53 protein-coding genes and 5 tRNA genes (2 of these 58 running past the window's edge) are annotated in these 56,001 nt (G+C 71.3%); 24 read left to right on the top strand and 34 right to left on the bottom strand.

Annotated elements, in window-relative coordinates; genetic code table 11:
• Positions 1-266, top strand: the 3' portion of a protein-coding gene (locus J2X68_RS21480; RefSeq protein WP_310434150.1) for a CAP domain-containing protein. 868 nt of this gene lie to the left of the window's left edge; 266 of the gene's 1,134 nt are visible here — the last part of the coding sequence; its start codon lies beyond the left edge, outside the window; its stop codon occupies positions 264-266.
• A gap of 469 nt (positions 267-735) precedes the next feature.
• A complete protein-coding gene (locus J2X68_RS21475; protein WP_310434149.1) occupies positions 736-1,200 on the top strand; it encodes a hypothetical protein in 465 nt (154 codons plus the stop codon).
• A 555-nt stretch (positions 1,201-1,755) separates the two neighbouring features.
• Here J2X68_RS21475 and J2X68_RS21470 read toward each other — a convergent pair.
• On the bottom strand, positions 1,756-1,929 hold the full coding sequence (locus J2X68_RS21470) for a hypothetical protein (protein WP_310434148.1): 174 nt from the start codon (positions 1,927-1,929) through the stop codon (positions 1,756-1,758).
• Between the two features lie 341 nt (positions 1,930-2,270).
• Positions 2,271-2,858: a flavodoxin family protein gene (locus tag J2X68_RS21465; protein ID WP_310434147.1), complete on the bottom strand. Its 588-nt coding sequence runs from the start codon at positions 2,856-2,858 to the stop codon at positions 2,271-2,273.
• A gap of 107 nt (positions 2,859-2,965) precedes the next feature.
• Here J2X68_RS21465 and J2X68_RS21460 point away from each other — a divergent pair, with 107 nt between their 5' ends.
• Positions 2,966-3,367 carry a helix-turn-helix domain-containing protein gene (locus J2X68_RS21460; protein WP_310434146.1) on the top strand — a complete coding sequence of 134 codons (402 nt, stop codon included), beginning with the start codon at positions 2,966-2,968 and terminating at the stop codon, positions 3,365-3,367.
• Here the strand turns inward: J2X68_RS21460 and mutM are convergent.
• The 8 genes from mutM to recG all read right to left on the bottom strand — a co-directional run bounded on the left by mutM (position 3,340) and on the right by recG (position 10,802).
• Complete coding sequence (gene mutM, locus J2X68_RS21455) at positions 3,340-4,200, bottom strand: bifunctional DNA-formamidopyrimidine glycosylase/DNA-(apurinic or apyrimidinic site) lyase (RefSeq protein ID WP_310434145.1); 861 nt, start codon at positions 4,198-4,200, stop codon at positions 3,340-3,342. The two genes, J2X68_RS21460 and mutM, sit on opposite strands and share 28 nt — an antisense overlap.
• A gap of 97 nt (positions 4,201-4,297) precedes the next feature.
• On the bottom strand, positions 4,298-5,113 hold the full coding sequence (gene rnc, locus J2X68_RS21450; RefSeq protein ID WP_399040469.1) for a ribonuclease III: 816 nt from the start codon (positions 5,111-5,113) through the stop codon (positions 4,298-4,300).
• 19 nt (positions 5,114-5,132) lie between these two features.
• Positions 5,133-5,306: a 50S ribosomal protein L32 gene (gene rpmF / locus J2X68_RS21445; RefSeq protein ID WP_007493396.1), complete on the bottom strand. Its 174-nt coding sequence runs from the start codon at positions 5,304-5,306 to the stop codon at positions 5,133-5,135.
• A 2-nt stretch (positions 5,307-5,308) separates the two neighbouring features.
• Positions 5,309-5,962, bottom strand: coding sequence for a YceD family protein (locus tag J2X68_RS21440; RefSeq protein ID WP_310434144.1), 654 nt, complete (start codon positions 5,960-5,962; stop codon positions 5,309-5,311).
• Between the two features lie 151 nt (positions 5,963-6,113).
• Positions 6,114-7,202 carry an ATP synthase F0 subunit B gene (locus J2X68_RS21435; RefSeq protein ID WP_310434143.1) on the bottom strand — a complete coding sequence of 363 codons (1,089 nt, stop codon included), beginning with the start codon at positions 7,200-7,202 and terminating at the stop codon, positions 6,114-6,116.
• A 110-nt stretch (positions 7,203-7,312) separates the two neighbouring features.
• Positions 7,313-7,792, bottom strand: a complete 480-nt coding sequence (gene coaD, locus J2X68_RS21430; RefSeq protein WP_310434226.1) for a pantetheine-phosphate adenylyltransferase — start codon at positions 7,790-7,792, stop codon at positions 7,313-7,315.
• A 26-nt stretch (positions 7,793-7,818) separates the two neighbouring features.
• Positions 7,819-8,403, bottom strand: coding sequence for a 16S rRNA (guanine(966)-N(2))-methyltransferase RsmD (gene rsmD, locus J2X68_RS21425; protein WP_310434142.1), 585 nt, complete (start codon positions 8,401-8,403; stop codon positions 7,819-7,821).
• Positions 8,404-8,567: 164 nt separating this feature from the next.
• Positions 8,568-10,802: an ATP-dependent DNA helicase RecG gene (recG, locus tag J2X68_RS21420; RefSeq protein WP_310434141.1), complete on the bottom strand. Its 2,235-nt coding sequence runs from the start codon at positions 10,800-10,802 to the stop codon at positions 8,568-8,570.
• A gap of 167 nt (positions 10,803-10,969) precedes the next feature.
• Here recG and J2X68_RS21415 point away from each other — a divergent pair, with 167 nt between their 5' ends.
• On the top strand, positions 10,970-12,826 hold the full coding sequence (locus J2X68_RS21415) for an HSP90 family protein (RefSeq protein WP_310434140.1): 1,857 nt from the start codon (positions 10,970-10,972) through the stop codon (positions 12,824-12,826).
• Positions 12,826-15,828, top strand: coding sequence for a tetratricopeptide repeat protein (locus J2X68_RS21410; RefSeq protein ID WP_310434139.1), 3,003 nt, complete (start codon positions 12,826-12,828; stop codon positions 15,826-15,828). Before J2X68_RS21415 ends, J2X68_RS21410 begins: the two co-directional genes overlap by 1 nt.
• A 27-nt stretch (positions 15,829-15,855) precedes the next feature.
• Here the strand turns inward: J2X68_RS21410 and J2X68_RS21405 are convergent, their stop codons facing one another.
• Complete coding sequence (locus J2X68_RS21405; protein ID WP_310434138.1) at positions 15,856-17,628, bottom strand: DAK2 domain-containing protein; 1,773 nt, start codon at positions 17,626-17,628, stop codon at positions 15,856-15,858.
• A 279-nt stretch (positions 17,629-17,907) separates the two neighbouring features.
• Here J2X68_RS21405 and rpmB point away from each other — a divergent pair, with 279 nt between their 5' ends.
• Together rpmB and J2X68_RS21395 are read left to right on the top strand one after the other, a co-directional pair.
• Complete coding sequence (rpmB, locus tag J2X68_RS21400; protein WP_013000438.1) at positions 17,908-18,093, top strand: 50S ribosomal protein L28; 186 nt, start codon at positions 17,908-17,910, stop codon at positions 18,091-18,093.
• Between the two features lie 60 nt (positions 18,094-18,153).
• The gene (locus J2X68_RS21395) at positions 18,154-18,837 is read left to right on the top strand and encodes a BTAD domain-containing putative transcriptional regulator (RefSeq protein WP_310434225.1); all 684 of its coding nucleotides are present in this window, start codon (positions 18,154-18,156) and stop codon (positions 18,835-18,837) included.
• Here the strand turns inward: J2X68_RS21395 and thiD are convergent.
• Positions 18,812-19,627 carry a bifunctional hydroxymethylpyrimidine kinase/phosphomethylpyrimidine kinase gene (gene thiD / locus J2X68_RS21390; protein ID WP_310434137.1) on the bottom strand — a complete coding sequence of 272 codons (816 nt, stop codon included), beginning with the start codon at positions 19,625-19,627 and terminating at the stop codon, positions 18,812-18,814. The genes J2X68_RS21395 and thiD overlap by 26 nt on opposite strands.
• Positions 19,624-20,589 (bottom strand): thiamine-phosphate kinase, encoded by a 966-nt coding sequence (locus tag J2X68_RS21385; RefSeq protein ID WP_310434136.1) that lies wholly within the window; start codon positions 20,587-20,589, stop codon positions 19,624-19,626. Before J2X68_RS21385 ends, thiD begins: the two co-directional genes overlap by 4 nt.
• A gap of 206 nt (positions 20,590-20,795) precedes the next feature.
• Between J2X68_RS21385 and J2X68_RS21380 the strand changes: the two genes are divergently transcribed.
• Together J2X68_RS21380 and J2X68_RS21375 are read left to right on the top strand one after the other, a co-directional pair.
• On the top strand, positions 20,796-21,029 hold the full coding sequence (locus J2X68_RS21380; protein ID WP_020128743.1) for an Lrp/AsnC family transcriptional regulator: 234 nt from the start codon (positions 20,796-20,798) through the stop codon (positions 21,027-21,029).
• Positions 21,030-21,049: 20 nt separating this feature from the next.
• Positions 21,050-21,532 carry a DUF3515 domain-containing protein gene (locus J2X68_RS21375; protein ID WP_310434135.1) on the top strand — a complete coding sequence of 161 codons (483 nt, stop codon included), beginning with the start codon at positions 21,050-21,052 and terminating at the stop codon, positions 21,530-21,532.
• A gap of 24 nt (positions 21,533-21,556) precedes the next feature.
• Here J2X68_RS21375 and J2X68_RS21370 read toward each other — a convergent pair whose 3' ends face one another.
• The 3 genes from J2X68_RS21370 to J2X68_RS21360 are packed head-to-tail and all read right to left on the bottom strand — an operon-like array spanning position 21,557 to position 24,650.
• Positions 21,557-22,714, bottom strand: a complete 1,158-nt coding sequence (locus J2X68_RS21370) for a D-alanine--D-alanine ligase family protein (protein ID WP_310434134.1) — start codon at positions 22,712-22,714, stop codon at positions 21,557-21,559.
• Between the two features lie 59 nt (positions 22,715-22,773).
• On the bottom strand, positions 22,774-23,784 hold the full coding sequence (locus tag J2X68_RS21365) for an NAD(P)H-dependent glycerol-3-phosphate dehydrogenase (protein ID WP_310434133.1): 1,011 nt from the start codon (positions 23,782-23,784) through the stop codon (positions 22,774-22,776).
• Complete coding sequence (locus tag J2X68_RS21360; RefSeq protein WP_310434132.1) at positions 23,781-24,650, bottom strand: lysophospholipid acyltransferase family protein; 870 nt, start codon at positions 24,648-24,650, stop codon at positions 23,781-23,783. Before J2X68_RS21360 ends, J2X68_RS21365 begins: the two co-directional genes overlap by 4 nt.
• A 164-nt stretch (positions 24,651-24,814) precedes the next feature.
• Between J2X68_RS21360 and cofC the strand changes: the two genes are divergently transcribed.
• Both cofC and J2X68_RS21350 read left to right on the top strand, forming a co-directional pair.
• Positions 24,815-25,453, top strand: coding sequence for a 2-phospho-L-lactate guanylyltransferase (gene cofC, locus J2X68_RS21355; protein WP_310434131.1), 639 nt, complete (start codon positions 24,815-24,817; stop codon positions 25,451-25,453).
• A gap of 9 nt (positions 25,454-25,462) precedes the next feature.
• Positions 25,463-25,666, top strand: a complete 204-nt coding sequence (locus J2X68_RS21350; RefSeq protein WP_310434130.1) for a hypothetical protein — start codon at positions 25,463-25,465, stop codon at positions 25,664-25,666.
• Between the two features lie 124 nt (positions 25,667-25,790).
• On the opposite strand, the gene J2X68_RS21345 is transcribed toward J2X68_RS21350, so the two are convergent.
• From J2X68_RS21345 to leuC, 4 genes are all read right to left on the bottom strand, one after another.
• Complete coding sequence (locus tag J2X68_RS21345) at positions 25,791-26,462, bottom strand: HU family DNA-binding protein (protein WP_310434129.1); 672 nt, start codon at positions 26,460-26,462, stop codon at positions 25,791-25,793.
• A 138-nt stretch (positions 26,463-26,600) separates the two neighbouring features.
• Entirely contained in the window at positions 26,601-26,831 is a 231-nt protein-coding gene (locus J2X68_RS21340; RefSeq protein WP_028806672.1) for a hypothetical protein, read from the bottom strand.
• A 276-nt stretch (positions 26,832-27,107) separates the two neighbouring features.
• Positions 27,108-27,701 carry a 3-isopropylmalate dehydratase small subunit gene (gene leuD, locus J2X68_RS21335; protein WP_310434128.1) on the bottom strand — a complete coding sequence of 198 codons (594 nt, stop codon included), beginning with the start codon at positions 27,699-27,701 and terminating at the stop codon, positions 27,108-27,110.
• 6 nt (positions 27,702-27,707) lie between these two features.
• Entirely contained in the window at positions 27,708-29,138 is a 1,431-nt protein-coding gene (leuC, locus tag J2X68_RS21330; RefSeq protein WP_310434127.1) for a 3-isopropylmalate dehydratase large subunit, read from the bottom strand.
• A gap of 189 nt (positions 29,139-29,327) precedes the next feature.
• Here leuC and ndgR point away from each other — a divergent pair, with 189 nt between their 5' ends.
• Positions 29,328-30,044, top strand: coding sequence for an IclR family transcriptional regulator NdgR (gene ndgR, locus J2X68_RS21325; protein ID WP_007384919.1), 717 nt, complete (start codon positions 29,328-29,330; stop codon positions 30,042-30,044).
• Positions 30,045-30,198: 154 nt separating this feature from the next.
• Here the strand turns inward: ndgR and J2X68_RS21320 are convergent, their stop codons facing one another.
• Positions 30,199-30,696 (bottom strand): DUF4188 domain-containing protein, encoded by a 498-nt coding sequence (locus J2X68_RS21320; protein ID WP_310434126.1) that lies wholly within the window; start codon positions 30,694-30,696, stop codon positions 30,199-30,201.
• A 38-nt stretch (positions 30,697-30,734) separates the two neighbouring features.
• On the opposite strand from J2X68_RS21320, the gene J2X68_RS21315 reads away from it, so the two are divergent.
• Positions 30,735-31,379, top strand: a complete 645-nt coding sequence (locus J2X68_RS21315) for a MerR family transcriptional regulator (RefSeq protein ID WP_310434125.1) — start codon at positions 30,735-30,737, stop codon at positions 31,377-31,379.
• Positions 31,380-31,430: 51 nt separating this feature from the next.
• On the opposite strand, the gene J2X68_RS21310 is transcribed toward J2X68_RS21315, so the two are convergent.
• The 9 genes from J2X68_RS21310 to J2X68_RS21270 all read right to left on the bottom strand — a co-directional run bounded on the left by J2X68_RS21310 (position 31,431) and on the right by J2X68_RS21270 (position 35,465).
• A tRNA-Glu gene (locus J2X68_RS21310) sits at positions 31,431-31,503 on the bottom strand.
• 28 nt (positions 31,504-31,531) lie between these two features.
• Positions 31,532-31,603, bottom strand: a tRNA-Gln gene (locus J2X68_RS21305).
• Positions 31,604-31,624: 21 nt separating this feature from the next.
• A tRNA-Glu gene (locus J2X68_RS21300) sits at positions 31,625-31,697 on the bottom strand.
• Positions 31,698-31,759: 62 nt separating this feature from the next.
• Positions 31,760-31,832 (bottom strand) — tRNA-Glu (locus tag J2X68_RS21295).
• Between the two features lie 42 nt (positions 31,833-31,874).
• Positions 31,875-31,946, bottom strand: a tRNA-Gln gene (locus J2X68_RS21290).
• 93 nt (positions 31,947-32,039) lie between these two features.
• Entirely contained in the window at positions 32,040-32,768 is a 729-nt protein-coding gene (locus tag J2X68_RS21285) for an HAD family hydrolase (RefSeq protein ID WP_310434124.1), read from the bottom strand.
• A gap of 98 nt (positions 32,769-32,866) precedes the next feature.
• Positions 32,867-34,351: a glutamate--tRNA ligase gene (gltX, locus tag J2X68_RS21280; RefSeq protein WP_310434123.1), complete on the bottom strand. Its 1,485-nt coding sequence runs from the start codon at positions 34,349-34,351 to the stop codon at positions 32,867-32,869.
• Positions 34,344-35,129, bottom strand: coding sequence for a fumarylacetoacetate hydrolase family protein (locus J2X68_RS21275; protein WP_310434122.1), 786 nt, complete (start codon positions 35,127-35,129; stop codon positions 34,344-34,346). The genes gltX and J2X68_RS21275 overlap by 8 nt, the downstream gene beginning before the upstream one ends.
• Before the next feature lie 147 nt (positions 35,130-35,276).
• Positions 35,277-35,465, bottom strand: a complete 189-nt coding sequence (locus tag J2X68_RS21270; protein ID WP_307167861.1) for a hypothetical protein — start codon at positions 35,463-35,465, stop codon at positions 35,277-35,279.
• Between the two features lie 603 nt (positions 35,466-36,068).
• Here J2X68_RS21270 and J2X68_RS21265 point away from each other — a divergent pair.
• The 8 genes from J2X68_RS21265 to J2X68_RS21230 all read left to right on the top strand — a co-directional run bounded on the left by J2X68_RS21265 (position 36,069) and on the right by J2X68_RS21230 (position 46,665).
• Positions 36,069-39,833: a nitrate- and nitrite sensing domain-containing protein gene (locus tag J2X68_RS21265; RefSeq protein ID WP_310434121.1), complete on the top strand. Its 3,765-nt coding sequence runs from the start codon at positions 36,069-36,071 to the stop codon at positions 39,831-39,833.
• A 9-nt stretch (positions 39,834-39,842) separates the two neighbouring features.
• A complete protein-coding gene (locus tag J2X68_RS21260) occupies positions 39,843-40,256 on the top strand; it encodes a roadblock/LC7 domain-containing protein (protein WP_020128762.1) in 414 nt (137 codons plus the stop codon).
• 112 nt (positions 40,257-40,368) lie between these two features.
• Positions 40,369-40,767, top strand: a complete 399-nt coding sequence (locus J2X68_RS21255) for a DUF742 domain-containing protein (protein ID WP_009190816.1) — start codon at positions 40,369-40,371, stop codon at positions 40,765-40,767.
• Positions 40,748-41,323 (top strand): ATP/GTP-binding protein, encoded by a 576-nt coding sequence (locus tag J2X68_RS21250; RefSeq protein WP_054239771.1) that lies wholly within the window; start codon positions 40,748-40,750, stop codon positions 41,321-41,323. Before J2X68_RS21255 ends, J2X68_RS21250 begins: the two co-directional genes overlap by 20 nt.
• Before the next feature lie 376 nt (positions 41,324-41,699).
• A complete protein-coding gene (locus J2X68_RS21245) occupies positions 41,700-44,996 on the top strand; it encodes a nitrate- and nitrite sensing domain-containing protein (protein WP_310434120.1) in 3,297 nt (1,098 codons plus the stop codon).
• A 10-nt stretch (positions 44,997-45,006) separates the two neighbouring features.
• Positions 45,007-45,420 carry a roadblock/LC7 domain-containing protein gene (locus J2X68_RS21240; RefSeq protein WP_037737006.1) on the top strand — a complete coding sequence of 138 codons (414 nt, stop codon included), beginning with the start codon at positions 45,007-45,009 and terminating at the stop codon, positions 45,418-45,420.
• Between the two features lie 95 nt (positions 45,421-45,515).
• Entirely contained in the window at positions 45,516-46,103 is a 588-nt protein-coding gene (locus J2X68_RS21235) for a DUF742 domain-containing protein (RefSeq protein ID WP_028807404.1), read from the top strand.
• On the top strand, positions 46,084-46,665 hold the full coding sequence (locus J2X68_RS21230) for an ATP/GTP-binding protein (protein WP_054239772.1): 582 nt from the start codon (positions 46,084-46,086) through the stop codon (positions 46,663-46,665). Before J2X68_RS21235 ends, J2X68_RS21230 begins: the two co-directional genes overlap by 20 nt.
• Positions 46,666-46,865: 200 nt before the next feature.
• Here the strand turns inward: J2X68_RS21230 and J2X68_RS21225 are convergent, their stop codons facing one another.
• Positions 46,866-47,057 (bottom strand): acyl-CoA carboxylase epsilon subunit, encoded by a 192-nt coding sequence (locus J2X68_RS21225; protein ID WP_310434119.1) that lies wholly within the window; start codon positions 47,055-47,057, stop codon positions 46,866-46,868.
• 67 nt (positions 47,058-47,124) lie between these two features.
• Positions 47,125-48,729: an acyl-CoA carboxylase subunit beta gene (locus J2X68_RS21220; protein WP_310434118.1), complete on the bottom strand. Its 1,605-nt coding sequence runs from the start codon at positions 48,727-48,729 to the stop codon at positions 47,125-47,127.
• Positions 48,730-49,119: 390 nt separating this feature from the next.
• On the opposite strand from J2X68_RS21220, the gene J2X68_RS21215 reads away from it, so the two are divergent.
• The 3 genes from J2X68_RS21215 (at position 49,120) to J2X68_RS21205 (ending at position 51,582) form a co-directional block, all read left to right on the top strand.
• Positions 49,120-49,725, top strand: a complete 606-nt coding sequence (locus tag J2X68_RS21215; protein WP_310434117.1) for a YceI family protein — start codon at positions 49,120-49,122, stop codon at positions 49,723-49,725.
• A 93-nt stretch (positions 49,726-49,818) separates the two neighbouring features.
• Positions 49,819-50,457, top strand: a complete 639-nt coding sequence (locus J2X68_RS21210) for a hypothetical protein (protein WP_310434116.1) — start codon at positions 49,819-49,821, stop codon at positions 50,455-50,457.
• Positions 50,458-50,796: 339 nt separating this feature from the next.
• On the top strand, positions 50,797-51,582 hold the full coding sequence (locus tag J2X68_RS21205) for a serine protease (protein ID WP_310434115.1): 786 nt from the start codon (positions 50,797-50,799) through the stop codon (positions 51,580-51,582).
• A gap of 142 nt (positions 51,583-51,724) precedes the next feature.
• Here the strand turns inward: J2X68_RS21205 and J2X68_RS21200 are convergent, their stop codons facing one another.
• Positions 51,725-53,101, bottom strand: a complete 1,377-nt coding sequence (locus J2X68_RS21200; RefSeq protein WP_310434114.1) for a hypothetical protein — start codon at positions 53,099-53,101, stop codon at positions 51,725-51,727.
• A 71-nt stretch (positions 53,102-53,172) separates the two neighbouring features.
• Positions 53,173-56,001: the 3' portion of a glycoside hydrolase family 3 N-terminal domain-containing protein gene (locus J2X68_RS21195; protein WP_310434113.1), read on the bottom strand. 198 nt of this gene lie beyond the right edge of the window; the window shows 2,829 of its 3,027 coding nt (coding positions 199-3,027); the start codon falls outside the window, past its right edge; it ends in the stop codon at positions 53,173-53,175.

Raw genomic sequence — 56,001 nt, 5'->3', positions numbered from 1 at the left:
GCGACGACATGGCCGCCCGCGGCTTCTTCGACCACACCGACCCGGACGGGGCCACCCCGTGGGACCGGGCCGCGAAGGCCGGGATATCCGACCTCGGCGGCGAGAACATAGCCCGCGGCCAGGCCGACGCGGCCGCGGTCATGGAAGCCTGGATGAACAGCCCCGGCCACAAGGCGAACATCCTGAACTGCGACTTCAAGACGCTGGGCGTGGGCGTCCACCTGGGCTCGGGCGGCCCTTGGTGGACGCAGGACTTCGGTTACTGAGATAACCGCAGGTCAGACACCTCAGACTGCCCCTGGAAGGGGCGTCCGCCGTCGACGCCCGCGCCCGCAAGGGGGCGAAATACATGCCGGGGCTACAAGAGGGCAGCTACACGGCTCGCCCACCCGGCACGGGCAAGGACACCTGCCTCCGGCGGGGGCGCTCAGGCTCCAGGACGGCGGGGGCACCGTCCGTGCGTGCCGGCCCGTAGAGGGCGGGCGCGGGGAGGCTCCCCTCCCGTCTGCCATCGACCCAGGCAGAGCCGAGCAGACGCGGCCCAAGCCGTCAAGGTCGTTCGTACAGTGGCGCGCTCCACCTTGACCCTGAACCACGCCCGCTCCACGGTGTGTGGGTCGACGGCAGACGGGATGGCAGCTGGGAGGTGGTGAGAGGTCTAGGTTGCGCCCCCTGCAGGCAGCTGGCGTCCACTGGAATGCACCACGCCCAAGCCCGTTCCTTATGATGATCCGCATGGACATGCGCAGGATCGTCGCAGCGCTGACCGAAGAAGCTGAGCAGCAGATCCAGAACCAGGTGTGGAAACTGGAGCCGAACGACCGCGTACTCGCCCTTGAGACCGAATCCGGCCTGCGCGACGCTGTCGGCCCGCCGAACGTGCAGGAGGACTTGCCGCAGATCAAGCGGCTCGAACACCTGCGGGAAACCCTCGCCGTCCTGGCCATCTCCCTCGCGCGTACTCACGGCCGTCTGGCCTGGTTTCTCTCCAGCGCTCTCCATGCACTTGAGCCGGTCCTGCGCTGGCGCTCCCTGCCAGCGGACGTTGGCGGCAGCTTCGGCACCGTCCTCCCCAGCCCTGAGGAATACAAGGATGCGGAGGATGCCGTCCGCCGACTCCAGGACGCCCTTGCAGTGATCACCGCCAAGATGGTTGACCTCGGCAGCGTTCGCCCAGATCAGGAAGCAAACGGGGCCTGAGGCGGCGATGATGCGGAGCCCGACACACGTGCACGCCCTGGTCATCAGGCTCATCCAGCGTGCCCCTCCCGTGCCCGGTCGACCGGTGACCGACGGGAAACACGCTGTTTGACGGACAGCGCGCGTGAGAACGGCCCCCGACCGATTTGCCTGATCAGGGGCCGTTCTACCGCTCTCCACGCGGTGGGTGTGGGATTTGAACCCACGGTGACGTCGCTGCCACGACGGTTTCTAGACTGTCCGTCGGCAACAGTCAGCGACTCAGTCCGTGCTTGTGGAGCGCTGCTCACGCCCGGAAGCGGATGCGCCCGCACTGCTCACGATCTTCCTCCGAAGTGTCCTCGGAGCAGCAGTGTGATGTGTGCCGACGAAGATCCTCGACGTCCAGCCACAGCGGGGCGCGTCCTCTCGCCCTCTCGGCTGCTGTCGCCATGGCCGTCCGCCCAGCCGGCCAGGACGAGGGACTCCCGTCACGCTTGTAGGCAATCGGACCGGACACACGCCGAGGACCTGACCACCGTGGCCAGGCCCTCCGTGCGGTACAGCAGCGACCTGTCAGTGCTTGAGGGAGCCTTTGGACCGTTCTTTCGCGCCGCGCATCATGCCCCGTGCTTCGAGAGCGGCGCCCTTCGCTTCGAGGGTTCCTTTGTGCACAGCGTGGGCCGCCTTCCGCACAGTCTTTCCGACCACCTGTTCGACCTTCGCCTTGGCCCGTTCTCCGGCGCTCATCTCAGTACCTCCGCGGAGTGTCACTGGCCGTGTGCCCTTGAAGCGGGCGGCAAAACCAGTCCGGGGGGATGTGCCGATCGTGGACGGCCGTGTACACCCCCGCTCGGGCCGTCTCTGGGCCGTACGGGGGTGCACAATGACGACCAACGCTGACAACCATGGACGGCTAAGTCGCAGGTCGCAGCGTTGACCGAATGCACGGCCGCAGGTCAGAGACCCGGCCCGTCACTTCTTCGGCCACTCACGCTCCCGCAGCCGGACGACCCCCGTTCGGGTGCCGGCGGTCTGGCCCCCCGGGGACCGGGCGGCGGATTCCGGATTACGGATTCCGCAGGGAACGATCAGGCGGCCGGGGCGCGGCCGGCCAGGAAGACCCGCGCGGTTTCGGCGACCCGGCGGCCAAGGTGCTCCGCGGTGGCCACGTCCGCCTTGTGGACGGCCTCCGGGCCCTCGTCGACGTTGGTCTGCGCGGCCGCGCCCAGGAAGACGCCGAGGCGGTTGAGGTCGTGCTCGGAGGCGGTGCTGCTGTTCCAGCCGGGCAGCAGGCCGAGGTTGACCCAGTGCATGCCGAGCTGCGCGGCGAGGATCTGGAAGAACTGGAGCGTGTGCAGCTTGTCGCCGCTCTTGGAGCCGCTGTTGGTGAACCCGGCGGCGAGCTTGTCCTTCCACGCCTGGGTGGCCCAGCGCGCGGAGGTCGCCTCGGCGAAGGCGTGGAAGGCGGCGGACGCGGTCCCCATGTAGGTGGGCGAGCCGAAGACGATCGCGTCCGAGCCGTCGAGCAGTGTCCACTGCTCCTCGGTGATCTCGTCGACCTTGATCAGACGCACCTCCGCCCCGGCGTCGGCGGCTCCGGCGCGGACGGCCTCGGCGAGCACGGCGGTGTGGCCGTAGCCGGAGTGGTAGGCGACAGCGATGACGGGCGTGGACATGCAGTACTCCTCGAACAGGGCAGGTCGAATGCGGTAACCCCAGGAAAGCACTAACTTTTGGTTAGTGCAACCTGTCGGCTAGCGCTGCCTTCGAGTAGGCTTGCGGTATGAACATCACCCAGGAGCGCATGGAGGAGCAGGACCTCCCGTTCAACGTGTTCGCCAAGGCCTGCCCCTCGCGCGGCACGCTGGAGCACGTCACGGGCCGCTGGGGCGGACTCACGCTCGGGGCGCTGTACGAGGGTTCCCTGCGCTTCAACGAGCTGCGCCGCCGGGTGGACGGGGTGAGCGAGAAGATGCTGTCCCAGACGCTGCACGCGCTGGAGCGCGACGGTCTGGTGCACCGCGAGGCCCAGCCGACCAACCCGCCCCGCGTGGACTACGAACTGACGCCGCTGGGACGCGAGGTGGCCGAGCGGCTGCTGGCCCTCATCCACTGCGTGGAGGGGCGCATGAACGACGTGCTGGCCGCCCGCGAGCGCTACGACGGGACGCGCGGCACCTTCTGACACTTCGGGCAGAAGTAGCTGGACCGGTTCATCCACGGGCGCCGGACCATCGGCGTGGCACACCGCTTGCAGGGCAGACCCTCGCGGCCGTACGCGTCCAGCGACCGGTCGAAGTAGCCCGACTCGCCGTTGACGTTGACGTACAGGCTGTCGAAGCTGGTGCCGCCCACGGCGAGGGCCGCGTTCATCACGTCCCGGACGTGGCCCAGGAGTTCGAGCGTGCGGGGCCGGGTGAAGTTCGCGGTCGGACGGTCGTAGTGCAGACGGGCACGCCACAGCGCCTCGTCCGCGTAGATGTTGCCGACCCCGCTGATCAGCGACTGGTCGAGCAGGGCGCGCTTGATGGTGGTGCGCTTGCGCCGCAGGGCCTGATGGAACGTCTCGTCGTCGAACAGCGGATCGAGGGGGTCACGGGCGATGTGCGCGATGACGTCCGGAAGACCGTCGGGGGTGGTGTCGTGCAGCGACAGCCCGCCGAAGGTGCGCTGGTCGACGAAGCGCAGTTCGGTGTCGACCGCGTCCGCGAAGCGCACCCGCAGGCGCAGATGCTTCTCGTCGGGGGCCCCGTGCGGCTGGACCAGGAGCTGCCCGCTCATGCCGAGGTGGGCGAGGATCGCCTGGTGCGTGTCCTCCAGCGGCAGCCACAGATACTTGCCCCGGCGGCTGGGCGTGCCGATGCGGTGGCCCTTGAGCCGGTGCGCGAAGTCGTCGGAGCCGGCGACATGGCGCCGTACGGCACGCGGGTGCAGCACCTCGGCCTCGGCGACCGTGCGGTGGGCGACCCACCGCTCCAGACCGCGCCGGACGACCTCGACCTCGGGCAACTCGGGCATGGGATCCCCCGTACGGAGCGCCCGCCTCCCAGCGGGGGCGGGCGCTCGTCTCGTACCGCTGTCGTACTTTGCTGCTGTTCTGCTGTTCCGCTGTGCGTCAGGCGGAGGCGGACTCCGGGTCCGGGCTGCCGTCGGCCGCCGGGACGGCCTCGACGGCCTTCGCCGCCTTGGCGCGCTCGTCCGCCGCGGCCCGGATGGACCGCCATGCGGACTCGGCGGCCTGCTGCTCCGCCTCCTTCTTGCTGCGGCCGGTGCCGGTGCCGTACGAGACGCCTCCGACGCGGGCAGCAGCAGTGAAGGTCTTCTCGTGGTCGGGGCCGGTCTCCGTGACCAGGTACTCGGGGACGCCGAGGCCTTCGGTCGCGGTGAGCTCCTGGAGACTGGTCTTCCAGTCCAGGCCGGCACCGAGGTTCGAGGACTTCTCGATCAGCGGGTCGAACAGGCGGTGCACCAGTTCGGAGGCCGCGTCGAGGCCCTGATCGAGATAGACCGCGCCGATCACCGCTTCGAGGGTGTCGGCGAGGATGGACGCCTTGTCCCGGCCGCCCGTGCCCTCTTCACCCCGGCCGAGCCGGATGAAGGAACCCAGGTCGAGGCCACGGCCGACCTCCGCCAGCGCACGCGAGTTGACCACCGCGGCCCGCAACTTGGCCAGCTGGCCTTCGGGCAGGTCGGGGTGGGTGCGGTACAGCGTGTCCGTGACGACGAGGCCGAGCACGGAGTCCCCGAGGAACTCCAGCCGCTCGTTCGTCGGCAGACCGCCGTTCTCGTATGCGAAGGAACGGTGGGTCAGCGCACGCACCAGAAGGGCGGACTCGAGCTGATAGCCGAGCCGCCCTTCCAGAAGCGTGTGGGACGAGGCCGTGTTCTCCGCCTTTTTCTTGGCGGTCGTGTCCGCCTTGGCGTCAGACATGGAGCCTCTCACCAGCCGCTCAGACCTCGAGGACCTGGCGCTTGTTGTAGGTGCCGCAAGACGGGCACGCGATGTGCTGCAGCTTGGGCTCGTGGCAGCGCTCGCACGCAACCAGGGTGGGGACCGCAGCCTTCCACTGCGACCGGCGGTGGCGCGTGTTGCTGCGCGACATCTTCCGCTTCGGAACAGCCACGGCTACTTCTCCTGCTTCTCGTTGGCGCGCGCCGGTCGAGGCGCTTCGCCACTCATCTCGTCCTTCTCGCCGTCTTCGAGTGAACCGGCGAGTCCCTGCAATGCCGCCCAACGGATGTCGGTGGCGTCGTGGTGGTGGTCCGGGTCGTCCGTGAGCCGCGCTCCGCACTCGGAGCACAGACCCAGACAGTCGTCCTGGCACACCGGCTGCATCGGCAGTGCGAGCACCACCGCATCACGCAGCACGGGTTCGAGGTCGAACAAGCCGTCCTCGATGAAGAGCCTGTCCTCGTCTTCCTCGGCGTCGTCGACCGGCTCCGCTTTGGGGCGGCCCCGGTCATCGGCGTCAGGGTACGAGAACATCTCCTGGAAGTCCGCTTCGAGCTCCAGCTCCAGCGGCTCCAGACACCTTACGCACTCCCCCTCGGCCTGTGCACGGGCGGTGCCTGTGACGAGCACACCTTCCATGACCGACTCGAGTCGGAGCTCGAGCTCCACCGGGGCGCCTTCCGGCACTCCGATCACTCCCTGGATCCCGAGATCCTGGGGAGCGTCGAACTCGCGGGTCAGGCGCTGAAGCGCACCAGGACGCCGCCCCAGCTCGTGCGTGTCGAACACGAGAGGCTTGCGGTGGTCGAGGCGGGCGTTCAGGGCCATTCCTGCTTTCGATCTTCTGAGCTCGAGGGACGCTGCCCTCATACGGTGCTGCGGGCAGCTGTGATCGCGGACGTACACGCGACCGAAGAGCCAGGATACTGGAGCATTCGCCCACAGCCCAATCCGGGGCCTTTCCCGGGCCGCCCCGGTGCTACAGGCCGCGTTCCTGCTCGAACGCGCGCAGCTGCTCGGCACTGATCATGCCGGTGTCGAAGAGACTGGTCTCGTCGAGGGCGTACCCCTGCTGGCCCTGCTGGCCCTGCTGCACCTGCTGCACCTGCTGCTGGGGCTGCTGCACGGCCTGGTTCGGGTCGTAGGGGGCCTGCTGGGTGTCGTAGCCCTGGTACGCGTACGGGTCCGCCTGCTGCTGGTAGCCGTACGCGTCCTGCCCGCCGTAGCCCTGCTGCTGTTGCTGCTGATAGCCGCCGTAGGGGTCCGCCTGCTGCTGGTAGCCGTACGCCGGCTGCGGCTCCTGCTGCTCGTAGGACTGCTGGACGGGCTGCGCCGCCGCGGCGTCCTGCTCGGCGAGAGCCGTGAGGTCGGCGAGGTAGTCGGCGTCGGAGGAGTGCTGGAACGTCGTGGCGTCGTCGGCGAGGTGGCCGAGGTCGTCCGTGGCGATGCGTCCGTGCAGCTTCTGGCGGCCGCGGCCGACCGCGTCCAGGGTCTTGGCGAGGACCGCCTCGAAGGCGCCCAGCTTGGTGTCGACGTAGGCGTCGGCGTCCCGGCGCAGGGTCTCGGGGTCGTGGCTGCGCTCGGGGGCGTCCTCGTCCTTGTAGCCGTTCTCGTCGGTGCCGGGTCCTGTGCCGAGGAGCTTCTCGCGGCCGCGGCCGACGGAGCCGAGCGTCTTGGTGAGGACGACCTCGAAGTTCGCGAGCTTGGAGTCGACGTAGTCGTCGGCCTCCGCGCGGACCTCCTCGGCCTCCTTGCGGGCCTCGTCGAGGATGCGGTCCGCCTCGGACCGGGAGCGGCGGGCGATCTCGGTGTCGGAGATCAGGGAACCGCGTTCGGCGTGCGCGGTGGAGATGATCCGCTCGGCCTCCTGGCGGGCCTGCTCGACCATCTGCTCACGGCCGCCGATCAGTTCCTCGGCCTGGGCGAGGGAGTCGGGAAGGGCCGCCCGCACCTCTTCCAGCAGGGCGAGCAGGTCCGCGCGGTTGACCACGCACGAGGCCGACATCGGCATCGACCGGGCACTGGAGACCGCCGTGACGATCTCGTCGAGCTTCTTCTGCACGTCCACCGGTTGCTCGCCACTCTCTGCGCTGTGTTGGAGACGGACGGGACGACTGTACGGCCATGAGGTGTCCGGCGGACACCGGGTGACGGGCCGTCAGCGGACCGGTCCCGGGGTCAGTCCTTCCTGAGCCGGTCGCCCAGTGCCTCGAGGACCTGCGGCGGCACCAGGTGGGAGACGTCGCCGCCCCAGGTGGCGACCTCCTTGACCAGGGAGGAGGAGAGGAAGCTGTACGTGGGGTTGGTGGGCACGAACAGCGTCTCGACGCCCGACAGGCCGTTGTTCATCTGGGCCATCTGCAGCTCGTAGTCGAAGTCGCTGACCGCCCGCAGGCCCTTGACGATGGCCGGGATGTCGCGCTGCTTGCAGAAGTCGACGAGGAGGCCGTGGAAGGCCTCGACCCGGACGTTGCCGTACTCGGCGGTGACCTGGCGGATCAGGTCGATCCGCTCGTCGATCTCGAACAGGCCCTTCTTGGCCTTGTTGATCATGACCGCGACGTAGACCTCGTCGTACAGACGAGAGGCGCGGGAAATGATGTCGAGGTGTCCGTTGGTGATCGGGTCGAACGACCCGGGACAGACGGCACGGCGCACTTGTGGTCCCTCGCTCTCCAGTCCGGTCATCGTGCGTCTTCGCACGTAGAGGCGGCGCGACCGTACCAAAACGTTCCCTCGCCGTAGCGACGGGCCCGAAGCGCCTCGAAGCCGTCCGGCCAGGGGAACTCCCCGCCTCTGGTGCTGCGCTCCACGGTGACGAGGGCATCGGCCGCGAGCCAGCCCCCCGAGCGGAGTGTGAGCAGAATCTCCCGAAGATCGTCGTTCGTGACGGCGTACGGAGGATCGAGGAAGGCCAGGTCGTACGGGTCCGTCGGCGCTGTCTGGACGATCTGCTGGGCCTTGCCGGCCCGGACCTCGGCGCCGGGCAGGCCGAGCGCCTTCACGTTCTCCCGGATGGTGCGGGCGGCCCGCGCGTCGGCCTCGACGAGGAGGGTGTGGCCCGCGCCCCGGGAGAGGGCCTCCAGGCCCACGGCGCCGGAGCCCGCGTACAGGTCGAGGACGCGTTCGCCGTCGAGGGGGCCGCCCAGCAGGGACTCCCAGGTGGAGAAGAGACCCTCGCGTGCGCGGTCGGAGGTGGGGCGGGTGCCGGTGCCTGGCGGGACCGCCAGGCGACGTCCACCGGCTGCGCCGGCGATCACGCGGGTCATCTCGGGTCCTTGTTCGGGGGCGGCTGCCCGTCCAGTCTGGCAGGCGGAGGCGCGCGGGTGCGCTCCGGCGGGAGCGGCCGCGGGCCGTCACCGCCGCGCGCGGACCTCGGGGCCGCCGCGCACCGGGCGGCCCCGCGTCCGGGGCGGCCGCGCACCGCCTCGGGTCAGCCCTTGTCCAGGTACTGCTCCCGCTCTTCGTCCAGCAGGGCGTCCAGGGCCGCGCGCAGGCCGGGCAGGGTGGCCAGTTCCGGGTCGGCGGCGACCAGACGGGTCGCCTCCTCGCGCGCCTCGGCGATGACCTCCTCGTCCTCGATGACCGCGAGGACGCGCAGGCTGGAGCGGGCGCCGGACTGGGCCTGGCCCAGGACGTCACCCTCGCGGCGCTGTTCGAGGTCGATCCGGGAGAGCTCGAAGCCGTCGAGGGTGGCGGCGACGGCGTCGAGCCGCCGGCGCGCCGCGCTCGCCTCCGGCATCTCGGAGACCAGCAGGCACAGGCCGGGCGCCGAGCCGCGGCCGACACGACCGCGCAGCTGGTGCAGCTGGGAGACGCCGAAGCGGTCTGCGTCCATGATCACCATCGCGGTGGCGTTCGGGACGTTGACGCCGACCTCGATGACGGTCGTGGCGACCAGGACGTCGGTGTCGCCCGCGGCGAAGCGGCGCATGACGGCGTCCTTGTCGTCGGGGGGCATGCGGCCGTGCAGGACCTCGACCCCGAGGCCCTGCAAAGGGCCCTTGGCGAGCTGGTCGGCGATGTCGAGGACGGCGAGCGGGGGGCGCTTCTCGGCCTCGTCCTCGGGGGATTTCTTCTTGGCCTTGCCGCCCTTCTTCGCGTCGGCGGCCTCGTCCACGTCGTCGCCGATGCGCGGGCAGACCACGTACGCCTGGTGGCCGTTGCCGACCTCCTCGCGGACCCGCTCCCAGGCGCGGGCCAGGAAGTGCGGCTTGTCGGCGGCGGGGACGACATGGCTGGCGATGGGCGAGCGGCCGGCCGGGAGCTGGTCGAGGACCGAGGTCTCCAGGTCGCCGAAGACGGTCATCGCGACGGTGCGCGGGATGGGCGTGGCCGTCATGACGAGCAGGTGCGGGGGCTGCTTGCCCTTGCTGCGCAGCGCGTCGCGTTGTTCGACGCCGAAGCGGTGCTGTTCGTCGACGACGACCAGGCCGAGGTCGTGGAAGCGGACCTTGTCCTCGATCAGCGCGTGCGTGCCGATCACGATGCCGGCCTCGCCGGTGACGAGATCGAGCAGCGCCTGCCTGCGGGCGGCCGTGCCCATGGACCCGGTCAGCACCACGACCTTGGTGGCCCGGTCGGAGCCGCCCAGCATGCCGCCCTCGGCCAGCTCGCCCATCATCTCGACGACGGAGCGGTGGTGCTGCTGGGCGAGGACCTCGGTGGGGGCGAGCATGGCGGCCTGTCCGCCCGCGTCGACCACGGCGAGCATGGCGCGGAGGGCGACCAGGGTCTTGCCCGAACCCACCTCGCCCTGGAGCAGCCGGTGCATCGGATGGTCCGTCGCCAGGTCGTCGAAGATCTCCTTCGAGACCTTCTGCTGGCCTTCGGTGAGGGTGAAGGGGAGACGGGCGTCGAACGAGGTCAGCAGGCCGTCGGCGGCGGGCGCGCGCGGGACGGCCGGCAGCTGTGCGTCGGCGTGGCGGCGGCGGGCGAGGGCGACCTGGAGCACGAAGGCCTCGTCCCACTTCAGCCGGGCGCGGGCGTCGGCGATGTCCGCCTTGGTGTGCGGGCGGTGGATCTTCAGCAGGGCCTCGGGCAGGGAGACCAGGCCCCGGCCGTCGCGCAGCGAGTCCGGGAGGGGGTCGAGCGCCTCCTGAGCGGCGGGCAGGACGGTCTGGATCGCCTTGCCGATCTTCCAGGACTCCAGTTTCGCGGTGGCGGGGTAGAGCGGGATGAGGGCGCCGGCCCAGGTCTCCACCGATTCGTCCGTGTCGGCCCGCAGCAGTTCGTAGGCCGGATGGGCCAGCTGGAGGCGGCGGTTGAAGACCGAGACCTTGCCGGAGAACATCGCGCGCGTGCCCGGCAGGAGCTCCTTGTGCGGCTTGTGGACGCCGCTGCCGAAGAAGACCAGCTGGAGCCGGCCGCTCCCGTCGGTGATGGTCACCTCCAGGCGCTGGCCCTTGCCCCGGGGCGCCTTGGCCGAGGCGAAGCTGTGCAGACGGGCGTCGGCGACCTGCGCGACCACGGTGACGTGCTCGTCCATGGGGAGGTCGGCGAGGTGGGTGAGCTGGCCGCGCTCCTCGTATCTGCGGGGGTAGTGGTGCAGGAGGTCGCCGACGGTGTGCAGGCCGAGGTGCTCGGCCATCACCTTCGCGGTGGCGGGGCCGAGCACTGACTTCAGTGGCTGTTCCAGTGGTTCTTTCCGTGCGGGCACGAGATCCATTGCACACCACGCCACTGACATTGCCGTATATGTGTCCCGAAACCCCTGGTCAGGCGGCTCGTTCGGGCTCTAGGATGACGCGCTCCGGCCATCATCCGCGGTCACCGCCCCACCGGGACCGCCCGACCCCGCGCCGTGCTCCTCCCCCAGCCCGCGGCGCAGCAGCGATGGACTCCCAGACCTCACCGTCATCCCAGGCACCTCAGCCGCCTCACACGTTCCAGGTCGACCTGCGTGGCCTGGTGGACCTGCTGTCGCATCACCTCTATTCCAGTCCCAAGGTCTACCTGCGCGAACTTCTGCAGAACGCCGTGGACGCGATCACCGCCCGGCGGGCCGAGGAGTCCGACGCCCCGGCGCGCGTGCGGCTGTTCGCGGCCGACGGCCGGCTGCGGGTGGAGGACTCCGGCGTCGGGCTCACCGAGGCCGACGTGCACAGCCTGCTGGCGACGATCGGGCGCAGCTCCAAGCGCGCCGAGGGGCTCCAGGACGTCCGTTCGGACTTCCTCGGGCAGTTCGGGATCGGACTGCTGGCCTGTTTCGTGGTGGCCGAACGGATCCGTGTGGTCAGCCGCAGCGCCCGCACGCCGGAGGCGCCGCCGGTGGAGTGGACGGCACGCGACGACGGCTCGTACACCGTGCGGACCCTGCCCCACGAGGAGCGGCCCGAGCCGGGCACCACCGTGCACCTGGTGGCGCGGGCGGGCGCCGCCGAGTGGCTCTCGGAGCAGCGGGTGCTGGCGCTGGCCCGGCACTTCGGATCGCTGCTGCCGTACGACGTCCGGGTCGGCGACGAGGCGGTCACCGATCTGCCGGCGCCCTGGAACCGGCCCTACCCCTCCCCCGCCAACCGGCGGGTGGCGCTGGCGCGGCACTGTCACGAGGTGTTCGGGTTCACGCCGTTGGACTCGGTGGAGCTGGACCTTCCGGTGGCGGGGGTGCGCGGGGTGGCGTACGTGCTGCCGTCGGCGGTCAGCCCGGCGCAGCGGGCCGGTCACCGGGTGCACCTCAAGGGGATGCTGCTGACGGAGCGGGGCGAACAGCTGCTGCCCGACTGGGCGTTCTTCGTGCGCTGCGTCCTGGACACCGACAGCCTGCGGCCGACGGCCTCGCGGGAGTCGCTGTACGAGGACGAGACGCTGGCGGCGGTGCGGGAGGCGCTGGGAGAGCGGATCCGATCGTGGCTGACGGGGCTGGCGGCCGGTGATCCGCACCGGCTGGCGGCCTTCCTGGAGGTGCACCACCTGGGCGTGAAGTCGCTGGCGCGGCACGACGAGGAGATGCTGCGCACGATGCTGCCCTGGCTGCCCTTCGAGACGACCGACGGGCGGCTGTCGCTGGAGGAGTTCGCGCGGCGGCACCCGGTGGTGCACTTCACACGGACCGTGGAGGAGTACCGGCAGGTCGCGCCGATCGCGTCCGCGCAGGGCATCGGGGTGGTCAACGGCGGCTACACCTACGACGGCGAGCTGGTCGAGGCGCTGCCTTCGGTGCGGCCGGGGACGGTGGTCGCCGAGCTGGACGCGGACACCGTGACCGCCCATCTGGACACCGTCGCCGCGGCCGACGAGCTGGCGCTCGCGGGCTTCCTGGCGGCCGCGCGGGCGAAGCTCGACCCGCTGGGCTGCGATGTCGTCCTGCGGGCCTTCCACCCGTTGTCGGTGCCCGCGCTGCACCTCGACGACCGGGGGGCCCGGCACGAGCAGGCGCGCGCGCAGGCCGAGGCGCAGGCCGACGACCTGTGGGCGGGCATCCTGGGCTCGCTGCGCGGGAGCGCCCCGCGCGCGCGTCTGGTGCTCAACCATCTCAACCCGCTGGTACGGCGGATCAGTTCGCTGAACGATCCCGAGCTGATCGGCACCGCCGCGGAGTCGCTGTACGGGCAGGCGCTGCTGATGGCGCAACGCCCGCTGCGGCCCGCGGACTCGGCGCTGCTGAACCGGGCGTTCATCGGCCTGCTGGAATGGGCCACGCACGGGGAGTCGGCACCCGGGGAGCCGACAGAGGAACAAGGCGGTCACTGATGGGCGAGATCACGGACTTCGACTCCCTCCGCCGGGCGATGGCGGAGAACGGCGAGCAGCCGGAGGGCCCGGCCCGCAACGCGCGCGCGGAGCAGCTGCTGGTGGAGGCCGAGAGGCTCGCCGTCCCGCTCGCCGTGATCGAGGCGCTCGGGCACCAGCTGAAGGTCTACAACTACAGCTCCGAGAAGGCGAAGATGTTCGTCCCGTTCGCGCGGCTGCTGCGCATGTGGGACGAGCGGCCCGAGGACTTCGACGAGTACGAGACGCACTCGCTGCACTGGGTCTTCAAGTGGATGTCGGCCGGCATGCTCGACCAGCCGCACGTGCCGCTGGCGTCGGTGGAGAAGTGGCTCGGCGAGATGGAGCACCGCTACCGGCTCGCCGGGCACTCCGCGCGGGCGGTGCGCAGCGCCGAGTTCAGCGTGGCGGCGCACGTGGGCGACGTGGAGCGGGCGGAGCGGGCGTTCTCCGCCTGGCTGGCCGCGGACCGGGACGCCATGGCCGACTGTCACGCCTGCGAGCTGCACGGGCAGGGCTGGTGGCGGGCGGAGCGGGGCCGTGACGAGGAGGCGCTCGCGCTGTGGGCGCCGGTCCTGGAGGGCGAGTACACGTGCGCGCACGAGCCGCACACGGTGCTCGCGTCGTCCCTCTTGCCGTTGCTCCGGCTCGACCGCCTGGAGGAGGCCCGCGCGCACCATCTGCGGGGCTTCCGGCTGGTGCGGTCCATGGAGAGCATGCGGGGCGCCTACGCCGACCACGTCGAGTTCTGCGCGCTGACCGGCAACGAGGCGCGGGGCCTGGAGCTGCTCGCGGAGCGGCCGGCGTACTTCACGGACGAGGGGCATCCGCACAGCAAGCTGGAGTTCCTGAGCGTGGTCGTGCTGCTCATGGAGCGGCTGACCGAGCGGGGTCTCGCCGGTCAGCGGGTGCCGGGGCCGGCCGGGCGGGAGTGGACCGCCGCGGAACTCGCGGAGCACGCGCGCGCGGAGGCCCTCGCGCTGGCCGCGCGCTTCGACGAGCGCAACGGCACCTCGCACGTCAGCGAGCGGGCACGCGCGCGGATGACGCAACGGCCCTTGGTGGAGCGGCTGCCCCTGGGGGTGCGGGCGGCCCGTACCGCCTCCGCCGTGGCCGCGGCGGCGCCCGGACCCGCCGCCCCGGCGCCGGCGCCGGTTCAGGAGGCCGCCGCCGCACCGGACCTGGCGGTGCTGCTCGCGGAGGCCCAGCGGCTGTCCGAGACGCTCCAGCCGCACGCCGTCGAGGCGTGGGCGCGGGTGGCCCGGCTGGCCGAGGAGGCGGAAGGCGTCGAGCTGGCGGCGCGTGACCGCGCGGAGATCGCCGACCACGCGGCGATAGGCCTCGGCCCGGACGGCGCCGAGGCGTTCGAGCGGGCCGCCGAGCTGTACGCGCGGGCGGGCGACCCCGGGGAAGCCCTCGCCGCACGCGCGCGTGCGGCGTACGTCCGGGCGCTGGCCGGCGAGATCGACGAGGCCCTCGCGGCGGTCGCAGACCCGTACGACCGGGTCCTCGCGCTGTACGCCGAGGGCGAGACGGGGGTGCCGCAAGCGGCCGGCGTGCTGATGGGCCGGGCGCGGATCCTGATGCGGCGCGTCCACGAGGCCGAGGGCGAGGTCGTCGACGAGGCGGTCCTGGCGGGGGCGGAGGCGGCGGTACGGGAGCTGCTGGCGCTCGTCGACGGGCGCGCGGGGACCGATGTACGGCTCGCCGCCCGGGTCGCCGAGGGCCACGCGATGCTCGCCGAGCTGGCGACGCACTCCGGGAACCCGCAGGGGGGCGCGGAGCTGTTCGCGCGGGCCGCGGCGGAGTTCGTCGAGGCGGGGCTGCCGTGGTTCGCCGTGGAGTACGAGGCCCGGCTGGCCGGTCTCGCCCACGAGCTGGGTGACATGAGGGAGGCGGAGCGCGCGCTGCGGGCCGCCCTGGAGCACGGCGGACCGTACCTGGAGGCGATCGGGCGGGCCCAGCTGCACCTCCAGCTCGCCGAGGTCGTCGGGGGCCGGGGGGAGGCCGAGGAGGCCTCGGAGCACGCCCTGGAGGCGGCGCACTGGGCGGACGAGGCGGGTGCGGGCCCCACGCTCGGCGCGTGGGCACGGCACCAGCTCGGCGGGTTCCTCGTGCTGCAGGGCCGCTGGGCCGAGGCCGCGGAGGTGCTGGAGTCCGCGCTGGCGGAGCTGACGGTCGAGACCCACGGCGACGGCGCGGTCGTCCAGACGCAGTGGTGGCTGGGGGACTGTCTGAGCGAGCTCGGGGAGCACCGGGACGCCGCCGAACGCCGGCTCCAGGCCGCCGAGATCGCCCGGCAGTGGCCCGAGCAGCACGACCACGCGACCCTCGCCCACCTGGCCGCCGAGTCGCTCGGTCAGGCCGGTCTGCCCACCGAGGCGGACCGGGCCTACACGCGCGCGGGAGAACTGTGGCGCGGCCTCGGCAATGTCCACGGGCTCGTCCGCTCGCTGCGCGCCCGCGCGTGGCTGGCCCTGCGCACCGAGGACGGGACGGACACGGCCCGCGACCTGATGACCCGTGCCGTGGAGGAGTGCGCGGACGCGTTCGACGTGGCGGACGACGACGAGGCGCGGCTGCGGCTCGTCTCCGAACTCGGCCACACCCACCGCCAGTTCGGGGATCTGCTCGCCCGTTCCGCCGCCGAGGACGCCGACGACGACTCGATCCGGGCCACCCTGGACGAGGCGCTCTCCCAGATGGGCGAGGCCGTCGCGGTGTTCGTCGCCCTGGGCGAGGGCGCGGTGCACGCCCGGACCGGCGCGGAGCTGGCCGCGGGCTGGCTGGAGACCGACCTCGGACGCCCCTCGGCGGCCGCGGCACGCGCGCGTGCGGTGCTGCGGGCCTACGCCGACGCCCCCGACGACGCCGCCACCGATGTCGGCGGTGAGGAAGGGGAAGGGGAGGACGAGACGGTGCGGGCGCGGCGGGCCGAGGCGGAGCAGTTGCTGCAGGCGGCGGAGGAGCAGAAGGACCGCTGAGCCGCCGCCCACCCCCGGTCCGCGTCCCTACTCCACCCCGATCAGCACCAGCGCACCCTGCCGTCCGCCCCGGTACACCACCGTGTCCACGGCGAGGTAGGCCTCTCGCACCCGTGCCTCCAGGTGCTCGGCGACGCCTTCGGGGGCCTCGTCGCCGAGTACGAGGGTGACGAGTTCACCGCCCGCGGCCAGCATGCGGTTCAGGACGGTCTCGGCGGCCGCGACGACATCGGGGCCGATGACGGCCACGTCGCCGTCGATCAGCCCGAGGACGTCACCGGCCTGGCAGATCCCGGCCATGGTCCACGACTGGCGTTCGGCGACGGTGATCTCGGCGTAGCGGGTGGCGCCCGCCGCGGAGGTCATGGAGACGACGTCCTCGTCGAAGCGGCGGTCCGGCTCGTGCACGGCCAGCGCCGCGATCCCCTGGACCGCAGACCGGGTGGGGATCAGCGCCACCCGGATGCCCTCCGTACGGGCCTGCTCGGCGGCCGCGGCGGCGGTGTGCCGCAGATCGGCGTCGTTGGGCAGCAGCACGACCTCCCGCGCGTGCGCCCGTCGTACGGCCTCGACGAGTTCCCCGCTGGCGGGCGGCTCACCGGGGCGCGCGAGCACGGTGGTCGCGCCCGCCTCGGCGTACAGCCCGGCCAGACCCTCCCCGGGCACCACGGCGACGACCGCCCGCTGGACCCGCTCGCGCGGGGCACGCTCGCCACCGCGCGTGTGCGCGTCGTCGGCGCCGAAGTGGGTGATGCGGATCCGGTACGGCCGGCCCGCCTCGACGCCCGCCTCCACGGCGGCGCCCGCGTCGTCCACGTGCACGTGGACGTTCCACAGGCCGTCGCCGCCGACCACGACCAGGGAGTCGCCCAGGGCGTCCAGCCGCTGCCGCAGCCGCGCCACGGCCGGGTCCTCGGCCTCCAGCAGATAGATCACCTCGAAGGCGGGACCGCTCTCGCCGCCGTCGCCGCGACCGGCGCCCTCGGCACCCCCGCCTGCCTCGTCGACCGGCCCGTCGTCCGCGCAGTCCGCGTCCCGCGCCGCCCGCACGCGCCCGTGGGCGGCGGCCGCGGCGGCGGACGCCGACACGGCGCCCGAGAGCTCCGGCGCCTCCCCCGTGAACGTCTCCACCAGCGCCGCGAGGACCGCGACCAGCCCCCGGCCGCCCGCGTCCACCACTCCGGCGTGCTCCAGGACGGCCAGCTGACCCGGGGTGGCGGCGAGCGCCGCGCACGCCCCCTGGTAGGCCGCCCTGGCGACCGTCCCGCAGTCCCCCTCGGCTCCCTCCGCCGCCTCGGCGGCGGCCGTGGCGACCGACAGCACGGTGCCCTCGACGGGGTGGGCGACGGCCTGACGGGCGGAGTCGGCGGCGTGCCGCAGGGCCAGGCCCAGCCCGTCCCCGTCGGTGTGAGGGGTCTCACCCTCGGCGGTGAGCACCTGGGCCATGCCGCGCAGCAGCTGCGCGAGGATCGTCCCCGAGTTCCCGCGCGCCCCGATGAGCGCGCCGTGCGCCATCGCGCGCGCGGCGTCGGCGAGGGAGGGCTTCCCGGCGGCGGAGGAGCCGGAATCGGCACGGGAACCGGTCTCGTAGCCGAGCTCGTAGCCGGCGAACACCGCCTCGACGGCGGTCGTCGCGGACTCGACCGTCAGGTACAGGTTGGTGCCGGTGTCCCCGTCCGCGACCGGATAGACGTTGATCGCGTCGATCTCCTCGCGTGCCCGTCCCAGCGCCGTGAGCGCCAGGCCGCACCAGGTGCGCACCGCGAGAGCATCGAAGAATGTCTGCGGCACCTGCGCCACCTGCGCCTCCTCGAGCTGCTGGACTGGACGCAGCGTAGACCCCGGGCCGGTGTCCGCCGGAAAGCGGGCCGGACGGGAGCGGGCGGGGCCGACCGGGGCGTGGGGGCAGGCCCCTGAGCAGCCATGGTAGTTTCGTTGCACTGGCGCAGTCGTTGTATGCTGCTCCGGTTGCCCGATCCGCATCGGGCCATCCCCCTGGCAGCGCCACTCAGATCCTAGATCCTGATCCCGGCATGCCGGGATCATCCGTAAGTGCATCTGAAGTCTTTGGAGTGACCCGTGGCTGCCAACTGCGACGTCTGTGGCAAGGGGCCGAGCTTCGGCAACAACATCTCGCACTCGCACCGCCGTACGTCCCGTCGCTGGAACCCGAACATCCAGCGCGTCCGTACCGTGGTCGGCGGGACGCCGAAGCGCGTGAACGCTTGCACCTCGTGCATCAAGGCCGGCAAGGTCTCGCGCTGACCCTCATCCCCCCATTCCCGACTCCGATCGGGCCGGGGGGACCCCCAACGCGCGCGGCCACTGCTGGTTCGCTGCATAGAGCCGGTCCACCCAGGTGGGCCGGCTTTCTGCTGTGCCCGGAAGCCGGGCGCCCGCGACCCCGGCGCCCGCAGCCCCGGCGCCCGCAATCCGCGGGCCCGCAATCCGGGCGCCCCGGCTCCCGCCGGCCGCCAGACTCCGGGGAATGCCCTTCGGCATCCTGGGCACCCTCGACCTCCGCACCGGCGACGGCACCCCCGTCGACCCCGGCGGCCCCCGTCCCCGCGCCCTGGTCAGCCTCCTGCTGAGGGAGGCCGGCCACGGTGTCTCCGTGGAGCGCCTGACCGGCGGTCCGTACGGCGCCGCGCCGCCCTCCGGAGCGGGCAACGCGCTCCGGTCCCAGATCTCCCGGCTGCGCCGCCGCCTGGCCCCGCACGCCGAGACCGAGGCCACCGCCGCGGGCTACCGGCTCGCCGTTGTGCCCGACGCCGTGGACGTCCACCGCTTCGAGCGGCTGACCGGCCCCGCGGGCGGTCCGCTCTCGCCGCCGGGAACCCTGCCCGGGCGGCCACCCTGCCGCGCGAGGCCCTCGTCCTCTGGCGCGGCCCGGCCCTGCCCGACCTCCCCGACGCGCACGCCGAGCGGGCCCGGCTCGGCGAGTTGCGGCTGAGCGCCGTACAGGAGAAGGCCGCGACCGGCATCAGGCTCCGGTCGTACCCCGGGTGAGATCCCAGCCGTGGTCCACGGGGCCGAGGCCCGCGCCGAGCGGGAACCCGGCGGCGATCGCCCCGGTGACATAGCGCTTGGCCGCCGCCACCGCCTCCGGCACGGAGTTCCCCTTCGCCAGCTGCGCCGCGATCGCGGACGCGAGGGTGCACCCGGTGCCGTGCGTGTGCCGGTTGTCGTGGCGCGGCGCCCGCAGCCAGTGCTCCTCGTCCCCGTCCGTCAGCAGGTCGACGGCGGCGCCGGGGAGATGGCCGCCCTTGATGAGCGCCCAGCGCGGGCCGTACGCCAGCACGGCGGCCGCCGCGTCCCGCAGCTGCTCCTCCGACTCGACCCGTACGCCCGTCAGTTGGGCCACCTCGTCGAGGTTCGGGGTGGCGACGGTGGCGACCGGGAGCAGTTTCGTGCGTACGGAGTCCAGCGCGGAGGCGGCCAGCAGCGGGTCGCCGTGCTTGGAGACCCCGACCGGGTCGACGACGACGGGAGCGCCGGTGCCCGTGAGCAACTCGGCGACGGTCTCGACGAGTTCGGCGGAGGCGAGCATGCCCGTCTTCACCGCCCGGACGCCGATGTCGTCGACGACGCTGCGGTACTGGGCGCGTACCGCCTCCGCCGGGAGTTCCCAAGCCCCCTGCACGCCCAGGGAGTTCTGCGCGGTGACCGCCGTGATCACGCTCATGCCGTGCACGCCGAGCGCGAGCATCGTCTTGAGGTCGGCCTGGATCCCGGCCCCGCCGCCGGAGTCGGAGCCGGCGACGGTCAGCACCCGGGGCGGGGTCCCGAGCGCGCTCACGACTCCATGTCCCCGAAGTGGTCCCAGCCGCCCTTGCTGGTCCAGGGAGCCCCGTCGACCGTCACCTGGGGCAGCGCGGACGGGTTGAGGACCTCGCCGATCACCTTCCAGCGGGCGGGCAGTTTCACGTCCGGCGGGAAGGTCGCCACGATCGCGTGGTCCTCTCCCCCGGTCAGCACCCACTGGATGGGGTCGACGCCGACGGCCTGCCCGATGTCGTTCATCTGGGTGGGGATGTCGATGGCGCCGGAGCGGATGTCGATACGGACCTTGCTGGCCTCGGCGATGTGCCCGAGGTCGGCGATGAGCCCGTCGCTGACGTCGCACATCGCCGTCGCGCCGAGCCCGGCGGCCGCCGGACCCGCGTGGTACGGCGGCTCGGGGCGGCGGTGGGCCTCGACGAAGGCGCGGGGCGAGCGGAAGCCGCGGGAGAGGACCGCGTACCCGGCGGCGGACCAGCCCAGCCAGCCGGTCACCGCGACGAGGTCGCCGGGCTGGGCGCCGCCCCGGGTGACCGGCTCGTGGTTGCGCAGGTCGCCGAGCGCGGTGATCGACACCATGATCGTGTCGCCGCGTACGACGTCGCCGCCGACCACGGAGGCGCCGGCGACCTGGCACTCGTCGCGCAGGCCGTCCATCATCTCGGACGGCCAGGTGACCGGCAGTTCGGCGGGCACCACGAGGCCGAGCAGCAGGGCGGTCGGCACCGCGCCCATGGCGGCGATGTCGGCGAGGTTCTGCGCGGCGGCCTTGCGGCCCACGTCGTAGGCCGTGGACCAGTCGCGGCGGAAGTGCCGGCCCTCCAGCAGGATGTCGGTGCTGGCGACGACCCGGCGGTCGGGCGCGGCGACCACCGCGGCGTCGTCGCCGGGGCCGACCCGTACCGCGGGGGTGGTGGTGAGACGGGAGGTGAGCTCCCTGATGAGCCCGAACTCCCCGAGCTCACCAACAGTGCCCTTCATTGCCCTTTCGCCCCTTCTGTACCTGTCCGTGCCCGGTCGCGCGTAACCAGTGTCCTCGATACGGTCGAGTCAGCCGTCAACTTCTGTCCTGCCCGCACCCCGGCGCGCGAGCCGTGGTTCGCGCAGGTCTCCCCGCGGCGAGCGGCGACGCGATACCGTGGCGTTCCTTTTCCCCACATGATCCTCGTGGCCGCCCTGGAGGTTCCGTGGTACAGGCGTACATCCTGATCCAGACCGAGGTCGGCAAAGCGTCGACCGTCGCCGAGGAGATCGGCAAAATCCCTGGCGTCGTCCAGGCCGAGGACGTGACGGGACCTTATGACGTGATCGTGCGGGCCCAGGCCGACACGGTGGACGACCTCGGCCGCATGGTGGTCGCCAAGGTCCAGCAGGTGGACGGGATCACCCGCACCCTGACCTGCCCGGTCGTGCATCTGTAGCCCCCGTCTAACCTTGGCCGGTGAACCTTTTCCGTCACCGGCCGCTCGGCCTGCCCTCACTCGCCCTGCTGCTGCTTGCGGTGGGCTGCTCCTCAGCAGACGGTGACTCGTCTCCGGCGGTTCCCAGCCCCTCGGCATCGGTCACCAAGCTGTGCCGAAACCTGGACGAGGCGCTGCCGTCCACCGTGGACGACCTCGACCGCGGGGATCCCTCACCCGCGTCCGCGCTGACCGCGGGCTGGGGGAACCCGGCGATCATACTGCGCTGCGGTGTGGAACGACCCGCGAAGATGAGCGACGGAAGCGCGGACGGGGTCGAGGTGGACGGCGTGGGGTGGATGATGGAGGAGCAGGACGGCGGGGCGTTCCGCTTCACCACCACCCTGCGCAGGGCGTACGTCGAGGTGACGATCCCGGAGGACCGCGCGGGCGACGGCCTGGCGCCGCTCGTCGACCTGGCGCCCTCCGTGAAGAAGGCGATCCCCGAGGGGATCGCCGACTAGGACGGGACCTGGTGGGGGCCCGGTTCAGCGCAGGCCGGTGGACCTGCGCAGGGCCGCCTGGACGAGGCGGTCCACCAGCTCGGGGTAGCCGATGCCGGTCGCCTGCCACATCTGCGGGTACATCGAGATCGGGGTGAAGCCGGGCATCGTGTTGATCTCGTTGATGACGAAGTCGCCCTCGTCCGTGAGGAAGAAGTCCGCCCGGACCAGGCCCTCGCAGGACGCCGCCTCGAAGGCCTCCACCGCCAGCCTGCGGACCTCCGCCGTCTCCTCGTCCGTCAGCGGCGCCGGGACGATCCCCGGGGTGGAGTCGATGTACTTGGCGTCGAAGTCGTAGTAGGCGTGCGCGTCCGGCGGCGGGATCTCGGCCGGGACGGAGGCACGGGGGCCGTCCTCGAACTCCAGGACGCCGCACTCGATCTCGCGGCCCCGCAGCGCCGCCTCGACCAGGATCTTCGGGTCGTGACGCTGAGCCTCGGCGATCGCCTCGTCGAGCCCGGACAGGTCGTCGACCTTGGTGATGCCGATGGACGAGCCCGCGCGCGCGGGCTTCACGAAGAGCGGCCAGCCGTGGTCGCCGGCGAAGTCGACGATCTTCTTGCGGGCCGCCGCCTCGTCCTGCGCCCACTCGCGCGGCCGGATCACCACGTACGGGCCCACCTTGAGCCCGAAGGAGGTGAACACCCGCTTCATGTACTCCTTGTCCTGGCCGACGGCCGAGGCGAGCACGCCCGCGCCCACGTACGGGACGCCGGAGAGCTCCAGCAGACCCTGCAGGGTGCCGTCCTCGCCGTACGGGCCGTGCAGGACCGGGAAGACGACGTCGACCTCGCCGAGCGCCTTGGGCACCGATCCCGGCTCGTAGTAGACGACTTCGCGGTTGGCGGGGTCGACGGGGAGCACCACGCCGCCGTCCCGCGACTCGGCGAGTTCGTCCACGTCGGGCGTACGGCGGTCGGTGATCGCCATGCGCTCGGGGGCGTCGGCGGTGAGGTACCAGCGGCCCTCACGCGTGATGCCGATCGGCAGGACCTCGTACTTGGTCCGGTCGATGGCCCGCAGGACCGCGCCGGCCGTGACCACGGAGATCCCGTGCTCGGAGCTGCGACCGCCGAAGACAACGGCCACCCGCGGCTTGCGGACGGGCTGCTGAGGGCTCTGGGGGAGGTTCTCGGTGCTCATATCGGCATGAGAGTACCCGGTGGTAGGGCCGGGAGTCAGCGTCCGCCCACCGGGTTCGCTCAGCGTCGCTCGGGCTTCGCGCTGCGCGACATCAGCTCCTTGAGGGCGACCACCGGCGGCTTGCCCTCGTGGACGATGCCGACGACCGTCTCGGTGATCGGCATGTCGACGCCGTGCCGACGGGCCAGATCCAGCACCGACTCGCAGGACTTGACGCCCTCGGCGGTCTGCCGGGTGACCGCGATGGTCTCCTGGAGGGTCATGCCCTTGCCGAGGTTGGTGCCGAAGGTGTGGTTGCGCGAGAGCGGCGAGGAGCAGGTCGCCACCAGGTCACCGAGCCCGGCGAGTCCGGCGAAGGTCAGCGGGTCCGCGCCCATCGCCAGGCCCAGTCGGGTGGTCTCGGCGAGGCCGCGTGTGATCAGCGAGCCCTTGGCGTTGTCGCCGAGGCCCATGCCGTCCGCGATGCCGACCGCGAGGCCGATCACGTTCTTGACCGCGCCGCCCAGTTCGCAGCCCACCACGTCGGTGTTCGTGTACGGGCGGAAGTACGGCGTGTGGCAGGCGGCCTGGAGCCGCTGCGCGACGGCCTCGTCGGTGCAGGCGACCACGGCGGCGGCGGGCATCCGGGAGGCGATCTCCCGCGCGAGGTTGGGCCCCGTGACGACGGCGATCCGGTCCTGGCCCACCTTGGCGACGTCGTCGACGACCTCGCTCATCCGCATGGTCGTACCGAGCTCGACGCCCTTCATCAGCGACACCAGGACGGTGTTCGGCGCGAGCAGCGGCGTCCACTCGGCGAGGTTGGCGCGCAGGGTCTGCGAGGGGACCGCGAGGACGGTGAAGTCGGCGTCCCGGGCGGCCTCGGCCGCGTCGGCGGTGGCGCGCAGGTTGCGCGGGAGTTCGACACCGGGAAGGTAGTCGGGGTTGGTGCGCGTGGAGTTGACCGCGTCGACGAGCTCGGGGCGGCGTGCCCACAGCGTCACCTCGCAGCCCGCGTCGGCGAGGACCGTGCCGAAGGCGGTCCCCCATGATCCGGTACCGAAGACGGCCGCCTTCACGGACTTGCTCACTTGCTGTTCTCCCCCTCGTGACTGGTGTTCGCGGTGCTGCTCCGCCCGCGTCCGGACACCGCGCCGTCGGTCCCGGCGGCGTCGTCGGCACCGGATTGCGCGCGGGCCTCCGCGGCGGACCCCGCGCCGGTCTGCGCACGGGTGCGGCGGCGCTGCTCGATCCGCTCGCGACGCGGGTCGTAGGGCGTCGCGGGCGCCTTCTCGCCGCGGATCTCCTCCAGCTGGGCGGTGACGGCCGCCATGATGACCTCCGTCGCCTCCTTGAGGAGTTCCGGGGTCATCTCGTGGCCGTAGAACCGCGTGAGGTCCACGGGCGGGCCCGCCAGCACGTGGTGGGTCTTGCGCGGAAGGAGGTTGGGCTTCCTGGCGTAGGGCGGCAGCAGTTCGTTGGCGCCCCACTGGGCGACCGGGATCACCGGGCACTTGGTCTGCAGGGCGACGCGCGCGGCACCGGTCTTGGCGGTCATGGGCCAGCCGTCGGGATCGCGGGTCAGGGTGCCCTCGGGGTAGAACGCGACGCACTCGCCGCGCTCCACGGCGTCGATCGCGGCCCGGAAGGCGCTCAGCGCGTCCGTGCTCTCGCGGTAGACGGGGATCTGCCCGGTGCCCCGCATCGCGGCGCCGACGAATCCCTCCTTGAAAAGACCGCTCTTCGCCAGGAATCGCGGCACGCGTCCGCTGTTGTACTGGAAGTGCGCGTAGGCGAAGGGATCGACATGCGAATTGTGGTTCACCGCGGTGATAAAGCCGCCGTCGGCCGGAATATGCTCCATTCCGCGCCAGTCCCGCTTGATCAGAACCACCAGCCAGGGTTTGCAGAGGACCGCAGCGAAGCGGTACCAGAAGCCGATTCTGCGGCGGGGCACGCGGACACCTTCCTCTAGGACTTCCCATGGCCTGCTCCGGGGCCTGGGGGCCGCACAAGTGTCGCCCCGGGCCGCCGGTCTGTCGAGAACACGGTACGCCCGCGCGTCCGACCGGCGGATGGGCCGGGTGACAATGTCCGCGACACGAGAGGGACGGTACGCCGGTGCAGTGGACCTTGGTCATACCCCTGAAGCCCTTGGCGCTGGCCAAGAGCAGGCTCGCGGACACCGCCACCGACGGACTCCGCCCGGGTCTCGCTCTCGCCTTCGCCGAGGACACCGTGGCCGCCGCCCTGGCCTCCCCCGCGGTGCGGGATGTGGCAGTAGTCACGGACGACGCCCTGGCCGGACGGGTGCTGGCGGCCCTGGGCGCCCGGATCGTCGCCGACGAGCCGCGCGGCGGCCTCAACGCCGCCCTGGCCCACGGGGCCGCCGCCGTACGCGCCGTCCGTCCCGATGCGCCGCTCGCGGCCCTCAACGCCGATCTGCCGGCCCTGCGGCCGTCGGAATTGGCCCGGGTTCTGGACGCGGCCGGTGAATTCCCCCGCTCTTTTCTTCCGGACGCGGCCGCGATCGGCACCACGCTTCTCGCCGTCGGCGCCGGCCGTGAATTGCTTCCCGCATTCGGCACGGATTCCCGCGCCCGGCACCGCGCCTCGGGGGCGGTGGAACTGCGCCCGGAGGGGGTGGACTCGGTTCGCCAGGACGTGGACACCGGCGAGGACCTGCGCGCGGCGCTGTCCCTGGGGGTGGGTCCCCGGACGGCCGCCGCCGCGGCGCAGTTGTTGATCCCGGGGCAGTAGGCTGCCGCCATGCAGGCGACCGCATACACGTACGATCCCGACACCCGCAGCGGGCAGGTGCTGCTGGACGACGGCACCCCGGTGCCCTTCGACGCGCCGGCGTTCGACGCGGGCGGACTGCGGCTGCTGCGGCCGGGGCAGCGGGTGCGGATCGAGGTGGAGGGGCCGCGGGACGCCCCCCGGATCACGCTCGTGACGCTCCAGACGTTCTGAGGGACCGCGCTCCCGCCGGACCCGGGCCCCTCGCACCCGAGGGCCCTGCCGGCGACCGCCGGACACGCCGCGGGCCGGACTTCCGAGAGGGAGTCCGGCCCGGCGCGTGAGTGCCCCTGCTGTCCTACGCCTTGCGGGCGGTGGTCTTCTTGGCGGTGGTCTTGCGCGCGGTCGACTTCTTGGCGGGGGCCTTGGTCGCCGTCGCCTTCTTCGCGGCCGGGGCCTTCTTGGCCGTCGTCTTCTTGGCCGTGGCGGACTTCGCGGGGGTGGTCTTCTTCGCCGCCGCGGTGGTCTTCTTGGTGGTGGCCTTCTTCGCCGTGGTCTTCTTGGCGGTGGCCGTGGTCTTCTTCGCGGCGGCCGTCGTCTTCTTGGCGGGGGCGGCCTTCTTCGCGGCGGCCGACGCCCGCTTCGCCGGGGCGGCCTTCTTCGCGGCGGCCTTCTTGACCGTGGCGGAAGCGCCGCCGGTCAGGCTGCCCTTGGGGGCCTTCTTCACGGCGACCTCGCCTCCGCGGGGGAGCTTCTTCGAGCCGCTCACCAGGTCCTTGAAGCCCTGTCCTGCGCGGAAGCGCGGCACGGACGTCTTCTTGACCCGAACCCGCTCGCCCGTCTGGGGGTTGCGAGCGTAGCGGGCAGGCCGGTCGACCTTCTCGAACGAACCGAAGCCGGTGACCGAGACCCGGTCTCCCGCGACCGTCGCGCGGACGATGGCGTCCAGGACCGCGTCGACCGCCTCGGCGGCCTGCTGGCGGCCGCCCACCTTGTCGGCAATCGCTTCTACGAGCTGCGCCTTGTTCACGTCTTCCCCTTCGGAGACATTAGCCGGAACGAAACTGTTCAAGCTTTTTCGCACGTTAGGCAGATATATACCGCAAATCAAACACGAAACGGGCTAATCACCCTTGTGCCGCAACGAAATCGGCCGCTCCGGAGACGATCAACGCTCCCCTTCGGGCATTCGCCCCTCGTCGAGGTCCGCCATGAACCGCTCCAGACGCCTTGTCGCATCGGCGAGATCGTGCTTGGCCGCGGCCGTAATGACCAGCAGCTTCCGGGTCAGCGCCATCCGTACGCCCTCCGGGACTTGCAGTGCGCGCACTCTTGTGTGCGCTTCCTTGAGCTGGTTCGCGACCGCCGTATAGAGCTCGAGTTGGCCGTCGTGTTCCATGCACAGATTGTGCCATCTGGGGCGAGTTGTCGCCCGCCCAGGGGGGCAACTGCCGCCTCCAACGGCCGCTGCGGCACTTCCGGCGCTCGCTTCCACGCACTGCGCGTACCCAGGCAACAACCCCTCTAACGTGGGAAGTTGGGAGCGCGGATCACGATTCACGGGGCCGAACGGGTGCAGACGCAGCCGTACCCCCGATCGGTCCGATCGGGGGTACGGCGGGGGTGTCGCGGTGGCCGAAACTCGACCTGCTCGGGGCCTCCTCGGGCCCCGGGGTCAGAGCTGCAGCGTCCTCGGCTTGTACGTCGGGCGCTTGGCCTCGTACGCGGCGATGTCGCCCTCGTTCTGGAGGGTGATGGAGATGTCGTCCAGCCCGTTCAGCAGCCGCCAACGGGCGTTCTCGTCGAGCTCGAAGGGCGCGGTGATGCCCTCGGCACGCACCTCACGCGCCTCGAGGTCCACCGTGATCTCGGCCTGCGGGTCCTTCTCGGTGAGCTCCCACAGCGCGTCCACGATCTTCTGCTCCAGAACCACCGTGAGCAGGCCGTTCTTCAGCGAGTTGCCCCGGAAGATGTCGGCGAAGCGGGACGAGATCACGGTCTTGAAGCCGAAGTTCTGGAGCGCCCAGACGGCGTGCTCACGGGAGGAGCCGGTGCCGAAGTCGGGTCCGGCGACCAGAACGCTGGCGCCCTGCCGCTCGGGACGGTTGAGGATGAAGTTCCCGTCCTTGCGCCAGGCCTCGAACAGCCCGTCCTCGAACCCGTCCCGCGTGACCTTCTTGAGCCAGTGAGCAGGGATGATCTGGTCGGTGTCGACGTTGGAGCGACGCAGCGGGACGGCCCGGCCGGTGTGCGAGATGAATGCTTCCATGACTGATCAGACTCCAGCGGGCGTACGGGTCTCGGCGTCGGACAGGTCGGCCGGGGAGGCCAGGTGGCCCAGGACGGCCGTGGCGGCCGCGACCTGGGGCGACACCAGGTGCGTCCGACCGCCCTTGCCCTGCCGGCCCTCGAAGTTGCGGTTGGAGGTGGACGCGGAGCGCTCGCCCGGGGCCAGCTGGTCGGGGTTCATGCCGAGGCACATCGAGCAGCCCGCGTGCCGCCATTCGGCGCCGGCTTCCTTGAAGACGACGTCCAGACCCTCGGAGACGGCCTGGAGACCGACCCGCACCGAGCCCGGGACGACCAGCATCCGTACGCCGTCGGCGACTTTGCGGCCCTCGACGATGGCGGCGGCGGCCCGCAGGTCCTCGATGCGGCCGTTGGTGCACGAACCTACGAAGACCGTGTCCACGTTGATGGAGCGCAGCGGCTGCCCGGCCTCCAACCCCATGTATTCCAGGGCCTTTTCGGCGGCGAGGCGCTCCGAAGCGTCTTCGTACGAAGCGGGGTCGGGGACGGTCGCCGAAAGCGGCGCGCCCTGACCGGGGTTGGTGCCCCAGGTGACGAACGGCGACAGCGCGGCGCCGTCGATGACGACCTCGGCGTCGAACTCGGCGTCCTCGTCCGTCTTCAGCGTCTTCCAGTACGCGACCGCCGCGTCCCAGTCCGCGCCCTCGGGGGCGTGGTCGCGGCCCTTGATGTAGTCGAAGGTGGTCTCGTCGGGGGCGATCATGCCCGCGCGGGCGCCGGCCTCGATCGACATGTTGCAGATGGTCATCCGGGCCTCCATCGAGAGCTTCTCGATGGCGGAGCCGCGGTACTCCAGGATGTAGCCCTGGCCGCCGCCGGTACCGATCTTCGCGATGATCGCCAGGATCAGGTCCTTGGCGGTCACGCCCTCGGCCAGCTCGCCCTCGACCGTGATCGCCATGGTCTTGGGACGGGCCAGCGGCAGCGTCTGGGTGGCCAGCACGTGCTCCACCTGGGAGGTGCCGATGCCGAACGCCAGCGCGCCGAACGCGCCGTGCGTGGAGGTGTGGGAGTCGCCGCAGACGACGGTGGTGCCGGGCTGGGTCAGACCCAGCTGCGGGCCGACGACGTGCACGACGCCCTGCTCGACGTCGCCGAGCGGGTGCAGCCGCACGCCGAAGTCGGCGCAGTTCTTGCGCAGCGTCTCCAGCTGGGCGCGCGAGACCGGGTCGGCGATCGGCTTGTCGATGTCGAGGGTCGGGGTGTTGTGGTCCTCGGTCGCGATGGTGAGGTCCAGCCGGCGCACCGGGCGGCCGTTCTGCCGCAGCCCGTCGAAGGCCTGCGGGCTGGTCACCTCGTGCAGGAGATGCAGATCGATGAAGAGGAGGTCGGGCTCGCCCTCGGCGCGCCGGACGACGTGGTCGTCCCAGACCTTCTCCGCGAGTGTCCTACCCATCGCTTTCCCTCCGGCCGGCAATGACGCACCGGCCCAACTAGAGATCTTGTGGAGGCGACGCCCGTTGCCCCTGTTCCCGGGCACCCGCCGCCAGGCCCGTTGGTCCGCGGGCCACCATGCGTCCAAGGGTTGCGCGTCTCACGGAAAAATGAACTTGCGTTTCACAGAGTGAGACGGGAGTATCGTTGCATGGACAACAGTAGCGGCGTCGGCGTTCTGGACAAGGCAGCCCTTGTCCTGAGCGCCCTGGAGTCCGGTCCGGCCACCCTCGCAGGCTTGGTCGCTGCCACCGGACTCGCACGACCCACGGCTCACCGGCTGGCCGTGGCTTTGGAACACCACCGTATGGTGGCGCGCGACATGCAGGGCCGATTCATCCTCGGCCCCCGCCTGGCCGAGCTGGCCGCGGCCGCCGGCGAGGACCGCCTGCTCGCGACCGCCGGCCCGGTGCTGACGCATCTGCGTGACATCACGGGCGAGAGCGCACAGCTCTACCGCCGCCAGGGCGACATGCGCATCTGCGTGGCCGCGGCGGAGCGCCTGTCCGGCCTTCGGGACACGGTCCCGGTCGGTTCCACGCTGACGATGAAGGCCGGTTCCTCGGCCCAGATCCTGATGGCCTGGGAGGAGCCCGAGCGGCTGCACCGCGGCCTGCAGGGCGCCCGCTTCACGGCGACGGCCCTGTCGGGTGTACGGCGGCGCGGCTGGGCCCAGTCCATCGGTGAGCGCGAGCCGGGCGTCGCGTCCGTGTCGGCTCCCGTGCGCGGCCCCTCCAACCGCGTGGTGGCCGCCGTCTCCGTCTCCGGCCCCATCGAGCGCCTGACCCGCCACCCCGGCCGCATGCACGCGCAGGCGGTCATCGACGCCGCGGCCCGCCTCTCGGAGGCCCTGCGCAGGACGGGCTGACGCCGATCGGGAAAGGGGCCGCCTCAACGCCGCGGCAGCCCTCGACCCGACGGCATCACCGACCGGCCGGGACACGCGACACCCGCGCGACGGCCGCGGCGCACCCAGCGCCCGCATCCACCGCCCGCACGCGCACGCGCGGGACGGCGGACCCCTACGGCGCGGACCGGTGGGCGAAACGGTCCCTCGCGTACCGACCCCGCTGCTCCAACGGCACCTGCCCGTGCGCGGCCGCCAGGCCGAACGCCGGCATGTCCCCGTAGATCGCCTCGTACGACCCCTCCGGCACGACGTACGTCTCGTGCCAGATCCCCACGTGCCCGCGCACCTTCCCGCCCCGCTCCATGCGGTTGATCTTCGCCCAGGCCTCGTGGTGGAACGCGTCGGGCGCGCTCGCGTAGGCGTACAACTTCTCCTTGGACTCCCAGTACTGGACGACGTAGTACGTCCGCGGCGAGGCCGTCAGGAGCACCCGGGAGAGCAGACCGCGCCCCGGATCCTTCTTCAGCTCCGCCAGCATGCGGAACATCGCCAGCATGACCGGCACCCACTGGTGCACGGCCCAGAAGTGGTTGACGCGCATCCCGATCAACAGGACGACCACGTCTCCCCGGGCGTCCGCGGTGGTACGGCCGGCTGAGGTGGAGGACATGCTTGGATAGTGCCGCTGACCAACGAAGGGCGCAAGGCATGCGGCTGGCCGAACTGAGCGAACGCAGCGGTGTGTCCACCGCGACGATCAAGTACTACCTGCGCGAGAGACTCGTACCGCCCGGCCGCCAGGTCAACGCCACGACCTCCGAGTACGACGAGGAGCATCTGCGCCGGCTGCGTCTGGTCCGGGCGATGATCCAGGTGGGCGGGCTGCCGGTGGCCACGGTCCGTGAGGTGTTGGGCCATGTCGACGACGACTCCCTGGGCCGCACGATCCGGCTCGGCGCGGCCCTGTGGGCGCTGCCGCAGGTCCCCGAGCCGGACGCGGAGGACGAGTACGTGCGCGCCGCCCACGGGGAGGCGGACGAACTGCTGCGCACCCTGGGGTGGTCGAACGCCCAGCTGCTGACGACCATCTCCCCCGCCTACCGCTCCCTGGTGGTGGCGGTGGCCGCGCTGCGCCGCCTCGGCTACGACTGGAACGCCGAACTCCTCGTCTCCTACGCCGAGTTGATGCACCGCGCGGCTGTGCTGGACCTGGACTTCGTGGAGACCCGGGAGTCGGAGCCTGAGCGGATCGAGGCGGCGGTGCTGGGTGCGATCCTCGTCGAGCCGATGATGCAGGCGCTGCACCGGCTGGCGCAGGAGGAGGAGTCGGCGCGGCGGTACGGCTTCGCCTGAGGCCGGACATGCGGAAAGCCCCCCGCCGAAGCGGGGGGCTTTCCGTTCACGTACCCCCGACCGGATTCGAACCGGCGCTACCGCCTTGAGAGGGCGGCGTGCTAGGCCGCTACACAACGGGGGCCTGGACACTGCGTTTCCGCAGGTCCGAGCTGGTCTACCTGGACTCGAACCAAGACTAACTGAACCAGAATCAGTCGTGCTGCCAATTACACCATAGACCAAAGTGGTTTAGACCAGTTCAGTACCCCCGACCGGATTCGAACCGGCGCTACCGCCTTGAGAGGGCGGCGTGCTAGGCCGCTACACAACGGGGGCCCTAGCGATCCTGCATCGAGGTGAGAGGGAGCTACCCGAGCTCTCCTCGCGGGAAGGATCTGTACCCCCGACCGGATTCGAACCGGCGCTACTGCCTTGAGAGGGCAGCGTGCTAGGCCGCTACACAACGGGGGCTTCGTGGAGTAGATCTCCACAGGCGCAGATAAGCTCTGCGAGCTGGCCTACCTGGACTCGAACCAAGACTAACTGAACCAGAATCAGTCGTGCTGCCAATTACACCATAGGCCACTGGAACGCAAGCCCCGTCGGGGTTCTTGTTCTAGCGTTGCTCCTCCGGTTTTCCGGCCTTTCGGCCCGCTCCCCGGCGGCGCAGGAAGAACATTACCCGAAGGTGGACCGGGCTCCAAAACGGGTATCGGGGCCGAGGATCGCGGGCAGTTCGGCGAGCGAGACGATCCGGTGGCGTCCGGACGGGAGCTCGACGGTGGCCGTGCCGTAGCGGTCGATCCACACGGAGAGCAGTCCGGCGTCGGCGGCGCCCCGTCCGTCGATCTCCGGATGGTCGCCCACGTAGGCCACCTGGTGCGGGGGCAGCGACAGGGCCTCGCAGGCCGCGAGGAAGGCGCCGGCCTCCGGCTTGGAGACGCCCAGTTCCGCCGCGCACAGGATGACCTCGAAACGGTCGTGGACGCCGAGGGTGCGCAGCTTGTGGTCCTGGACGTGGATGCTGGAGTTGGAGAGAACGGCGTGGCGGTGGCTGGCGGAGAGGTCGTCGAGCACGGGCAGGACGTCCGGGAAGAGCGACCAGGCCGCCTCGTAGTGCGCGTGGTACCGCAGGAGCCAGTCGTCGGCCTCCGCATCGGCCATCTCGCGGCCCAGGAACGCGCGCACCCGGTCCCGGCGCTGGTCCTCGAAGGTGATCCCGCCCGCCGAGAAGCGGGCCCAGTGTTCTTCGGTGACCTCCCGCCACCGCGCGAGCCCCGCCTCCGCGGTACCGAAGCGGTCGAGCAGCCCCTCGGCCGTCAGATAGGACCGCATGCCCTCGCGATCGGCGGTGGTGTAGTCGAAGAGGGTGTCGTCCACGTCCCAGACCACGGCGAGGATGCTCATGATCCAACGGTAACGCCGGGGCGGCCGCCCTGTCCGGGAGATGCCGAAGGGGCGGCGCCCCGGGTCACCGGGCGCCGCCCCTTCGGGCACACCTGCGGCTACGCGGCGAGCTTCGCCAGGGCCGCGTCGATGCGGGCCAGCGTCTTCTCCTTGCCCAGGATCTCCAGGGACTCGAAGAGCGGCAGGCCGACCGTGCGGCCGGTGACGGCGACGCGGACCGGGGCCTGGGCCTTGCCGAGCTTGAGGCCGTGCGCCTCGCCGGCGGCCAGGACGGCCTCCTTCAGGGACTCGGACGAGCTCCAGTCGGCCGCCGCCAGCTTCTCGCGGGCGGTGGCGAGCAGCGCGTCGCTGCCCTCCTTCATCGCCTTCGTCCAGCTCGCCTCGTCGGAGACGGGCTCGGGGAGGAAGAGGAAGTCGACGTTGTCGGTGATCTCCGACAGCACCTTCAGACGGGTCTGGGCGTGCGGGGCGATCGCCTCCCACCTGGCCTCGTCGAAGTCCTCCGGGGACCAGGGGGCGTAGGGGGCCTTCAGCCAGGGCGCGCAGCGCTCCGTGAAGTCCTTCACGTCCAGCAGGCGGATGTGGTCGGCGTTGATCGCCTCGCACTTCTTCAGGTCGAAGCGCGCCGGGTTGGGGTTGACGTCCGCGATGTCGAAGGCCGCGGTCATCTCGTCCATCGTGAAGATGTCCTGGTCGGCCGAGAGCGACCAGCCGAGCAGCGAGAGGTAGTTGAGCAGGCCCTCGGGGAGGAAGCCGCGCTCGCGGTAGAGGTTGAGCGAGGACTCCGGGTCGCGCTTGGAGAGCTTCTTGTTGCCCTCGCCCATCACGTACGGCAGGTGTCCGAAGTGCGGGGTCCCCTGGGCGATGCCCAGTTCGGTCAGCGCCTTGTAGAGGGCGATCTGGCGGGGGGTCGAGGAGAGCAGGTCCTCGCCGCGCAGGACGTGCGTGATCTCCATCAGCGCGTCGTCCACCGGGTTGACCAGCGTGTACAGCGGGGCGCCGTTCGCGCGGACGATGCCGAAGTCGGGCACGTTCTCCGGGGTGAACGTCAGCTCGCCGCGGACCAGGTCCGTGAAGGTGATCGTCTCGTCGGGCATCCGGAAGCGGACGATCGGGGTGCGGCCCTGGGCCCGGTACTCCGCGACCTGCTCCTCGGTGAGGTCACGGCAGTGACCGTCGTAGCCGGAGGGCCGGCCGGCGGCGCGGGCGGCGTCGCGGCGGGTGTCCAGCTCCTGCTGGGAGCAGTAGCAGTGGTAGGCGTGGCCGGCGTCGAGCAGCTTGCGGGCGACGTCCGCGTAGAGGTCCATGCGCTGCGACTGACGGTAGGGGGCGTGCGGGCCGCCGATCTCGGGGCCCTCGTCCCAGTCGAAGCCCAGCCAGCGCAGCGAGTCCAGGAGCTGGTCGTAGGACTCCTCGGAGTCACGGGCCGCGTCGGTGTCCTCGATGCGGAAGACCAGGGTGCCCTGGTGGTGCTTGGCGAACGCCCAGTTGAACAGGGCGGTGCGGACCAGGCCCACGTGCGGGTTACCGGTGGGCGAGGGACAGAAACGGACGCGTACGGGGGAGCCGGGTGCGCTAGCCACGCTTGACAACCTTGTTGGTGAGAGTGCCGATGCCTTCGATGGTGACGGCGACCTCGTCGCCGACGACCAGGGGGCCTACCCCCGCGGGGGTGCCCGTGAGGATCACGTCGCCGGGGAGCAGCGTCATGGCCTCGGTGATGTTGACGATCAGATCCTCGATCGAGTGGATCATCTCGCTGGTGCGGCCGAGCTGCCGCTGCTGCCCGTTGACCGTCAGCTGGACGGTGAGGTCGCCCGCGGTCTCGAGGTCCAGGCCGGTCTCCACCCAGGGGCCCAGCGGGCACGAGGTGTCGAAGCCCTTGGCCCGGGCCCACTGCTTCTCGCGCTTCTGGACGTCACGGGCGGTGACGTCGTTCGCGCAGGTGTAGCCGAAGATCACGTCCTTGACGCGCTCGCGGGGCACCTCGCGGCAGAGCCGGCCGATGACCACGGCGAGCTCGGCCTCGTGGTGGACCTCCGAGGAGAAGGCCGGGTACTGGATGGCGTCGCCGGGGCCGATCACCGAGGTGGACGGCTTGAAGAAGGCGAACGGGGCGTCCGGCACCTCGTTGCCCAGCTCGCGCGCGTGCTCGGCGTAGTTGCGGCCGAAGGCCACGACCTTGTTGGGCAGGACGGGCGGGAGGAGCCGGACCTTGCTCAGCGGCACCTTGGTGCCGGAGAGCTCGAAGTCCGTGAACGGGATGCCCTTGATGATGTCGAGGACGAGCTCGTCCGGCTTGTCGCCCTCGACCGCGCCGAAGGCGACGTTCCCGTCGATGGAGAACCTGGCGATGCGCACGGGTTGGTGGCCCCTTGACTGAGCTGGCTGGAGTGTGACGTCCCAGGCTAACGCGGAAGGGCGCCCCCGGCCGGGGACGCCCTTGACATCCGTCGGGTGGCCGCCTTGAGCATTCCGCGGCCGGTGCCCGTATCTCCGTGTGAAGATCTACTCCGCGACGGAGGCCGCGACCGGGGCCTCCATGAGGATGGTGCGCTTGGGGTTCGCAGTCTGGGCGGGAAGTTCGACGGAGTGTTCCTGCTGCTCCGGGAGCTGGAGGTCGTCGGCGTCCGTGAGGTGCGCCAGGGTCGTACGCCGGGGGTTGGCGATCTTGTGGAACATCGTCGTCGTCTTCACTGTTGTACGAGACCCTGTCGTGTCCGGGCGTCCGCCGGAGCCCTCGAGGGCCCCCGCACGGGCGCGGTTTGTCGGATGTGCCATCCCTGTAAAGCGTCAGGCTAAACACGCGATTCCCGGTGAAGACGTGAAGGTCGCATGATCAGCGTGTGAGTTTGCTCACGAATCAAGGGGCAAAGCGGTCATTTCGGACTGCCGTGTGACCTGTGAAAAACGGACATTGCGCACCTGAAGCGCTCATTCCGCTCCTGATCATGGCGACTGGGACACCCCCTGGACCCCGCCTCTTCGCGCCCTTATGTCCGCCTTATGTGGGATCGCTTTCCACATCCCGTAACTTGACCCTCACGTCGTGTCACGGATGTCACAGCCTGGCCAACGGGCCTTGTTGGAGATCCTGCACTGTGCTGGAATTCCTCGGACCGCCGCGGGATCGAGCCGGCGCACAGAGGGCGCCCAGCGCGCCCGGTGGCGGCGAGACAGGGGGAGCCAGCGCCGGTTACTCACGACCACCTGGGGGGCGTATTCAGGACGCCTCCCAACACGCCGACACCGTCCTTCCGTTCACGCGGAGGGGCGCCTGGTCCAGAGGTTGCGACGCTAGTGCAGGGACGTTTCAAGAGGGATGGCAGCGCTTCGGCCGAGCCGGAGCCGCACGGCGGGACTGGCCCGATGGCAGTCGGCTCCTCGCCCCAGCACGCCCAGAACCCGGGCCCCAATCCGTCCGGCGACGGCGGTGAGCGCTCCGGTCGCCCCGGCGCGTCCGCTTCGCCCGGTACTCCTCCCCCGGCTCCCCCGAAGCCGGCGGCCGGCCCCACCGGCCCCGGCCCGCGGGTGGCCCTGCGCAACTGGCGCATCTCCACGCGTCTGGTGGCGCTGCTGACCCTGCCCGTGGTCGCGGCCACCTCGCTGGGCGCGCTGCGCATCAACCAGTCGATGGACGACATCCAGCAGCTCGACAACATGAAGCTGCTGACGGACATGACCAAGCAGGCCACCGACCTCGCCGTCGCGCTGCAGGACGAGCGTGACCGCTCCGCCGGCCCGCTGGCGCACAACGGCAAGGCGACCGACCCCGGCATCAAGGGCTTCCGCGAGAAGACGGACCGCGCGCTGAGCGCCTTCCAGGACTCGTCTGAGGAGATCGACGGCGCCACCTCGGACGGCAACCTCGAGGGCGTCCGCGACAGCCTCGTCGGTCTGCTGGGCGACCTGGGCAGCCTCGCCAAGGTCCGTTCGACGGCCTACGCGGAGAAGGGCAACACCACCCAGACGGTGGAGGCCTACCACCGCCTCATCACCAGCCTGCTCGACCTCTCGCAGGACATGGCGCAGGCCACCAGCAACCCGGAGATGATCCAGCGCACGCGTGCGCTGGCCGCCTTCTCCGCCGCCAAGGAGTACGCCTCCGTCCAGCGCGCCGTGCTCGCGGCGGCGCTGCCGGTGGGCAACACCGTCTACGGCGACCTCACCGAGAACGACCGGCAGTACGCCGAGGCCGGACTCGAGAACGAGGAGTCCGAGCTCGCGAGTTTCCGCAGCATCTACGGCGACGGCGGCGCCGAGGAACTGCTGAAGCCGATCGAGCAGGGCAACCCGGTCATCGAGGACGCCGACACCTACGCGAAGCGGGCCCTCGGCTCCCCCAACGGTCTCGAATCGCTGGACAAGCAGTCGTACCAGGACTGGATCGACGCCAGCTCCACCAAGATCAAGCAGATGAACAACATCGAGCTCACTCTGCTCGAGGACATGGAGCAGAAGGCGCGTGAGCTGCGCGCCGACTCCGAGCGCGAGGCGATCATCTCCGGTGCGCTCATCCTGCTCGTGCTCGGTGTCTCGCTGGTCGGCGCGTTCGTCGTCGCCCGGTCCATGATCCGTTCGCTGCGCCGCCTCCAGGAGACCGCCACCAAGGTCGCCCAGGACCGGCTGCCCGAGCTGGTCAAGCAGCTGTCCGAGTCCGACCCGCAGGACGTCGACACGTCCGTGGAGTCGGTCGGTGTGCACTCCCGGGACGAGATCGGCCAGGTGGCCGCGGCCTTCGACGACGTGCACCGCGAGGCGGTCCGCCTCGCCGCCGAGCAGGCCCTGCTGCGGGGCAACGTCAACGCGATGTTCACCAACCTCTCGCGCCGCTCCCAGGGTCTGATCCAGCGCCAGCTGTCGCTCATCTCCGAACTGGAGTCCCGCGAGGCCGACCCGGACCAGCTGTCCTCGCTCTTCAAGCTCGACCACCTCGCGACCCGCATGCGCCGTAACGGTGAGAACCTCCTCGTCCTCGCGGGTGAGGAGCCCGGCCGCCGCTGGACCCGTCCGGTCCCGCTGGTCGACGTGCTCCGCGCCGCCGCGTCCGAGGTGGAGCAGTACGAGCGCATCGAACTGGCCTCCGTGCCGACCACCGAAGTGGCCGGCCGGGTCGTCAACGACCTCGTGCACCTCCTCGCCGAGCTGCTCGAGAACGCCACCTCGTTCTCCTCCCCGCAGACCAAGGTCAAGGTCACCGGTCACGCGCTGCCCGACGGCCGCGTCCTGATCGAGATCCACGACACCGGTATCGGCCTCTCCCCCGAGGACCTCGCCGCGATCAACGAGCGGCTCGCCTCGCCGCCCACCGTGGACGTGTCGGTCTCCCGGCGCATGGGTCTGTTCGTGGTCGGCCGGCTGTCCCAGCGGCACGGCATCCGCATCCAGCTGCGGCCCTCCGACTCCGGTGGCACGACCGCGCTGGTCATGCTGCCCGTGGACGTCGCCCAGGGCGGCAAGAAGCCGCAGCCCAAGCCCGGCCAGGGCAGCGTCGCGGGCGGCCCCGCCGCCGCGCAGGCCGCCGCGGGCGTCGCCGCCGCGCGTCGCCAGAACAGCTCGCAGAACGGTGCGCAGGGCGGCGCCCTCGGCTCCGGCCCCGGCGCCGGCGGCCGTCTCGCCGCCGGTCAGGGTCCCCGGGCCGCGCTGCCCGGCCGTGACGGCGGTGGCCGTCCCGGTGGTCAGCCGCCGCGCGGGCCGCAGCAGCCTCCGGCCTCCCCGCAGCAGGGCCGGCCGGCTCCGGCCGGCGCGGGTGCCGGCTTCGGCGGTCAGACGCCGGGTGCGCCGCAGGGTCTCCAGACGGCCGGCACGGCCTCCCAGGGCGTGGACATGTTCGGCGGACGTCCGACGCAGCCGCGCGCCGACAAGAGCGAGCAGGGCGGTCGCGGCCGGCAGCCGCAGCTGCCGCCGCGCGGCGGTCCGCGCGCCGAACTGCCGGGCGGCAACCCGCAGCCGCGGGTGACCAGCTGGGGCGACGAGAACGCCCAGCCGCCGGTCCCGCGCAGCCCGCTGGACGCCCCGCGCGGTCACGAGGAGCCGGACGTCGCCCAGACGTCGCGCCTGCCGCGCTTCGACGACCGGCAGGGCCCCGGCGCCACCGCCGAGATACCCGCGGTCCCGCGCAACGACGACCGCCAGAGCCCGGCGGGCCCCGCCGACTTCGGCCGCCCCGTCGCGAACGGTCTGCACAGCACGGGCCAGTTCCCGGCCATGGGCAACCAGGCGGGCCCGGGCGGACGGCAGGACACCGGCCAGTTCCAGCGTCCGGGCACGACCGGCCGCCAGGACCCGGGCCAGTTCCAGCGCCCCGGTACCAGCGCCCCGCAGGACGAGAACGGCTTCACCCGGTCCGACGTCTTCGGCACCACGGGCGGCCAGAACGGCTCTGCGGCCCCGAACCAGTTCGCCCCGCAGGCGTACGACAACGGCTCCACCGGCCAGTACGCCGCCCCCGGCTACGACGGCTCCTCGACCGGTCAGCACTCGCTGCCCGGCCGCCAGGACCCCTCGTCCACCGGCCAGTTCGCCGCTCCGCAGTCGGGTGGCTACGGCACCCCGGCGCAGCCGACCGGCCCGCAGCGCGCCGTCGGGCGTCCGGAGCCGGAGGCACTGCCGCCGGCCTCGGGTCCCGGTGACGGGCGCACCCCGCTCTACGACACGCTGGAGACCAACTGGTTCCACGGTCAGCAGGCGGCCGGTGCGGCCCAGGCTCCGCAGCAACAGCAGCACCAGGAGCCGCAGGCTCCGGCTGCCCCCCAGCGTCCCGCAGCCAATGCCTCCTGGCGCACCTCGCCGAACGACGAACTCGTCCGGCAGGCCGAGCGGGTCAGGCAGCCGGCCGCGGGCGGCGTCACCACATCCGGCCTGCCGCGCCGGGTGCCCAGGGCGAACCTCGTCCCGGGCACGGCTCAGCAGCAACAGCACCAGCCCGGTCCGCAGGTCTCGCGTGCGCCTGACGACGTACGCGGACGGCTGACCAATCTCCGTCGGGGCATCGCGCAGGGTCGTCAGGCCGGCAACGGTCAGACCGGCAGTTTCCCGAGCCCCACTCACCAGCAGGAGCGTTAGTTGAGTCAGATGAGCCAGGCGGCACAGAACCTGAACTGGTTGATCACCAACTTCGTGGACAACACCCCTGGGGTGTCCCACACCGTTGTCGTGTCCGCCGACGGGCTCCTGCTCGCGATGTCCGAGGGCTTCCCGCGCGACCGGGCCGACCAGTTGGCCGCCGTCGCGTCGGGGCTGACCTCGCTGACGGCCGGCGCCTCCCGGATCTTCGAAGGCGGCAGCGTCGCGCAGACCGTCGTCGAGATGGAACGAGGGTTCCTCTTCCTCATGTCCGTCTCGGACGGCTCGTCGCTCGCCGTTCTCGCACACCCCGAGTGCGACATCGGCCTCGTCGGCTACGAGATGACGCTGCTTGTCGACCGCGCGGGCGCGGTCCTCACGCCCGACCTGCGCGCCGAACTCCAGGGCAGTCTGCTCCACTGACCCGCCCCAGCACTACCCACCTCACGAAATCACCGTCCGGCCGACACAATCCCCCCACCGGCCTCGACGGACGGCACGACTGACCGCGAATGCTGTCCCGCCCGGAGGATCCATGACCCCGCCCACCGCCCATCATGATCCGTACGCGGAGCCGTACGGGGATGAGGGCGACCAGCCGCTGGTGCGTCCGTACGCGATGACCGGCGGTCGGACGCGGCCGCGCTATCAGCTCGCCATCGAGGCGCTGATCAGCACCACGGCCGACCCGGCAGCGCTCATGGGGCTGCTCCCGGAGCACCAGCGCATCTGCCATCTGTGCCGTGAGGTGAAGTCGGTCGCGGAGGTCTCGGCTCTCCTGGCCATGCCGCTGGGAGTGGCGCGGATCCTGGTCGCGGACCTCGCCGAGGCCGGACTGGTGGCCATCCACCAGCCGGGCGGCGACGAGAACAACGGCGGCGCTCCGGACGTGACGCTGCTCGAAAGGGTGCTCAGTGGACTTCGCAAGCTCTGACGGAGGGCGGGCCACCACCTCCGCGAAGATCGTGGTGGCGGGTGGCTTCGGCGTGGGGAAGACCACGTTCGTGGGCGCCGTCTCCGAGATCAACCCGCTGCGCACGGAGGCCGTCATGACGTCCGCGAGCGCGGGCATCGACGACCTCACCCACACCGGGGACAAGACCACCACCACGGTGGCCATGGACTTCGGCCGTATCACGCTCGACCAGGACCTGATCCTGTACCTGTTCGGTACGCCGGGCCAGGACCGGTTCTGGTTCATGTGGGACGACCTGGTGCGCGGCGCCATCGGCGCGATCGTGCTGGTGGACACCCGCCGTCTCGCCGACTGCTTCCCGGCGGTCGACTACTTCGAGAACAGCGGCCTGCCGTTCGTCGTCGCCCTCAACGGCTTCGACGGCTCGCAGCCCTACCAGCCGGAGGAGGTGCGCGAGGCGCTCCAGATCGGGCCGGACACCCCGATCATCACGACGGACGCCCGCCACCGCTCGGACGCCAAGAGTGCGCTGATCACGCTGGTTGAGCACGCGCTCATGGCACGACTGCGGTAACTTTCAAACACCCCATGCCGTACGGCAGTTGTCGTAGACGCTCTGGAGCCGACTGTGGCCTTTGACACGGTCGGCTCCGGCGTTCATAACGTTTCGGCAGTGGAATCCACAGGCACCGCCACGCGTCGCGGTCGCTCGGTGTCGCTGTGCGCACAAAAGCCCCGCCTTTTGGCGGGGCTCGTTCTGTTTGACCGTTTTATCTGGGGCTTACATCACATCGAACCAGCGCTTTCCCATGTTTGGAAGAGCGTTGGTCGTCGTGCTGGAATGCCTGAACTGCCCAATAGTCAATGACGTACTCATGGTCGATGGCTGACCGGGCTCTGAGACACTGCGGCACGACGAAGGTGCCGACCGCCGAGAGGTTGTTGGTCGAGTGAGGCGAAGCAAGCAAAGTCCCGAGCCGGCGGCCCGGGGCAACTTCACCCCGCCGCCGCGCGGAGCGGCGCCCGCCCCCGTGCCCGGTTCGGAGCCGGCGTCCGCACCCGCGAAGAGCGGCGGCCGTCTCTCCCCCCGGAACTGGCGGGTGCCCACCCGGCTGAACGCGATCCTGCTCATACCCGTGGTGGTCGGCCTGGTCATGGGCGGCTTCCAGGTGAAGAACTCGATCGACACCTGGCAGGAGGCCCGCGACGCCGAGAAGACGGCGAAGATCGTGGCCGCCGCCGGCGAGTACGCCGAGGCCCTGCTCAACGAGCGGGACATCAGCGCGCAGCCGCTGCTCCAGTCCAAGAAGGACGACTCGAACGTCAAGGCGGCCCGCGCCACCACCGACGCCAAGGCCACCGCCTTCCACGACGAGGTCGTCGGGATGCCGGACAAGGAAGGCCTCAAGCGTCGTCTGAAGCTGGTCGAGGAGGCCGAGCCGACGCTGGCGAAGATCCGCGCGGCCGCCTACACCAAGGCCCTGGACCCGGTGAAGACCGAAGAGGGCTACGTCGCGGTCGAGCACCTGCTGATGGAGTTCTCCAACGAACTCGGCCTCGGCACCGGCAACATCACCGCCTACGGCCGCACCGTCTACGCGGTCGCCCTGGCCAAGGGCGCCGAGTCCCTCCAGCGCGCCATCGGCATGCACCTGCTGGTCCGGCCCAGCCCCGACGAGACGGTCTACCGGCAGCAGCTCACCGCCTTCACCTCGTACGCCTACCTCGAGGGCATCGCCCAGCAGGAGTACGTCTCCGGTGGCACCACCGAGGACGCCGCGCGGCTCACCGAGGTCATGAAGGAGAAGGCCGAGGAGGGCGCCAAGCAGGTCGCCGAGGCCAAGGACAAGGCCGACGCCGCGGGTGAGGACTTCACCGCGCCGCCGACCATGGACAAGATGATCCAGGCGATCAGCAGCGGGCGCTCCCCGTCCCAGCTCGCCGAGCAGGGCATCACCGCCGACGCGTGGATGACCGCCGCGACGCTGAAGTTCGAGGGCTACAGCCAGGTCGAGAGCGAGCTCATCGACCGCGCGGTCACCGACGCCGGTGAGATCGCGTCCGACGCCCAGCGCGACGCCATCGTCAACGGCGCCATCGTCATCATCGCCCTGCTCGCCGCGTTCATCGTCGCCAGTCTCATGGCCCGCCAGATGAGCCAGGCCATGCGCCAGCTGCGCAACGCCGCCTTCGGCATCGCCGAGCAGCGCCTGCCGATGCTGGTCGACCAGCTCTCGCGCACCGACCCGGGCCGGGTGGACACCCGCGTCCAGCCGATCCCCATCAACACCAGGGACGAGATCGGCGAAGTCGCCCGCGCCTTCGACCAGGTCCACCGCGAGGCCGTCCGGCTCGCCGCCGAGCAGGCTCTGCTCCGGGGCAACATCAACGCGATCTTCACCAACCTGTCGCGCCGCAACCAGTCCCTGATCGAGGGCCAGCTGACCCTGATCACCGACCTGGAGAACAACGAGGCCGACCCGGACCAGCTGGAGAACCTCTTCCGCCTGGACCACCTCGCCACCCGTATGCGCCGCAACGGCGAGAACCTCCTGGTCCTCGCCGGCGAGGAGCCCGGCCGCCGCTGGGACCAGCCGGTCCCGCTGGTCGACGTGCTGCGCGCCGCTTCCTCCGAGGTGGAGCAGTACGAGCGCATCGAGCTGTCCGGCGTACCCGAGGCCGAGATCCACGGCCGTGCCGTGACCGACCTCGTGCACCTGCTCGCCGAGCTCCTGGAGAACGCCACGACGTTCTCCTCGCCGCAGACCAAGGTCCGGGTGACCGCCACCCGTCTCCCCGACGGCCGCGTCATGATCGAGATCCACGACAAGGGCATCGGCCTCACCGCCGAGGACTTCGCGGATATCAACCACAAGCTGGCCAACCCGCCGACCGTGGACGCCGCGATCTCGCAGCGCATGGGCCTGTTCGTGGTCGGCCGGCTGTCCGACCGGCACGGCATCCGCGTCCAGCTGCGCCCCTCGGGCGAGCAGGCCGGCACCACCTCGCTGGTCATGCTGCCCGACGCCATCACCCACGGTGGCGGTGGCGAGCAGCAGCCGCGCGACGAGTTCACGGTCTCGCAGATCATCCCGGAGCAGAACTACGGCGGCGCCGGCGAGGACTTCAACAACGGTCTGCCGATGCGCACCGCCGCGGAGCTCGGCTTCGACGACAGCCAGTACGAGGTTCCCGACGACATCCGCGACCTGGACCCGGTGGGCCGCTCGCTGATGCGCGAGGAGCGCCGTGCGGCCCTGGAGAACCAGCCGGGCCAGCCGACCGGGCAGCAGGGCGCCGAGGGCTTCGACGCGTCCCGTCAGCAGCAGTCGTACGACGCCGGGCAGAACGGCTACGACCCCGCTCAGCAGGGCGCCGGGGCCGGCTACGACAACGGTGCGAACGGGTACGCCGACCAGCAGGCGGGGTTCGACCAGCAGACGCCGTACGAGGAGCAGCAGCGTCCGGCGTACGACGACCAGTACTTCGCGCCGAACGGCGGCATGCCGCAGGGCGAGTCCTTCTCCGGCAACGGCGGCCTCCCGCAGAACGACGGATTCGCGTCGAACGGCGGCTACCCCGACCCCGCGTATGCGGAGTCCGGCCAGGAGGAGCGGCCGGCGGCCCCCGCCGCCGCGTCCGAGGGCTTCCAGCCGTACCAGGAGCAGCAGTCCTACCAGGACGACTGGCCCCAGCAGAACGGCCACACCAACGGATACCAGAACGGCTACCCGGACCAGTACGCTCCGGAAGCGGAATCCGCGCAGGCCGCTGACGCGGGTGAGCAGAACCGCGTAGGCTTCGAACGTCCGGGACCGTCCTCCTCCGCCTCCCACGCGCTGACCGACGCCGGTCTCCCCCGCCGAGGCTCCGCCGCGAGCGGTGCGAACGGCTCCCGGCCCGCGAAGCAGGAGCCGGCCTCCTCCCCCGCGGAGAGCAACGGCGGCGGCGACATCTGGCGCTCGGCCAACGACGAGCGCTGGCAGCAGGCCTCCGCTCTGAAGAAGCCCAAGGCGGGCGGGGTCACCTCCTCCGGCCTGCCGCGGCGGGTGCCCAAGGCCAATCTGATCGAGGGCGCCGCCGAGAGCACCCCCCAGGGAGGCCCGCAGGTCTCCCGCGCCCCGGAGGACGTCCGAGGCAGGTTGAGCAACCTGCGTCGGGGCGTCCAGCGCGGACGCAACGCAGGAAGCAGTGAAACGAACGGCCAGGGCCTCGGTCCTGACAGCACCTACAACCAGGAGCGTTAGTGTGAGCCCGATGAGCCAGGCGGCACAGAACCTGAACTGGGTGATCACCAACTTCGTGGACAACACCCCGGGGGTGTCCCACACCGTGGTGGTCTCCGCCGACGGACTCCTTCTGGCGATGTCCGAAGGCTTCCCCCGCGACCGGGCCGACCAGCTCGCGGCCGTCGCCTCCGGTCTGACGTCCCTGACGGCAGGCGCCTCCCGGATCTTCGAGGGAGGCAGCGTGAACCAGACGGTTGTGGAGATGGAGCGGGGATTCCTCTTCCTCATGTCCATCTCCGACGGTTCCTCCCTCGCGGTTCTCGCGCATCCCGAGGCGGACATCGGCCTCATTGGGTACGAGATGGCCCTTCTGGTGGACCGCGCGGGTTCCGTCCTGACCCCTGACCTTCGTGCGGAGCTCCAAGGGAGCCTTCTCAACTAACAAACGAACGGTGCGATTTGGCGTCCCGAGGCCGTAGGGTTTCGGGACGCGGCTTCCACGTGATGGGTGCCAGGCACATCGGAGGAGGAGAGAGAGTGGCAACACCCCCAGGCGGATCGAATTCGGGCAACTGGTCGTACGGCCCTGCCCAGGGCCAGGGCGACGGTTCCCAGAACCCGAACCGTTACAACTTCCCCTCCGCGCCCAGCCAGCAGCGGCCGTACACCCCGCAGGGCCCGCAGGGTCCCGGGCCGTCACCGTACGACCAGCCGTCGGCCCCGCGCATCCAGCCCGTACAGCCGCATCGCCGCACCCCGGAGCCGGCGCCCGCGGGGGCGTCGAACAACCCGCTGGTGCGTCCGTACGCCATGACAGGCGGCCGGACCCGCCCGCGTTACCAGCTCGCCATCGAGGCGCTGGTGCACACCACTGCGCAGCCGCACCAGATGCAGGGCCAGCTGCCCGAGCATCAGCGGATCTGCAACCTCTGCCGAGAGATCAAGTCGGTCGCCGAGATCTCGGCGCTGCTGACCATCCCTCTCGGCGTGGCCAGGATCCTCGTCGCCGACTTGGCGGAGGCGGGACTGGTCGCCATCCATCAGCCCGGCGGCGACGAGAGCGCCGGCGGCCAGCCAGACGTGACACTGCTCGAAAGGGTGCTCAGTGGACTTCGCAAGCTCTAGCGGGGGTCCGTCCCGCTCCACCACTTCCGCGAAGATCGTGGTGGCGGGCGGCTTCGGCGTGGGCAAGACCACGTTCGTCGGGGCTGTCTCGGAGATCAACCCGCTGCGCACCGAGGCCGTCATGACGTCCGCGTCGGCGGGGATCGACGACCTCACCCACACCGGGGACAAGACGACCACCACGGTCGCCATGGACTTCGGCCGTATCACCCTGGACCAGGACCTGATCCTGTACCTGTTCGGTACGCCGGGCCAGGACCGGTTCTGGTTCATGTGGGACGACCTGGTGCGCGGCGCCATCGGCGCGATCGTGCTGGTGGACACCCGCCGTCTCGCCGACTGCTTCCCGGCGGTCGACTACTTCGAGAACAGCGGACTGCCGTTCGTCGTCGCCCTCAACGGCTTCGACGGCTCGCAGCCCTACCAGCCGGACGAGGTCCGCGAGGCCCTGCAGATCGGTCCCGACACCCCCATCATCACGACGGACGCCCGCCACCGCGCGGACGCCAAGAGCGCGCTGATCACGCTCGTGGAGCACGCGTTGATGGCCCGCCTCCGGTAGCACCTGCCGCAGCCGGCCGAAAGGCCCCCTCCGCCGGAGGGGGCCTTCGCCGTTCCCGGGGACCGCCGGGCCGGCCCGGGAACGGCGTGCACGGGGTGGCCGGGCGGTGGCCCGGTGACGGAACGGCGGCACGAGGGCGGCACGGCAACGAGGAAGGGCCCCTCTCCGGTGGGAGAGGGGCCCTTCCTCGCGTCTACGGGTCAGTGCCAGCTGTGCGGGGCGCGGAAGCCGCCCTCGCGCTCCAGGCGGCGCCAGCCGGCCTTGGGGCGGCCTCGGTGGGTCTCGACGGGGGACGGCTGGGCGGCCGCACGGGCCAGGAGGACCGCCGCGATGGCGGCGACTTCCTCGGGCTCGGCGTGGCCCTTCTCGACGCGGATGTCGGGTGCGTTCATGGGTGCAAGTCTCCGTGGATGAGGTTTCCGCAGGGGATCCGGTGGGTTACCCGTCGGATCTGCCGGGTTACTGCGGGGGGTTGCCGTGCTTGCGCGAGGGCAGGTCCGCGTGCTTCGACTGGAGCATGGCCAGCGACTTGATGAGGACCTCGCGGGTCTCGGCGGGGTCGATGACGTCGTCGACCAGGCCGCGTTCCGCCGCATAGTACGGGTGCATCAGCTCGGACTTGTACTCCTTGACCATGCGGGCCCGCATGGCCTCGGGGTCCTCGGCCTCGGCGATCTGGCGCCGGAAGATGACGTTGGCGGCACCTTCGGCGCCCATCACGGCGATCTCGTTCGTCGGCCAGGCGTAGGTGAGGTCGGCGCCGATGGACTGGCTGTCCATGACGATGTAGGCACCTCCGTAGGCCTTGCGCAGGATCAGGGAGATCCGCGGCACGGTGGCGTTGCAGTAGGCGTAGAGCAGCTTCGCTCCGTGCCGGATGATCCCGCCGTGCTCCTGGTCGACGCCCGGGAGGAATCCGGGAACGTCCAGGAACGTGACGATCGGGATATTGAAAGCGTCACACATCTGGACAAAGCGTGCAGCTTTTTCCGACGCCTCGATGTCCAGGACACCGGCGAGGGCCTGCGGCTGGTTGGCCACGATGCCGACGACCTGGCCGTCGAGCCGGGCCAGCGCGCAGATGATGTTGCGGGCCCAGCGCTCGTGGATCTCCACGTACTCGCCGTCGTCGACGATCTCCTCGATGACCTTGGTCATGTCGTACGGACGGTTGCCGTCCGCCGGGACCAGGTCGAGCAGGACGTCGCCGCGGCGGTCGGCCGGGTCGGTGCACTCGTGGCGCGGGGGGTTCTCGCGGTTGTTCTGCGGGAGCAGCGAGAGGAGGTAGCGCACCTCCGCGATGCAGGTCTCCTCGTCGTCGTACGCGAAATGGCAGACGCCGGAGGTCTCGGCGTGCACGTCAGCGCCGCCGAGGCCGTTCTGGCTGATCTCCTCGCCGGTGACGGCCTTGACCACGTCCGGCCCGGTGATGAACATCTGCGAGGTCTCGCGGACCATGAAGACGAAGTCGGTGAGGGCGGGGCTGTAGGCCGCGCCGCCCGCGCAGGGGCCCAGCATGACCGAGATCTGCGGGATCACCCCGCTCGCCCGGGTGTTGCGCTGGAAGATGCCGCCGTAGCCGGCGAGGGCGGAGACGCCCTCCTGGATACGGGCGCCGGCGCCGTCGTTGAGCGAGACCAGCGGGGCGCCGGCCGCGATGGCCATGTCCATGATCTTGTGGATCTTGGTGGCGTGGGCCTCGCCCAGCGCGCCGCCGAAGATGCGGAAGTCGTGGGCGTAGACGAAGACCGTGCGGCCCTCCACCGTGCCCCAGCCGGTGATCACACCGTCGGTGAACGGCTTCTTGGCCTCCAGGCCGAACCCGGTCGCCCGGTGCCGGCGCAGCTGCTCGACCTCCTGGAAGGACCCCGGGTCGAGGAGCAGCTCGATCCGCTCCCGGGCGGTCAGCTTGCCCTTGGCGTGCTGCGCCTGGGTCGCCTTCTCGCTCGGGCCGGCCAGCGCCTGGGCACGGATCTCGTGCAGCTCGGCCACGCGGCCGCGCGCATCCGTGGGCTCCGAAGGCTCTGCGGTCTGCTCGCCCGTCGTCTCTTCCAAAACGGTCATGTAGTGACCTTACGAAGCCCACCAAGGAAAGAGGGACGTCGACTCCGTACAGTCTCCGGCGCGTTTTCCTGGTACCCCTGAACAGAACCGGGCCGCCATGCAGCCGTTCCGACTGCTCAGAGGGGCCGGGGCTTGTAGGGGTCGCACAAACCCCGAGGTTGAGACCCGCCTCACATTCCGGGCCCGCACTTGCCCTCGCCGGAGTGAAACAGAGCGTCCGGACGGCGGCTCGGGTCCGCCTGGCCACCGAGGGAACCGCGCCCGCACGACATCGGCCGACATCGATCGGCCGAAGATGTTGAACATTGAACGGAATAGGTCTACGGTCGTTCCTGTTGACCTCGTTGAAGATTAAACATCATAGATCTTCCCGTCCCCAAGGAGCACGTCATGGGCATCTTCGGCCGCAAGACCACCGACGAGACCGCCACCGCCGTCGCCACGGCGAACCCCGAGACGGCCGCCCTCACCGGCGACTACACGATCGACCCCGCCCACTCGACGTTCGGCTTCGTGGCGCGCCACGCGATGGTCACGAACGTCAAGGGCAAGTTCAACGACTTCACCGGCTCGCTGCACCTGGACGGCACCGACCCGTCGAAGTCCAGCGCCACCATCGACGTCACGATGGACAGCATCGACACCGGGTCCGCCGACCGCGACGGCCACCTGAAGACCGCCGACTTCTTCAAGACCGACGAGTTCCCGACGATGACCTTCCGCTCCACCTCGGCGGAGGCGCTCGGCGGCGACGACTACCGGATCACCGGCGACCTGACCATCCTCGGCGTCACCAAGCCGCTCAGCATCGACCTGGAGTTCAACGGCGCGGCCAAGGACCCGTTCGGCAACGAGCGCGTCGGCTTCGAGGGCAAGGCCGAGATCCTGCGCTCGGCGTGGGGCCTGACCTGGAACGCGGCGCTGGAGACCGGCGGCGTCCTGGTCTCCGACAAGATCAAGCTGAACTTCGACATCTCGGCGATCAAGAACGCGTAAGCCCTCGGCTGAATACGGTGGAAAACGGCGAATAGGGGTCGGAAGCGAAGAGCTCCCGGCCCCTTTCCGTGTTCCGTGTCACAGTCGCGAGACATGAGCACCAGGACCGGACCCCAGCACTATCCCGGCGCCAACCGAGACCACTGGTACCAGGACGACTTCGGCGGAGACCGCATGGAGGTCAACGTCGTCGTCCTGCACACCACCGAAGGGCGTTCCCTGCCCGACTACCAGGGCGGCTCCGCGGCGCCCAACCTGACGGCCGTGCCCGACTTCGCCGCCAGGAAGCTGAAGTGGTACCAGCATTTCGAGATCGACGTCTCCTCGCGCGCGCTGGTCAACAAGCGCGGCGGCGTCGAGACGAACACGCTGAACGTCTGCCAGGCGGAGCTCGTCGGCACCTGCGACCCCGACCTGCACGCCAAGTGGAAGGCCCGCGGCCAGGCCCACGTCTACTGGCCGAAGGCGCCGGAGTGGGCCCTGCGCGCCGTCGCCCAGTACCTGGCGTGGATGCACATCCACCACCATGTCCCCCTGCGGGGACCGGCGCTCTGGCCCGCCTACCCGAAGTCCGCCGGCAATGGGGGCGGTCAGCGGATGAGCGGGGACCGGTGGAACGCCTTCAAGGGGGTGTGCGGGCACATGCACGTGCCCGAGAACACGCACGGGGATCCGGGGGCGCTCGACTTCGAGGGGCTGCTCGGCTTCGCGAAGGCGGCGGTCCAGGACTGACACCCGCAGACGGCGTACTGGCGGCCGGCTGCGCCCCGGCGAGCGCGGCCGCCAGTCGGACGGGCGGGGCCGTCGGTGGGGCGGTGGCCACAGGTCCGACGAGTGGGCCGTCGGCGGACGGGTGAGGCGGTCCGCGGACGGGTGGGGCCGTCGGTGGGCCGACGGAGGCGTCCGTGGACGGATGTGACTGAATCAGCCCCCTTGTGTGAGGGCTTGCGGCGTTCTCATAATCCAGCAACAGATTTGACCTGACCATGCCAGCGCATGGACCTTTCTTTGCGGTGCGCACCTTGTGTTGACATGCTCGCGTCAAGCCAACCCCCCACGGAAGGCAGCACCTTGAAGAAGCTCCTCACCGCGCTCAAGAGATGTGCGGCCGTCGGCGCGGCCGCCCTCGCGATCGCCAGCCTTCAGCCCCTCTCGTCCGCCCAGGCCGCCCCCTCCCCGGTCGTGGGCGGCACCCGTGCCGCGCAGGGCGAGTTCCCGTTCATGGTCCGGCTCTCGATGGGCTGCGGCGGGGCGCTCTACACCCAGCAGATCGTGCTCACGGCCGCGCACTGCGTCAGCGGGACCGGCGCCAACACCAGCATCACCGCCACCGCCGGCGTCGTGGACCTGCAGTCCACCACCGGCCGGGTCCAGGTCAAGTCGACCTACGTGTACCGGGCCCCCGGCTACAACGGCAACGGCAAGGACTGGGCGCTCATCAAGCTCGCCTCGCCCATCACCACCCAGTCCACCCTGAAGATCGCCACCACCACGCAGTACAACACCGGCACCTTCACCATCGCCGGCTGGGGCTCGGCCACCGAGGGCGGCGCCCAGCAGCGCTACCTGCTCAAGGCCACCGTGCCGTTCGTGAGTGACGCGACCTGTCGGACGTACAGCGGCTACAGCGGCCTCGTCGCCAGTGACGAGATCTGCGCCGGATACGCGGCCGGCGGCACCGACACCTGCCAGGGCGACTCGGGCGGCCCGATGTTCCGCCGGGACTCCGCCAACGCCTGGATCCAGGTCGGCATCGTGAGCTGGGGCATCGGCTGCGCCCGGGCCAACGCCCCCGGCGTCTACTCCGAGGTCTCCACCTTCGCCTCGGCGATCGCCGCCGCGGCGGCCTCGCTCTGACGCCGCACGGCCCCACGGGCTGAGCGGCGGCAGTCGTACGACGTACGCCACGGTCCCGGCGCCGTCCCGGGCCGGGACCGTGGCGAGCCGGACGCAGGTCCGCACGGCCGGGGCCGGCCGAGCGCCGCTCCGGAAACCGGCCTCAGAAGCCGCCGCCGAAGTCGCCTCCACCGCCTCCGCCGAAGTCCCCTCCCCCGCCGAAGTCCCCTCCCCCGAAGCCGCCGAAGTCGCCGGGGTCGAAGTCGGCGCCGGAGACGTCGCCGCCCTCGTAGCCGCCGCCGAAATCGCCGTAGCCGCTGCCGTAGTCGGAGGCGTAGGACGGGGCGGCCATGATGCCGCCGAGCATGGTGCCGACGAGGAGGCCGGGCAGGATGCCGCCGCCGAAATAGCCGCCCGCCCAGGGGCCGTAGGCGGGGCCGGCCTCCCAGTACGGGCGGCGGCCGTAGTCGCTGTCGACCTCGCGGATCACCGGGTCTCGGCCGTCGGCCAGCCGGGTCGCGTCCGCCGCGCAGACCGGGACCTCACGGGTGGCCCCGCCGGGCGGCGTCCAGGTGGCGTCGGTGACCGAGGGACCGTGGCGGGGGTCGAAGAAGCAGGGCGGGCGGCGTTCGGGCAACGGCTCTCCCGCGCGGCGGGCGGCCAGCCGGGCCAATGAGAAGCGGCCGTCCTCCAGCGCCTGGGTGACGGCGCGGACGTCCTCGGGCCGCGTCGCCGCCGCCATGAACGACTTCGCCTGCTCGTAGGCGTCCAGGGCGCGTGCGTAGTCGGCCCGCATGGAATCGTCGGCGCCGGGCTCCGACGGGTGGAAGTCCAGCCGGTCGAGCTCCTCGCCGAAGGCCGTGATGTCCTCGTCCACGACGACCCGCAGCCGCTCGAGGGCGGCCTGCTGCTCCGCCGCGTGCCGCCGGCGGTTGCGCCGCACCAGGGTGTAGGCGCCCGCGCCGCCCGCCACCAGCACCACGCCCGCCGTGATCAGCGCGGTGGAGGAGATCCCGTCGCCGCCGCCCGAGGAGCTCCAGCTCTTCGGCGCCGAGCCGCCCATGTTCGCCAGGGCGCGGTCAGTGAAGTCGGTCAGCTGGGTCCTGGCGTCGTCCTCGCCCTGGACGCCAGCGACCAGATTGCGGACGGCCGTGCGGGACATGACCGAGGAGTCGGCGCGGGCGTCGAATCGGTCACCGAGGCGGACGGCGTACAGGCCGGTCACGCCGGTGGCGGTGCGCAGGTCCGTGAAGAGGTCCGCCGTGGGGTAGTCGGCGGGCAGGACGGCGATGAACAGGGGTTTGTCGGCGCCCTCGATGTCCTGCCGGAGGATGCGCGCCTCCGCCCCGGAGAGCTGGCCGCTCGCCGCCGGATCGACGTAGACCGGGCTCTCGCGCAGGGACGCGGCGATCGCCGAGACGCTCGTGACCGCGGCGGCGCGCGGGGCGCCCGCCGTCAGGACCGCCAGAGCGGTCAGGACGGCGAGCGCCAGTGCGAGCAGCGGTCCGGCGGAGCTTCGGGTCGGGAGAGCGACCTGCATACTTCGAAGCTACCCGAAAGCCGTCGAAAGCGGCCCTTTCGGTCGACCGGGAGCGACCGGGAACGGAGGGGCTAGGACGCCGCGCGGTACGCCGCCGTCAGTCGTTCCACCGCCTTTCCGTACCGGCCGGTCAGCAGCAGGTGGTCCGCTTCGGCGAAGGGCTTCGCGACGGCCGCCGTCATGGCCTGGCCCACCTTCTGCTGCACGAGGAGCCGGGCCTTGCGGACCAGCGCGCGTCCCACCGCGTCGGCGCCGGTGCGTTCGGCCACCGCGGCCGCGGCCCCCAGTCCCTTCAGGGTCGCCGCGCCGCCCTCCGGCACCCGGGTGAGCGTGGTCAGACCCCAGCCGTAGGGGAACTGCGGGTCGTACGCCGTGTCACCGACGTTGATCGGCAGCTGGGCCTCGGACTTCGGCCAGGTCACCGGAAGCTGTCCGGTGAAGGGCCGCCTGCCGTACAGGACGTCGGCCACGCCGTCGCCCTCGGTGCCCGGCAGCCAGGAGGCCACCAGCGCGTCGATGCCGGCGAGCCGGTCGCCGATCAGCTGGGGCCGCCCGGAGACGATCAGCACCGCGCACCGCATCGCGGCGCACACCTTGTCCACGGCCGCCCGGTCGGCGGCCGTCAACTCCAGGTCGTGGCCGTTGCCCACGTCGCCGACGCCCTCGGCGTACGGGGTCTCGCCCACGACCACGACCCCCACGTCGTACCCGTCCGTCGACGCCGAGGCGTCCTTGGAGTAGGTGACGTCGCCGCCGGCCTTCCGCATCCCCTCCAGGATCGTCGTGCCCGGCGTGATGTCGCCGGAGGCGCCCTGCCACGTGAGGGTCCAGCCGCCGGTCTGGTTGCCGATGTCGTCGGCGTCGGAGCCGGCGACGTACACCTTCTGGCTCTTCTTCAGCGGCAGGACCCCGCCGGCGTTCTTCAGCAGCACCTGGGACGCGGCGGCCGCCTGGCGGGCGACGGCCCGGTGCCCGGCGGAGCCGATCCGGGACGCGCCGCTCGTGTCCGCGTACGGCTTCTCGAAGAGTCCCAGCGCGAACTTCTGGGTGAGGATGCGCGCGACGGCGTCGTCGATCCGCCGCTCGGTGATCCGCCCGGCCCCGGCCTCGTCGATCAGGGCCGCGGTGAACTCCTTGTACGAGTACGGCACCATCATCATGTCGACGCCCGCGTCCACCGCGGCGCGCACCCGGGCGGCGTAGTCGCCGGGGAGCTGGTCGATGGCGTTCCAGTCGCTGATCACGAAGCCGTCGAAGCCCATCCGGCCCTTCAGCACACCGTTGATCATGTCGGCGCGGGCGTGCATCTTCACCGGGCCGCGGCCGTCGCCGAGGATGTCGAGCGACGAGTACGAGGGCATCACCGATCCGACGCCCCGGTCCACTGCCGACCGGTACGGAGCGAGGTGGACGGCCTCCAGCTGCTGCCGGGTGACCTTGGTGACGCCCTGGTCGATGGTGTAGCCGCCGGTGGTGGAGGAGCCGTACGCGGTGCCGCCGTCGCCGACGAAGTGCTTGGCGGTGGCGAGGACCTTGTCGCCGTCCTTCAGGTCCCGGCCGTCGCGGGCGCCTTGCAGGCCCTGGACGACCGTCTCCATGGACTCCACGAGCGCCGGGTCCTCGCCGAAGGACTCGTACGAGCGGCCCCAGCGTTCGTCGCGGGTCACGCACAGGCACGGGGCGAAGTCCCAGGGGACGCCGGTGGCCCGGACCTCGGAGGCGGTCACCGCTCCGGTCTGCTCGGCCAGCCGGGGGTCGCGGGTGGCGCCGATGCCGATGTTGTGGGGCATGACCGTCGCGCCGGCGAGGTTGTTGTGGCCGTGCACCGCGTCCACGCCGTAGATCAGCGGGATCTGGAACCGGGTGGCCTGCGCCCGTAGCTGGTAGCCGTCGATCATCTTCGCCCAGGCGGCGGCGGTGTTGGGCGTCGGCGTGGAGCCGCCGCCGGAGAGCAGCGACCCGAGGTCGTAGGAGGCGATGTCGGCGCCGGTGCCGATCGCGCCCCGCTCGGCCTGGGTCATCTGACCGGCCTTCTCCGCGAGGCTCATCCGTGACAGGAGATCGGCGACGCGCTTCTTCACCGGCACCTTCGGGTCCAGGTACGGCAGTCCGTGCGCGTCGACGACGACCTGCGGGTTCTCGGACGGAGGCTTGGCGCCGGTGACGGTCAGCCGGAGCGGGACGGTCTCGGCGGGCTCGGCCCGCCTGTCCTTGAGCGTGCGGACCGTGACCGTGCGGGTGGTGCCCGAGGGGGTGCCCGCCGGGAAGGTGACGGTGCCGGTGACCGGCGTGTAGTCCTCGCCCGGCTCGGCGGTGCCGGTCGCGGCGGTCTCGTAGGCGACGGTGACGGGATCGCCGAGGGGAGCGGCGCCGGTGGTGGCGACGGTGAGCTCGACGGCGGCCGCCGCGCCCTCCCGGACCGGGTGGACGGCCGCGTCGGTGGTCACGGCGGCGCGCAGCGACTGGTCCGCCCGGCCGTACAGCTCCACGCCGTCCATGGCGAAGTCGCCCTTGACGCCGACGGGGAGGGTGAGGGCGTACCCCCAGGTCCCGGTGAGGCCGAGGACGTGGTCGATGCCGCCGACGGGCTGGTAGTCCGTACGGTAGGTGAAGTCGGTGAACGGGATCTCGACCTGTTTCCAGCCGGTCCAGTCGTCGGTGAAGGAGGTCGTCCAGAGCTCGGACGCCTCTCCGTTCGCGCCGCCGTCCTTGAGCTCGAAAGCGATCTTCCTGCCGTTGTCGCGGCCCTCCCACCAGAACCGGACGCCCCGGTGGGCGGACCAGTCGTGGGCGGGCTCCGCGAACGCGAAGTCGTGGGTGAAGCCGCCGTAGCCGCTGATGTCGTAGGCGCCGGTGAGGACCTTGCCGCCCTCGGGGGCGTCCGTGCGGTCCGTCAGCCG

The sequence above is a fragment of the Streptomyces sp. 3330 genome, assembly GCF_031456635.1.
Classification (GTDB): Bacteria; Actinomycetota; Actinomycetes; order Streptomycetales; family Streptomycetaceae; genus Streptomyces.
This window is presented reverse-complemented; position numbering and strand designations above follow the sequence as displayed.

What these genes read in the sequence shown, in the direction of transcription:
- J2X68_RS21320 (WP_310434126.1), bottom strand. Translation starts at nt 30,696, where the DNA reads ATGTCCTCCACCTCAGCCGGCCGTACCACCGCGGACGCCCGGGGAGAC.
- leuC (WP_310434127.1), bottom strand. Translation starts at nt 29,138, where the DNA reads ATGGGTAGGACACTCGCGGAGAAGGTCTGGGACGACCACGTCGTCCGG.
- J2X68_RS21240 (WP_037737006.1), top strand. Translation starts at nt 45,007, where the DNA reads ATGAGCCAGGCGGCACAGAACCTGAACTGGGTGATCACCAACTTCGTG.
- J2X68_RS21415 (WP_310434140.1), top strand. Translation starts at nt 10,970, where the DNA reads ATGGACTCCCAGACCTCACCGTCATCCCAGGCACCTCAGCCGCCTCAC.
- J2X68_RS21260 (WP_020128762.1), top strand. Translation starts at nt 39,843, where the DNA reads ATGAGCCAGGCGGCACAGAACCTGAACTGGTTGATCACCAACTTCGTG.
- ndgR (WP_007384919.1), top strand. Translation starts at nt 29,328, where the DNA reads ATGGACAACAGTAGCGGCGTCGGCGTTCTGGACAAGGCAGCCCTTGTC.
- rsmD (WP_310434142.1), bottom strand. Translation starts at nt 8,403, where the DNA reads ATGACCCGCGTGATCGCCGGCGCAGCCGGTGGACGTCGCCTGGCGGTC.
- J2X68_RS21370 (WP_310434134.1), bottom strand. Translation starts at nt 22,714, where the DNA reads ATGAGCACCGAGAACCTCCCCCAGAGCCCTCAGCAGCCCGTCCGCAAG.
- J2X68_RS21200 (WP_310434114.1), bottom strand. Translation starts at nt 53,101, where the DNA reads ATGCAGGTCGCTCTCCCGACCCGAAGCTCCGCCGGACCGCTGCTCGCA.
- recG (WP_310434141.1), bottom strand. Translation starts at nt 10,802, where the DNA reads ATGGATCTCGTGCCCGCACGGAAAGAACCACTGGAACAGCCACTGAAG.
- J2X68_RS21350 (WP_310434130.1), top strand. Translation starts at nt 25,463, where the DNA reads ATGCAGGCGACCGCATACACGTACGATCCCGACACCCGCAGCGGGCAG.
- J2X68_RS21340 (WP_028806672.1), bottom strand. Translation starts at nt 26,831, where the DNA reads ATGGAACACGACGGCCAACTCGAGCTCTATACGGCGGTCGCGAACCAG.
- J2X68_RS21225 (WP_310434119.1), bottom strand. Translation starts at nt 47,057, where the DNA reads ATGAACGCACCCGACATCCGCGTCGAGAAGGGCCACGCCGAGCCCGAG.
- J2X68_RS21470 (WP_310434148.1), bottom strand. Translation starts at nt 1,929, where the DNA reads ATGAGCGCCGGAGAACGGGCCAAGGCGAAGGTCGAACAGGTGGTCGGA.
- J2X68_RS21440 (WP_310434144.1), bottom strand. Translation starts at nt 5,962, where the DNA reads ATGGCCCTGAACGCCCGCCTCGACCACCGCAAGCCTCTCGTGTTCGAC.
- J2X68_RS21465 (WP_310434147.1), bottom strand. Translation starts at nt 2,858, where the DNA reads ATGTCCACGCCCGTCATCGCTGTCGCCTACCACTCCGGCTACGGCCAC.
- J2X68_RS21210 (WP_310434116.1), top strand. Translation starts at nt 49,819, where the DNA reads ATGAGCACCAGGACCGGACCCCAGCACTATCCCGGCGCCAACCGAGAC.
- J2X68_RS21385 (WP_310434136.1), bottom strand. Translation starts at nt 20,589, where the DNA reads ATGAAGGGCACTGTTGGTGAGCTCGGGGAGTTCGGGCTCATCAGGGAG.
- J2X68_RS21460 (WP_310434146.1), top strand. Translation starts at nt 2,966, where the DNA reads ATGAACATCACCCAGGAGCGCATGGAGGAGCAGGACCTCCCGTTCAAC.
- J2X68_RS21255 (WP_009190816.1), top strand. Translation starts at nt 40,369, where the DNA reads ATGACCCCGCCCACCGCCCATCATGATCCGTACGCGGAGCCGTACGGG.
- J2X68_RS21475 (WP_310434149.1), top strand. Translation starts at nt 736, where the DNA reads ATGGACATGCGCAGGATCGTCGCAGCGCTGACCGAAGAAGCTGAGCAG.
- J2X68_RS21315 (WP_310434125.1), top strand. Translation starts at nt 30,735, where the DNA reads ATGCGGCTGGCCGAACTGAGCGAACGCAGCGGTGTGTCCACCGCGACG.
- leuD (WP_310434128.1), bottom strand. Translation starts at nt 27,701, where the DNA reads ATGGAAGCATTCATCTCGCACACCGGCCGGGCCGTCCCGCTGCGTCGC.
- J2X68_RS21220 (WP_310434118.1), bottom strand. Translation starts at nt 48,729, where the DNA reads ATGACCGTTTTGGAAGAGACGACGGGCGAGCAGACCGCAGAGCCTTCG.
- J2X68_RS21410 (WP_310434139.1), top strand. Translation starts at nt 12,826, where the DNA reads ATGGGCGAGATCACGGACTTCGACTCCCTCCGCCGGGCGATGGCGGAG.
- J2X68_RS21215 (WP_310434117.1), top strand. Translation starts at nt 49,120, where the DNA reads ATGGGCATCTTCGGCCGCAAGACCACCGACGAGACCGCCACCGCCGTC.
- rnc (WP_399040469.1), bottom strand. Translation starts at nt 5,113, where the DNA reads ATGTCTGACGCCAAGGCGGACACGACCGCCAAGAAAAAGGCGGAGAAC.
- J2X68_RS21285 (WP_310434124.1), bottom strand. Translation starts at nt 32,768, where the DNA reads ATGAGCATCCTCGCCGTGGTCTGGGACGTGGACGACACCCTCTTCGAC.
- mutM (WP_310434145.1), bottom strand. Translation starts at nt 4,200, where the DNA reads ATGCCCGAGTTGCCCGAGGTCGAGGTCGTCCGGCGCGGTCTGGAGCGG.